Source organism: Deltaproteobacteria bacterium (assembly GCA_020848905.1).
In the GTDB taxonomy this organism is placed as follows: Bacteria; Myxococcota_A; Polyangia.
In genome coordinates this window covers 115,343-173,013 of sequence record JADLHG010000033.1, presented here as the reverse complement: position 1 = coordinate 173,013, position 57,671 = coordinate 115,343, and the positions used below count along the sequence as shown (strand labels likewise).

Here is a 57,671-nt window from a genome sequence, read left to right as displayed (position 1 = left end):
GACCGCCCGAGGGCGATCGACGTCCCGGCTAGGGCGCGGCGCTTAGCGGTACGAGGCGTTGATCGCCTGCACCTGCCGGTCGAACTGGGCCTGGCTGATCTGCCCCATTTTGAATTGGAGCTTTATTTCCAATAGCGCCGCGTCCCGCTTGCGCATCAGCTCCGACTTGCGCCGCTGATAGGTGAAGCGGCTGATCTGTCCCTTGTCGTGCAGCCGCTTCAGCTGACTCAGGCTCATCACGTCCCACGACATGGTGTCCTTGGAGAGCGTGGCGGTCAGGGTCCCGCTCCCTCGCGCCGGGACCCGGAGCTGCCCCTCGGTGTAGCCGTTCTTGAAGAGGCTGAGCTCCCGTCCCTGGCCGGAGGAGAGCTTGAGCGGCGTCCGCCCGAGGCGGTGACCTCTCTCGTAGACCTCCGCCCCGGGGGGCCGCGAGGTCACGGTCACCACGTGGCGACCCGTCCCTTCCGCGCTCGGGGGCGGCGCCGGTCCGGGCCCCGGCTCCCGCACGCCCTTCCGTCCGCTCCCGCGGCGCGGGTGTCCGGAGGCGCGCGCCGCACGAACCCCGCTCTTCCCCGCGCGGACCTCTTTCGGACCGTCGAGGTCGTGGTCCGTCGCCATGCGTCCCACGACGCGCGTCCCCGCCGCCGTCGTATCGGCCGTCGTACCCGGCTTGCCCCCAGGCCGCAGCGCCAGCAGCGTCCCCGCGTCGCGTCGCGCCCCCCCCGAGATCCCGGCCGTGGCGTCTCCCCGCTGCACCCGGCCTCCCCCTGGTCCCCCCGGCTTCTCCCCGGAGTCCACGAGCGCCAAGGTCAGCGCCACCCCCGCCAGCATCCCGGCCCCCATCCCGGCCACCCAGAGCCACTGCCGCGGCGGCAGCCACCTCGGCCCTCGCGCCGCGCCACCCCGTCCTTGGCGCTCAGCCCCCTTCGCTCCACCTCCGCGTCGGGTGGCCTTCCGACCGCGCACCGGTGTCGGCCGTCGACCGTCACCCTCCCCGCCCGCGCCCTCGTCCCCTCCGTCCAGGTCCCAGACCTCGTCGTCCCCCAGCGCCTCGACCGACCCCGTCTTTCGCGTCAGCGCGTCCCGCAGCTCGTACGCCAGATGCATTGCGGTCTTCGGTCGGTCGTCGGCCTCCTTGCTGAGCGCACGCAGGATTACCGCCTGAACCGCGGTCGGGATCTCGGCCCGCAGCTCCTTGGGAGGTCGCGGCTGCTTGGTGAGCTGCGCGATGAGCACCTCCTTCGCCGATTGACCGACGAAGGGAGCCGTCCCCGCGAGCATCTCGTAGAGGATCGTCCCGAGAGCGTAGACGTCGGTGCGCTGGTCCACGGGCTGACCGGAGGCCTGCTCGGGAGACATGTACGCGGGGGTGCCGAGGATCATCCCGGCGCGCGTGAGCCGGGCGTCCTTGTGGTCCGTGAGCAGCGCGATGCCGAAGTCGAGCAGCTTGACCGTCTCGCCGGCGCCGTCCTCGGTCGGCTCGAGCAGCACGTTCTCGGGCTTCAGATCGCGATGGACGATCCCCTTGCGGTGGGCGGCGTAGAGCCCCTCGGCGATCTGAATGCCGATGCGGTAGGCGCGCTCGAGCTCCATCGGCCCCTGGCATTCCTCGATGGCGCTGCGCAGGCTCTGGCCCGCGAGGAACTCCATCACGAGGAAGCAGTCGCCGTCCTCGGTCACACCGAAGTCGAAGACCTTGACGATGTGCTCGTTCTCGACGCGACTCGCGGCCCGCGCCTCGAGGAAGAAGCGGTTCACGAGGTCCTTGTCGGCCGCGTGCTCCCGATGAAGCATCTTCAAGGCCACAATGCGGTTGTCGAGCAGGGAGTGCTCGGCCTTGTAGACCACTCCCATCCCGCCGTCTCCCACGCGGTCGAGGATGCGGTAGCGCTCGATCACGCCGTCGCTCTCCACGAGCGGCTGTCCGTCCCTCAGGCAATGGGTCTGCGTGCGATAGAAGGAGCCGCACCAGGGGCAGGCTTTGACCGCCGAGATCATGCCTGTCGCGAACTCTCCGAGAGCCTCGGGTCGCGCGGGTCGCCCGAGCGTCTCATCCGCCCTCTCCCGCGAGCCTCGGCCGCTTGAGCCGCGCGAGCTGCTCCGCGGTGACCCTCAGGTGGCCGCCCGCCTGCCCGTGCCGCACGAGCTGGAGCTCGGCCAGGATGGAGAGCGCGATCTCCGCCGGGGAGCGCCCTCCGAGCGCGAGGCCGACCGGCGCGTAGAGCCGCGGCAGGAGGGGCCCGAGGTCGATCCCCTCGCCCTCGAGCTGTCGCAGGATCGTCAGCGCCTTGCGTCGGCTCGCCACCACCCCGACGTAGCGACAGGGGAGGCCGACGGCGGCCCGTAGCGCGGGGGTGTCGCGGTCTCGCGTGGCGATCACGAGGTACGAGCTCTCGCTCCAGGCCACGCGCGGGTAGGCCTCCTCGGGGGAGAGATTCAGCACCTCCGCGCCCGGGTAGTTCTCGGCGTTCGCCCATTCCATCCGGTCGTCGATCACCGTGACACGGTAGTCGAGGCCGCGCACGAACCGCGCGAGCTCGAGGTGGATGTGCCCCGCTCCGACGAGGACGAGCTGCGGCTGCGGCGTATGGACCTGCACGAAGAGCTGCGCCTTTCCTCCGCACATCATGCCGATCCCGCCCGCCTCGGCGTCGGTCAGGTGGTAGGTGAAGCTCCGGTGCTTCCCCTCGGCGATCGCCGCGCCGCACTCCGCCAGCGCCTGGTGCTCGATCGCCCCGCCCCCCACCGTGCCCGCGAGAAGCTTTCCCCCGCGGCCCACGAGCATCGTCGCGCCGACCGCGTTCGGGATCGAGCCGCTCGCGCCCACGATGGTGGCCGTGGCGCACGCCTCGTTGCGCTCCAAGAGCTCGCGCAGTAAGCGATAGAGCTCGACCATCCGCTACCCGATGCGCCGCAGCGACGGGGGAGAAGAGGTGCTCTCCTGAAGCGCGCGCCAGACGCGCTCCGCCGTCGCCGGCGTCTCGGTGACTTGCCGACCGATGGCGTCGCTGATCGCCCCGAGGATCGCAGGCACCGCCGCGATGAGCGGCGGCTCCCCCACGCCCCGCGCACCGTACGGACCTTCGGGGTCGGGCCGCTCAACGATCACGGCCTCGATGGCCGGGACGTCCACGATGGTCGGGATGATGTAATCCGTGAAGCTCGCGTTCAGGATGCGTCCCTCCTTGACCACGAGCTCCTCCATCAGCGCCATCCCGAGTCCCTGCGCCACGCCCCCCTCGATCTGCCCCGCCACCTGTTGCGGATTGATCGCGCGCCCGACGTCGTGCGCGGCGACGTGGCGCTCCACGGTCACCTCGCCGGTCTCCACGTCCACGAGCACCTGCGCGACGTGGCTCGCGAACATGTAGGTGATGAAGGCCCGCGGCGACTTCCCCGTTTCGGCGCTCGGCGCGAGCGTCCCGGGCTTGTAGAGAGCGGAGGCCTCGAGCGAGTACCCCCGCTCCCGCGCGTGGTGCACGGCCATGCTCATCGGCATGCACACCGTCGGATCCTCGAGCCCGACGAGCTGCCCCTCTCGCAGCACCAGCTCGTCCCAGTGGAGCCCCGTCGAGATGGCCGCCGCGTCGAGGAGCTGGCGCGCCACCTCGGCCGCCGCCAGCCGCACGGCGTTGCCGCTGAAGACCGTCTGCCGCGTCGCCGAGGAGGACCCCGATTCCGGAGTGCACCCCGTGTCCCCCCCGACCACACGCACGTGATTCGGCGGGAGCCCGAGCTCCTGGGCCGCGATCTGAGCCAGCAGCGAGTGCAGTCCCTGCCCGAAGTCCACGCCTCCGCTGAAGACCTCGGCGTAACCGTCCTCGGCGATGCGCACGCGCGCCCGCGAGGCGTCGGGGAAACCGTCGCCGTACCCGAGCCCGAAGCAGATCGTGCTCACCCCGAAGCCTCGCCGCAGGTGCGGCGCCGGCGCCGCGTGGTTCCGATGGCTCCAGCCGAAGCGCTCGAGGGCGGCGTCGAGACAGTCGCTCGCGCCCGCCACCGGGATACGCTGACCGGTGGTGACGTCGTCGCCGTCGCGAAGCAGGTTCTTGCGCTTGAGCTCGATGAGGTCCACGCCGAGCGTGCGCGCCAGCTTGTAGACCATCCCCTCGTAGGCCACGGCCATCTGACAGGCCCCGAAGCCGCGCATCGCCCCCGTGGGACAGGTGTTGGTGTAGACCGAGACGCCGTCGCACGAGATGTTGGGGACGCGGTAGGGGCCCGTGCAGTGGCTGACCGCCTTGCGGAGCACCGCGGGCCCCGTCGAGGCGTACGCCCCCTCGTCGGAGTAGACGACCACCTTGGCCGCGGTGATCGTCCCGTCTCGCTGGGCCCCGAGCGTGTAGTGGATACGGATCGGGTGTCGCTTGTGGCGCGCCCGCATCGACTCCTCGCGGCTGTAGGCCAGGCGCACCGGCCGTCGCAGCTCGAGCGTCGCCAGTCCGAGGTAGATCTGGATCGAGATGTCCTCGCGCCCGCCGAAGGCTCCGCCAGACGGCGGCTGCACCACGCGCACCCGCTCCACGGGCACCCCGAGCGCCAGCGCGATCAGGCGGCGCTCCTCGTGCACCCACTGCCCGGCGGCGTGGATCACGACCGTCTCCCCGTCGAGCTCGGCCATCCCCGCCTCCAGGTCGAGGAAGGCGTGGTCCACCCCGCGCAGGTTGAAGACCTCCTCCACCACGACCTCTGCGCCAGCCAAGGCCCGGTCGGCGTCGCCCTTGCGAATGAGCTGCGAGGCGCAGACGTTGCCCTCGGCGTGGATCGGATACGACCCCGGGGCGAGCGCTTCGTCCAGCGATCCCACCACAGGCAGGAGCTCGGCCTCCACCCGCACCGCGCGACAGGCCTCCTCTGCGAGCTTCGGCGTCACGGCCACCACGACGCCGAGCGCGTCCCCGAGGTAGCGCACCCGGTCGGTGCAGAAGACCGGGTGGTCGCGGCGGATGAGTCCGTGCCGGTTCGTCCCCTTGACGTCGGCGGCGGTGTAGACCGCCACCACCCCCGGCGCGCGCCGGGCCGCCTCCACGTCGATTCGTTTCAAGCGGGCGTGCGCGTGCGGACTGCGGATGACCGCGGCGGAGAGGACCTCGGGCCCCGCCAGGTCGCCCCCGAAGCGGGTCTCGCCGGTCACGCGACCGAGCGCATCGAACCTGCGAATGCTCTGACCGATGCTCACCGCCGACCTCCTGCCGCGGCAGCCTCCCGTCGCCCGTGCTCCCCGGCCTTCTGCACTGCCTCCACGATCTTCACGTATCCCGTGCAGCGGCAGAGGTTCCCTTCGAGCGCGCGCCGGATCTCGTCCGCCGAGGGGTCGGGATTCCGTTCCAGCAGCGCCGCGGCGCTCACCAGGAGCCCCGGCGTGCAGTAGCCGCACTGCACCGCCCCGGCGGCGATGAAGCTGTCCTGCACCGGGTGGAGCCGATCGTCCGTGGCGAGTCCTTCCACGGTCACCACGGCGCGCCCGTCCACCTGCGGCGCCAGCACCAGGCACGAGGTGACCGGCGCCCCGTCGAGGAGCACCGTGCAGCTCCCGCATTCGCCCTCCAGGCACGCCCCCTTGGTCCCCGTCAGGCGCAGGCGCTCCCGCAGCACGTCGTAGAGCGTCTCCGTCGGCTCCACGCGCAGCTCGTGGCGCACGCCGTTCACGGTGAAGCTGACCGGCCAGGTGGCCTCCTCCGCCCCCGCACGCTTGCCGTCGCTCATCTGTGACCTCCCTGGGCCAGCTCCGTGAGGAGCCGGCGCGTCAGCGTGCCGGCCATCGCGCGCCGGTACGCCTCGCCCCCTCGATGATCGGTGATCGGCGTGACCGCTTGCTCCGCGAGCTCCGCCGCGCGCGCGATCGCCGCCTCGGTCAGTCCTTGCTGGTCGAGCAGCGCTTCGGCCTTCGCGATCCGCAGCGGCACCGGCGCGGCGCACCCGACAGCCAGCGCCACGTCTCCTCCCGGACCGACCGACGCCGCCGCCATGACCACCGAGATCGCGACCGCCCCGCGCTTGCCGAGCTTGTAGAAGACGCTCCGCCGCCCTAAGGGGACGTGGACCGCGCGCAGCAGCTCGTCCGGGGCCAGGCTCGTGCGGCCCGGCCCGACGAACACCTGTTCGAGGGGCACCCGGCGACGCCCGCGCCGGCTGAGCAGCTCGGCCTCGGCCTTGAGCGCGAGGAGCGCGACCGTCACGTCCCCCGCCGGCGACGCGGTCCCGATCTGTCCCCCCACGGTGCCGAGGTTCCGGATCTGCGGCCCTCCCACGGTCTCCGCCGCGGCCGCGAGCGCCGTCTCCTTGCAGCGCTCGAGCCGCGCATGCGTAACGCGCGCCCCGACCACGAGGTGACCGTCCCGTTCCTGGAGCTCGTCGAGACCCGGCACGCGGCTCAGGTCGATGAGGTTCTTCACCTCGAGCTTCCCCTTGCGCAGGCCGACCACGAGGTCCGTTCCCCCCGCGAGAAACGTCCCGTCGCCCCCCAGGCGAGCCTTGAGCTCCAGAGCTTCGTCGATGCTGCGCGGTTGATGGTACATGGCGGACCCTGAGGCGACCCGGTCGGGTCGTGCACGCTTCGAAGCAGCGCCAAAATCTTAGGTTACCAAAGGAATCCCGGCGATGTAAGGGCGGCCGCCCCCCGCCCCCCTCTCGAGCCAATGGGCGACAATCACTCGTGATTGTGATGGCGGTGGGGCTCGCCTTCCTCCTCCTCGGAGCAGACCGACGGGAAGCGCTCCCCGTCGGCGGTGACGGCCCACTTCCAGATGGGGACCTCGCGCTTCAGGCGCCGGACGAAGAAGGTCATCGCCTCGAGCCCCTCCGCGCGGTGGCAGGACCAGATCACGACCCGCAGCGAGGCTTCGCCCACGCCGATGCGCCCCACGCGATGCCAGCAGAAGAGGTCTCGGATCGGAAAACGCGCCGCCGTCTCCTCGGCCACGCGCCGCAGCTGGGCCTCCGCCATCTCGGGGTAGTGCTCGTACTCGAGCGCGACGATCGGTCGCCCGTGCTCCTCCGCGCGCACGCGGCCGTGAAAGATGAGCTCCGAGCCGTCGTCACGACGACCGTCGTCGCTGCCCAGCTCCGGCAGCGGCCCTGTCACCACGTGCGCCGCGATCACCCTAACCTCCCTGCATCGGTGGGATGAGAGCCACCTCGTCCCCGTCGGAGAGCGGCGTCTCTTTCTCGACGAACTGCTGATTCACCGCCAGGCGAAAGACCATCCGCGCGAGCGACGGGCCGAGGCGCGCCCGGATCTCGCGCTCGAGATCCGCGGCCCGGCTCCCGTGCGGCAGCTCCAACGAGAGGAGCTCCTGCCCGAGGAGGTGCTTCACGTGCGAGAAGCAGCGGAGCGTCACCGTGATCTGCTGCGCCATGTCAGCTCCCTTTCGCCGAGCCCGCCACGTGGGCCCCGGGAAGGAGCCGCGCGCGGAGCGCCTCGCCGTCAGTCAGGTCCTGCGCCCCCGGCCCCGCCTCGAGCAGCGCGTTTGCCCCGAGCGCGGCCGTCAGCATGTGCGAGCCGTGTCGCGGCGTCGCCGCGGCGTATAGCCCCTCCCGCTCGACCCAGACCCGCCCGAAGAGGAAGCGGTGCAGCTTGCCCTCGCGCGGAAAGGTCCCAACGAGCCGCGCGGAGACCTTCTCGCCGAGCGGGCGACCCGAGAGTCGCGCCAGCGCGGGCCACACGTACTCCAGAAAGCACACCAGCGACGAGACGGGGTTCCCCGGCAGACCGAAGAAGGCCCGCCCGGGTCCCGCGGCGAAGAGGAGCGGCTTGCCCGGCTTCTGCGCCACCTTCCAGAACCGCTGCTCGAAACCGAGGGGGACCACGACCTCGCGGACGAAGTCGAACTGCCCCATCGACACGCCGCCCGAGGAGACCACCACCTCCGCGCGCTCCGATGCGCGCCGGAACGCCGTCTCGAGCGCCGGCCGGTCGTCGCGCACGCGCTCCGCCGTAACGACCTCCGCGCCGACGACGCGCAGCAGCTCGCCAAGCACCGTCAGGTTCGAGTCGTAGATCTCGCCGGGGCCGAGCGGTTCGCCGGGCGAGCGGAGCTCGTCCCCGGTGCAGAGGAGCGCCACGCGGGGCCGTCGCCAAACCCGCGCCTCGGTCCAGCCGAAGCTCGTCGCGACCCCCAGCTCGGCCGCCCCGAGGCAGGTCCCCTCGGCGAGCACCGTCGTCCCCGCCTCGAGCTCCTCCCCCTCGCGCCGCACGTTCTGACCGGCGCGCGCCGGCCGCGAGAAGGTGACCGGCGTGCGCTCGAAGCCGCTCGTCTGCTCCACCATCACGACCGCGTCCGCCCCCTCGGGGAGCGGGGCTCCGGTCATAATCTGCGCGCACTCGCCCGGCCCCAGCGCCGCGCTCGTCGGGTGACCCGCGCCAACCACGACGCGTCGCTCGAGCAGCACCGGCGCCTCGGCGGTGGCCCCCTCCAGCTCGGCGGCCCGCACGGCGAAGCCGTCCATCGCGGAATTGGTGAAGCGCGGCTGGCCGAACGGGGCGACCAGCGGCTCCGCCAGGACGCGCCCGCTCGCCTCCTGAAGCGCAACGCGCTCCGCCTCGGGCCGCCAGAGCGCCTGCTCGATCAGTCCGTGCGCCTCTGACACCGCGATCATCGGTCCCGCTCCACCGCCCCGGCGACGAACGTCCCGCTGCGGCCCCCCTGCTTCTCGAGCAGCCGGACCCCCTCGATGCGCATCTCGCGATCCACCGCCTTGCACATGTCGTAGATCGCGAGCGCGGCCACGCTGACGGCCACGAGCGCCTCCATCTCCACCCCCGTGGCCTCCGTGACGCGCGCCGTCGCCTCGAGGCGCAGCCCGTCCGCCGCCGGCGCAATCTGGACGTCCAGCCAGCTGAGGCAGAGCGGGTGACAGAGGGGAATCAGCTCCGCCGTGCGCTTGGCGGCCTGGATGCCGGCCAGCTTGGCGCAGGAAAGGACGCTCCCCTTGGGAACCGCGTCGCCCAGGATCGCCTCGAGCGTCTCGGGGCGCATGCGCACGTACCCCTCGGCGCGGGCCGACCGCTCCGTCCGCTGCTTGTCCGTCACGTCCACCATCCGAAGCTCGCCGCGGGCGTCCAGATGCGAAAGGGTCGTCATGCGTCTGCTCCTCACCCACCGATCTGGGTCATGCTCGTGCGCGGGGGACCGCTCTGGGAGGCCTTCTGGGCCGCCCAGCCGTCCACGAGTTTCTGCCGCATCGCGTGACAGATCAGCTCTCCGAGTTCCTCGTCGGTCGCACCGCCGCGGAGCAGCGGGCGCAGGTCGTGCTCCTCGCCGGAGTAGAGGCAGTTCCGGATGCACCCGTCGGCGGTGAGACGAATGCGGTTGCAGCTCCCGCACAGGCTGCGCGTGTAGGACGGGATCACGGCCACCTTCCCCGCGTGCCCGGGCAACCGATAGACGTGCTCCTCGGTGCTCGAGCCGGACTCCGCCGCCAGGTCGGGGTGCGCCTCGCGCAGTCGCGCGACGATGAGTTCGCTACCGAAGTACCGCCCGCGCTTCCAGACCTGGTGCTCGTCGAAGGGCATGAGCTCGATGAACCGCACCGTGAGCGGCGCTGTCCGCGTCAGCGCGGCGAAGTCCAGAAGCTCGTCGTCGTTGAACCCGCGCATCACCACGACGTTGACCTTCACCGACGGGAACCCGAGGGCGAGGGCGTGCCGCACGCTCTCCAGCACCTTCCCCGCGCCGGGGCGCCGCGTGATCTGCAGGAAGCGCTCCTCGCGGAGGGAATCCAGGCTGACGTTGAGACCTCGAAGCCCGGCCGCGAGCAATCCGTCGGCCCGCTCGCGCAAGAGCACCCCATTCGTGGTCAGGTGGACCGATTCGACCCCCGGCACGCGCACCATCCCCGCCACGAGCTCCCCGATCTCCTTGCGCACCAGCGGCTCGCCGCCCGTCAGGCGCACCTTCGTGACGCCGAGGCCCGCCGCCACGCGCACCACGCGCAGGAGCTCGTCGGCCGAGAGAAGGTGCTCTCCGGCCTTGAAGTCCACCCCCTCGGGGGGCATGCAGTAGACACACCGGAGGTTGCACGCCTCCGTCACCGCGACGCGGAGGTAGTCGAAGACGCGCCCGAAGCGGTCCCGGATCTCGGTGCGAGGAGGTACGTCGGTCATCCGAGCTCTGTGCGCACGTCGGCGCGCGCAGAGCATGCCCCATCTCCGGGACCCAGACCAGCGCCAGCGGACCACGGATAGAAGGCCCTTCCCTCGCCGCGACGGACACGGCGACGGACGCCTCGACGCCCACGATGGACCGGAATATCCTGATCCGAGCCACCACCCGATGGAGTCGGCCGATGATCGCCCCCCATGGCTCCGACGTCCTGCGCCCGCTCCTGGTCGAGGACGCCACCGAGCACGCACGCCTCACGCGCGAAGCGAGCGCCCTGCGCGCCGTGCCCGTCTCCTCCACGGCGGCGGCGAACGCCGTGATGCTCGGGAGCGGGTACTTCACCCCCCTCGAGGGCTTCATGGACCTGGACCAGGCGGTCGAGGTGGCCGACAGGCTACGTCTTCCGACGGGGCTCTTCTGGCCCGTCCCGATCCTGAACCTCGTCCCGGCGAGCGCCCTCGGACCCGGGGTGACCCCGGGGGAACGGATCGCGCTGCTCGACCCGGGGGTACCCGGCGGCCCTCCGCTGGCGATCCAGACCGTGGCCCGGACGGAGGCCGTCTCCTCCTCGCTCCTCGAGCGCATCGTGCGCCAGGTCTTCGGCACCACGGACCCCGCCCACCCGGGAGTGCGTGCCTGGAGCTCGGCCGGAGACACACTCGTCTCGGGGCCGATCCAGGTGCTGAACCATTCCTACTTTCGCGACGATTTCCCCGACACCTTTCGTACGGCGCCGGAGCTGCGTCAGACCATCGCCGACCTCGGCTGGAAGAAGGTCGTGGCCTTTCAGACGCGCAACCCGATGCACCGGGCGCACGAGGAGCTGTGCCGCATGGCGCAGGCCGCCCTCGGCGCCGACGGCATCTTGATCCACATGCTGCTCGGCAAGCTCAAGCCCGGGGACATCCCGGCCGACGTGCGGGACGCGTCCATCCGCACGCTGGTCGACCGCTACTTCCCCGAGCGCTCGGTGCTCGTGGCCGGCTACGGCTTCGACATGCTCTACGCCGGGCCCCGCGAGGCGCTCCTGCACGCGCTCTTCCGGCAGAACGCGGGGTGCACCCACCTCATCGTGGGGCGCGACCACGCCGGTGTAGGCAGCTACTACGGCCCCTTCGACGCGCAGACTATCTTCGACGCGCTCCCGATGGGGGCGCTCGAGATCGAGATCTTTCGCGCAGACCACACGGCGTGGTCCCGCAAGCTGGGCCGCGTCGTGATGATGCGCGACTGCCCGGACCATACCCCCGAGGACTACGTCACGCTCTCCGGCACCAAAGTGCGCGAGCTGCTCGCCGCCGGGCAGGACCTGCCCGAGGAGTTCACCCGTCCCGAGGTGGCGGAGATCCTGCGCGCCTACTACCGCTCGCAGGACGGCTAGAAGGGGTAGCGGCCGAGGCTCAGGGCCCTCAGGAGAGGGCCAGCTTCAGCCGCGCGCGGAGCTCCCAACCCGTCTGGCTGAGCGCGAAGTCCGCCAGGTCGGCCTCCGCCTCCGGCTCCAGACTGCCCGCGATGCGCATCGCCAGCCCCACGTCTCCGCAGGCGAGCCAGCCCACCCGATCGGCGGTGCGCTGCGTGCCCCGCAGCCAGACCCCGAGGTTGAGCCGTTCGGTTCGCGCCTGCAGCCCCGACAAGACCTTCTTGATCGCCTGGCGCAGCTCCCCACGCCCCTCCAGCTCCCGACGAACCTCCGCCACCTCTCCCGATGGGTCGGGGACCTCGAGCTTCGGATAGCTCGCGGCGAGGCCCGCGAGCACGTAGGTCTTGAGCTGCCCCTTCGACCGCCACGCGGCCACCACGCGCCCCGGCGAGAGGAGCCAGAGCGTCCGCCCGAGGCGAAACCGGAGCTCGGTCTCGTCGTCCCCATAGAGCGCCGCGGCCCCGACGAGGAGCAGCGGCGGGTCGAGCCCCACCCCCTCCCTGTTCCCGCCGAGCGGCGACTGCAGCATGACCGTCGGCCGCGTCACGCCGAGCTGCGAGGCGAGGTCTCCCAGGATGCGGCGAAAGAGCTCCGGCTGGCCCGCCTCGGGCAACGGCGTCCCCTCGAGGCCGAGCGTCTCCGGACGCAACGGGTGCAGCCTGTGGATGAGCGGGCCCAGCTGTCGGAAGAGCAGCGTGAGCGCGGGCTCCTCCTCCGGGTGCCGGAAGAGCTCCTCGACCTCGGGGGTCAGCCGGCCGGAGTGCAGCACCGGGCGCTGTCCGCGGCGCGCCGCGACGAACTGGCGCTCCTCGTCGCTCGCCACCTGGCGCTGGACCGCCACCGCGGCCGTGACGAAGGCCGCGTCCGTGCGGTCCGCGCGAAGGTGCAGCAGGAAGAGCTCGTGCAGGGGTTCCACGTGCTGCGGGTCGGTGCGCAGGAGCGCGCGGTAACCGAGCACCGCCTCCGGCCAGCGGTCCGGGTCCACCGCGTTCATGGCCGCGATGCTCGTCCGGAGCACGCGATCCTCGGGGTCGAGGCGCAGGGCGGCCTCCGCGGCGAGCCGCGCCTTCTCCCGATCGCCGAGACGCTCGAGGTAGAGCTGAACCAGCCGCTTCCACAGCTTGCCGGCCCACTCGGGGTCCTGGCCCCCGAGGACGTGGAGCGTGCGTCGGTACTGCTGCTCGAGGTCTGGAAGCCGATCGAGCGAGAGGAGCAGACGCTCCGCCTCATCGAAGGCCTCCTGCATGGTGGGGTCCACGCCGATCGCCGTCTGCAGGTGGCCGACCGCCTCCTCGGGGTTCCCGACGATTTCGCTGATCCGCGCCGCCACCAGGTGCGCCGCGGTCAGCTCGGGCTGCGACTCGAGCGCCGCCTGCACCCGGATCATCGCCTCCTCTGCGGCCTCGGGAGATGGCTCCACGGACATGAAGCGCGCGAGCGCCGCGAAGACCTCGTACTCCGGCTGCGGGTCGAGCGCCACGGCGCGCTCGAAGGCCTCTGCCGCCTCAGAGAAGCGCCCCGCCTCGAGGAGCACCTCGCCCTTGCGGTACCTCTCCTCGCCCTGCAACGCGGCGTTGCGCTGCGAGTGGTCGACCCCGCCCTTCAACTGGAGGTCGTACGCGGCCCGCTCCTGCGGGTCCGAGAGGATGGCGAAGGCCTCGTCGAGACGACCGCGGATCTCCTCGAGCCGGCCGTAGGCGTCCTCGCCGAGCTCTTCCCGCCGGTAGCGTCCGAGGTCGAACTGCTTGCGCTTGATCTGGTAGGCCACCTCGATCCCGTCGGGCGCGGTGTCCGGAATCACTCCCAGGACCTGGTAGTGCGTCGCGTCGTGCACCCCGAGGTAGGTGGACTCGATGACCTGTCGAGCCAGGTCGAGCTCCGCCGTCTCGACGCGCCTCGGTCGTCGCTTCGCCGACGACGGGGAACGCGCGGGAGGCGGCTCCACGGGCGCCTGGGGCAGCACCGCCTCGGCCGTCGAGGGGGGCAGGTCGGGGAGGACGAGCAACCCCGAGTCCTCGTACCGCGCATCCGCCGCCGCTGCCACGGCTCCCGGTCGCACCGCCTCCCGGGGCGGCGTCGCGAGGGCCGCGAAGGACCCCGTGAGCGGCTTGATCGTGCCCGACGAAATGAGCGCGGCCGACGACGCGGCCGACGACGGCGCGACGAGCACGTCGAGCGGCACGTCCTCGACCGAAACCGCCACCGGGACCGCCGCGGCCACCGCCACCGGGTCGCGCAGCTCGGCGAGCCCGCACTGCAGCAGCACGTCGAGCTGCAGCACCGCGTCGCGGAAATCCACCGCGTGCATCAGCGCACCGATCGCCACCCCCGGGCCCATACGCGAGATCACCGCGTCCCCGTAGACCGACTGGTAGATGCCGCGAAAATGCTCGAAGCGAGGCAGCAGCGCGACCCCGTGCGCCGCCTGGTGGATGAGCTGCCCCGTCGCCGCCTCGAGACTCGGGTTGCGCTTGAGCCCTTCGAAGACCAGCCAGACCGGATCGAGCGTGCAGTTCGGCACCTGCGACCCGACCTGCGCGTCGGCCACGAAGGCCCAGCTCCCCTCGCGCCAGCGCAGACAGACCTCGATCTTGTACTGCGTCTGCGCCACCAGCTCCGCCATGACGTCCTGCTCGGAGAGAAAGCCGAGCCGCACCAGCGCCTCCCCGTACTTGATCTGGCGGCGCTGCGATTCGGTGAGCGCTTGCTGGTACTGGTCGAGCGTCAGCCCGCCGCGACGGACGAGGAGCTGCCCGAGCGTCTCGGCGCGCACGTTCGACTGCACGAAGATCGGGTGCCCCACCATCAGGTAGATCACCTTGCGCACGCTGCCGTGCTTCAGCTCGAGCGTCCCCGAGTGCAGATTCTCGAGCGCCTCGAGGAGCAGCTGGGCGAGCGAGGTCTGACTCAGGGACCCGGCTCGGTCGGGGCTACGCTCGGGCGTCTCGACGAGCGCCGGGGCAGCCGCCCGGGTCGTCGGAGCCACCGACGCGCCTGCCATGGCCTGTGCCATCGTGGTGAGCGGCGATGGTCCGGCCTCCGCCCCCTGGCGCCCGTCCTGAACCCCCGTGACGCGGTCGGGCAGGGTCAAGCGCGACGGAGTGGGCGTGGGACCCGCAGCCGGCGTCTCCAGCCGGGATGGCCGCGGCTCGGGCGCCGCCGGTCCGCGCCGCATCTCGCCCGCCTCGGCCCGGCGGGAGAGGAGCTGGCGCACGAGCTGGCCGAGCTGCCGCGGGCTGAAGGGCTTGAGCATCACCGCGACATGGTGGTCGAGCTCGAGGCGCCGGAGCGTCTTCTGGTCGCGCACCACCGCCGACGTGACGAGGATCGGGACCTTGGCTCCCTCGGGCAGACGACGGACGTTGTTCACGAGGTCGAACCCGCTCATGCGCGGCATGATCAGGTCGGTGATGAGCAGGTCCGGGTGATGCTTGCGGAAGAGATCGAGTCCCTCCTGCCCGTCCGCCGCCCCGATGACCTCGATGTTCAGGTACCGCAGCATCTGGTCCCGGACCAACACCTGCTCGACGATGCGCCGAGTATGGATGTCGTCCTCGACGACCAGCACTTTGGGTGCTTGCACGCCCATTGGATACCAGATTTCCCGCCGGCGTGCACGGGGCGTGCGCGAGAGCCTATCCGACGGCGATTCGGGCCATCGGCTGCACCGTCACGGTGGGCAGCAGCTCGTTGTACGAGAGCACCGCGAGGTCCGGGAAGTCGGTCTCGATGAGGCGCCGCACGTAGCGTCGGACGTCCACCGTCGTCAGGACCACCGGGAGGGGCTCCTCCCCCGGCCAGCCGCCGACCTGCGCGTGAAAGGCCTGCAGGATGTCCCTCCCGAGCTCGGGCTCGAGGGCCAGGTAACTCCCCTTCGGGGTGCGCTGGATCGAGTCGCGCACCGTCTGTTCGATCATGGGGTCGAGGAGCAGCGCTCGGATCTGCTGGCTCGGGCCGGCGTAGCGGTAGCTCACCTGCCGGCGCAGCGCCCCCCGCACATACTCCGTCAAGACCACGGGGTCCTTCTCGAGCGGTCCCCATTCCGCGAGGCAGTGCAGCACCTCGCGCAGGTTGCGGATGCTCACCCCCTCCTCCACGAGGCGGCGGAGGACCTCCGAGAGCGTGTGGATGGAGATCAGCTTGGGGACAACCTCGTGCACGAGCGCAGGGTGCGTCGCCTCCAGCTTGTCGAGGAGCTGCTGGGTCTCCTGGATCCCGATCAGCTCCGAACCGTGAAGCCTTAGCACGCGTCCGAGGTGCAGCACGAGCTGTGTCGGCGCCTCGACGAGCTGCACGCCGAGCGAGGCCAGACGCGCCGCCTCCGCCGCAGCCACCCGGCAACAGGGGGGGGCGACGCCGGGCGCCTCGACCGGAAACGGGGCCGAGACTCCGAGCTCCGCGAGCTGCGCCGGCCCCGCGAGCGCGAGTACGGTCTCCGGCACCAGGGCCCCGCTCGCTACCGGCACCTCCGCCAGCAGGATCCGGTATTCCTCCGGGCCAAGGAGCGCCGGCCCGGGGCGAACGTGCACCCCAGGGAGGATCAGCCCGAGCTCCGTGTTGAGCAGCTCCCGCAGCCCGGGGACGAGCTCTCGCAGAAACCGCCCCCCCTCGCTCGACGCATCCACGAGCGAGGCGAGCGCGCTGCCGACCTCCAGGGCCACGGCGCTCGGCATCGTCACCTCGTCCTCCGGCGCCTCCTCGCCCGACGCGTCGCCCGGCGCCGCCTCTCGCTGACCTCTTCGCCCTCGGCCGCCGCGCGCACCCTTCGCCGCCACGCGCCCCTCGGCCTGACGCCGCTTCACGAGGTAGGTCGCGCCCCCGGCCACGACGGACAGGAGCAGAAACGGCACCGCGGGCAGCCCCGGAACGGCGGCCAGCAGGGCGAGCAGCCCCGCCGCGATACCGATGGCGCGCGGCTGCGCGAGCACCTGTTGCCCGATGTCCTGACCCAGGTGCGAGCTGCCATCCTCGGAGGCCACGCGCGTGACCACGATCCCCGAGGCGATGGACATCAGCAGGGCCGGGATCTGGCTCACCAGCCCGTCCCCGATGGTGAGCACCGAGTAGAGCTGTGCCGCCTCACCGGCGGACATCCCCCGCTGCAGCACGCCGATGAGCAGTCCTCCGACGATGTTCACGATCGCGATCAGGATGCCGGCGATCGCATCCCCTTTGACGAACTTCATCGCGCCGTCCATCGAGCCGTAGAGCTGCGACTCCCGCTGCAGCGACGCGCGGAGCTTGCGGGCGTCGTCCATCTCGATCGCCCCGGCCCGCACGTCCGCATCGATGGCCATCTGGCGCCCCGGCATGGCGTCGAGGGTGAAGCGCGCAGCGACCTCGGCCACGCGCTCGCTCCCCTTGGCGATCACCACGAACTGGATGAGGGTCAGGATGAGGAAGATCACGGCCCCGACCACCAGGTTTCCCGCCACGACGAAGTTGCCGAAGCTGTAGATCACCTCTCCCGCATCGGCTTGCAGCAGGATCAGGCGCGTCGAGGAGACATTCAGCCCCAGCCGGAAGAGCGTCGTGATGAGAAGGATGCTCGGAAAGGCCGCGATGCGCAGCGCGTTGGGGACGTAGATACTCACCAGGAGCATCACCACCGAGATGGCGATATTCGAGGTGATGAGCAGGTCCAAGACAAAGGTGGGCAACGGGATGATCATCATCCCGACGATCCCGACCACCATCGCGGCCAGCGCGAGGTCGCCGTAGCGCGTGAGCGCCGCCCCCATTTTCTGCTGCCCCGATGCGCCGAAGATCCCCATGTGCTGTCCCCCAGCGGGCCCCATGGCGGGCCGAGCCGCCGATGCTATCATCCGCGAGATGGACCCTATAGAGAATCTGCGCCATCCGCGCAAGGGCCACACGGAGCACTTCGTCAAGTTCGTCCGCGACCTGCAGGTCCTCTCTCCGGTCGCGATCTATCAGCGTCTGGAGGAGCTCGGCTATCGGGGTCAGGCTGCTGCCCGGCGCGCGCTCGCGCTGATGGCCTATCGCCACGTACAGCGCATCCGGCGCCTCGTGCTGGAGGGGACGCGCCGCGAGCAGCTGATGCCGAAGAGCAACTACCTGCTGCTCGGTCCCACGGGGTGCGGCAAGACGCACCTCGTGGAGCTGCTCTTCGGCAAGATCCTCGCGCTGCCGACGGTGGTGGTGGACATCACGACCTACTCCGAGACCGGGTACGTGGGTCAGGACACGAACACGGTGCTCACGCGGCTGCTCCACGCCGCGAACGACAACCCGCTCGTCGCCTCGGTGGGGGTCGTTTGCCTGGACGAGTTCGACAAGATCGCCTCCGGGCAGAACAACGCGATCTTCGCCGGCGCGGGGACCACGAAGGACGTCACGGGCCTGGGCGTGCAGCGCGAGCTGCTCAAGATGCTCGAATCGTCCGAGATCGTCGTCCCGCTGGAGCTCACGCACTCCACGTACGCAGAGCACGTCGTGATGTCCACCGCGGACGTGGCCTTCATCGCGGCCGGCGCTTTCTCCGGCCTCCCGCAGCTCCTGCGCCGGCGCGGGCTCTTCGAACGCATCGGCTTCGGCCGGGGCGAGCTCGACGCCACCTCGCCCGAGGCCATCGCCGTCTCGCTCGAGCCCGAGGACGTCGAGGAGATCACGCACTTCCAGGTCTACGGGTTCCTCCCCGAGCTCGTGGCCCGCTTCACCCGCATCATCCCCTTCGAAGCGCTCTCGACGGCGACCTTGCGCGCCATCCTCGAGGACTCCGTCCTCGGCCGGCTCGAACGCGAATTCGAGGACGAGGGGCTCGAGCTGCGCGTCGACTCCGAGGTCCTCGACTTCATCGTGCAGCAGAGCGTCCGGCGGCAGACCGGGGCGCGCGGGCTCTCATCGGTCCTGACCCGGGTGCTCGAGGAGGCGGCGTTCGAGGCCTTCGCGCAGCCCGGAACCGGGCGCGTGCGGCTGCGCCTCGAGGACGGCCGTATCACCGTGACCCGGTGAAGACGGTTCAGATCTGGACCGTGGGGCGACATCGCGACGCGACCCTCAAGGGCGCCGGCGACGAGTATTTCAAGCGGGCCAGCCGCTCGTTCAAGGTGGAGGAGCGCGAGGCGCGCGATCTGCCGTCGCTTCTCGACAAGCTACCGGCCCGGGACGCGCTGATCATCGCGCTCGACGAACGAGGACCGGAGCTCACGAGCCTCGAGTTCGCGCGGCTCGTCGCCGACTGGCTCGAAGGTCCTGCGCAGCTGCTGGCGCTCGTGATCGGTCCCGCGGACGGCCTCGACGACCTGGTTCGCCGACGGGCGCACCGCCTGCTCGCGCTCAGCAAGATGACGCTCGCGCACCGGGTCGTGCGACTGGTCCTCGCGGAACAGCTCTACCGTGCAGCCAGCATCCTCCAGGGCTCGCCCTACCACCGCGAGGGGTGACCGGGCGGTGCGCTAGAAGGCGTACTGGGCCACCCGCAGCTCGGCGGGAACCTGGAGCGCCACCCGCGGCGCATCCGACCAGAGGCTCTCCAGGTCGTAGAACTCGCGCACCGGGTGGTGGAAGATGTGCACCACCACGTCCCCGTAGTCGATGAGCATCCACTGCCCTCCGCGCTCGCCTTCCACCCCGAGTGGTTGATGCCCTCGCTCCTTCATCGACTGCTGCACGCCCTCACAGATCGCCTCCACCTGGCGCAGGCTCTTGCCGCTCAGGATGAGGAGGTAATCGGTGTAGGCGGAAACGCCGCTCAGGTCGACGAGCACGGGCTCGAGGGCGTTCTTGGCGAGGGCCGACTCTACCGCGTGCATGGCACGCTGCTTCGACTTCGACTGGGCTTTGCTCAATGCCTCCCTGTCCCTCCTGCGGTGGAGCGCGGCGCCGATCCGCAACCTCTCGCAGCCCCGGCGGCACCCCTGGCGATCATCGCCACTGGGCGCAACGCGCTCCCGTTGGTGTCACTCCGCTAATAGACCACACTTCATTATAGCAGCGCAGCCGACGACGCCAAGGCACGGACGACGAGGGCTTCACGGCCTGGGCTCCTCTGGCTGGTAGTACTTGGGCCAGCCGGGGATCACCGGCCTCTCGCCGACGAGCATCTGGCGCTCCAGCTCGAGGCGCAGGCGAGGCGGGAGCTGCGCCACCTCGGCCGCCGGCGGGAGCTCGACGGCCGACACGTTCCCGATCTGACTCACGCGCTGCTCGAACGCCAGCGTCATGCGCCCCGCCTGTCCCTCGGCGAAGCGCGTCGGGATCCCGGTGGGGGCCGGCCCAACGGCAGGCGGGACATAGCTCCAGACGGCGGCGAGCTTCACGCGGAGCGGAACCCCGGTGTCCCGATCGAGGAGCGCCTCGCCCGAGAGCTCCTGCACGGCGATTGTCTTGCGCCAGCGCGTAGCAGGGCCGCCCTCGGGCTCCCCTGCCGCGGGTTTGGCGGCCAGACCGAGACGCACGCGCCGCGCTCGACGACCGAGGTAGGTCAGCTCCCCCGCCGGCTGGAGCTCGACGAAGCGCCTGAGCAGCCGCAGATACGCCGGAAGCAGCCCGTGGAGTCGGTCCGCGATCGCCTCGGGCTCCCTCGCGGAGGTCGGCTTGCGCCGCACGAACTTGTGGTGCCGGAGGCGCGAATAGAGCCATCCCCCCGCGAAGACCACCTCCTGCCCGTACTGCGGATCCGTGTGCTTCACCGCCGAGAACTGACCGGCGGAGGTCACGCGCAGGTCCACGGACTGCTCCACCCGTCGCTCGGGGCTGCCGGGCGCCCGCGCCACCAGCACGGAATGGGCGACCGTCCGGTGCCCACCCAGCCGTGGACGAAGCGCGCTCAGCGGTTGCTCGAGCGCTGCGCGCGTCGCCTTGGCCTCGAGCCCCACGGTCGCCGCGGACCATGCGCCGCCGCCGTCGACGATCCGCGGAGCAGGGGGCGGCGGGTCGCCCGGCCGCGGGCGGCTGCACGCGGCCGCGCCGAGGAGCAGCAGGATCCCGCTCCAGGCACGGCGCCCGGGCGAGGCGAGCATCGAAGGCATCACGAGCTGCCTACCCCTCGGTCCGAGGCCTGTCAAGGGACGGCGGCGGCGGTCGCATCGGCACGGCCGTCGCGGGGCACGGTAACGACAGGGTACCCCTCACCACGGCAGGTACGGAAAGAAGAGCGGCAACCACGGTCTGAGGACGAGCACCTCGATCGCCGCGAGGCTGATGAAGGGCCCGAAGGGGATGGCGGCGTGCCGCAGCGGCAGCTCCTCGTCCCCCGTGGTCTCGGATCGGTCGTCCGTCGCATCGGGCTCCACCGGCGGCCGGTCGGCGCCCCTTCGTCGCGCGATCGCGAGGGCGCCGATGCCGATGATCGACCCCTGCACCGCCGCCAAGAAGATCGTCGGCAAGAGCACCTGCCAGCCGAGGAGGCCGCCGACCATCGCCAGGAGCTTGGCATCCCCGTAGCCCATCCCGAGCCGGCCGGTGGCGAGCCGGTACCCATCGGCGATCCCTCGGATCAACAGGTAGCCGGCGGCGCCGCCCACGGGACCGTCCCACGGGTGCGGCAGGGACATGAAGAGGGAGAGCACGACGGCGGTCGGGATCCCGGGATAGGTGATGGCGTCCGGGATGCGAAGGGTGTCGAGGTCGATGAGCGCCACCGCCACGAGCAGCCCCGAGAAGAGCGAGGTCACGGCGAACTGCCCGAGGCGCAGTCCGATAGGCACCTCTCCCCGCACCACGAAGACGTGGTGCATGAGCACCGCCAGCGCCGCGATGAGGAGCTCGACCAGCAGGTAGCGCGCCGAATAGCGTGCCCCGCAGCGACGGCATCTCCCCCGCAGGAGCAGGTAGCTCAACACCGGCACGTTGTCGTACCAGGCCACGGGCGCCTTGCAGCTCCGGCAGTGAGAGGGGGGGCGTACGAGCGATTCCCCCCGCGGCACGCGCGCCGCGACCACGTTGAAGAAGCTGCCCCAGAGAGCTCCCCAGACCGCCGCACCGACGACGCCGAAGGCCCCTTGCGCGAGCTCCTCGGCCAGGCCAGGGTTAGGCACGATCGATGGCTCGAAGCTGGGGAGGACCGCCGACGACGAAGCGCACCCCCGCAGTCGGCGGAATAAGCGGATTTTTTACTCTTCTTGACAATTTAGCACCCAAAGGCTACCCCTATTTGAACCCTTCCGTCAGCGCAGACTGATTGTATGTTCAGGCCTGTACAGTTCGGCAAGTACTACCTCTCCGAACGGATCGCCGTCGGGGGCATGGCCGAGATCTTCAAGGCCAAGCTGTATGGCGTCAGCGGCTTCGAGAAGCCGATGGTCGTCAAGCAGATCCTGCCGCAGTACTCCCGCAACACCGAATTCATCAAGATGTTCATCGACGAGGCGAAGATTGCCGTCAGCCTGACCCACGGCAACATCGTACCCGTCTACGAGCTCGGCCGCATCGACGGCATCTACTTCATCGCCATGGAGTATGTCCACGGCAAGAACCTCGCCGAGATCCTCGAGACCGCGCGGAGCCGGGGCCTGCCCGTCTCGGTGGAGCACGCCGTCTACATCGCCATCGAGGTCTGCAAGGGCCTGGACTACGCGCACCGACGCACCGACGCACAGGGACAGCCGATGGGTGTGGTGCATCGGGACATCGCGCCGCCCAACGTCATCGTCTCGACCGAGGGCGAGGTCAAGCTGGCCGACTTCGGCATCGCCAAGGCCGCCCACAAGCTCGGTAACACCGAGGCTGGCGTGGTGAAGGGGACCTACGGGTACATGTCCCCCGAGCAGGTGGCCGGCAGCCCCGTGGACCCGCGGACCGACATCTTCTCGGTGGGCATCCTGCTGCACGAGCTGCTCACCGGGCGCCGCCTCTTCTCGGCGAGCACGGAGCTCGAGGCGATCGATCAGGTGCGCGAGGCGCGCGTCCCCGCCCCCTCGTCGGTGAATCCCAAGGTCCCGGCGGCCGTGGATCCGATCGTCTTCAAGGCGCTGGCCAAGGAGGCGAAAAACCGCTACCAGGAGGCCAACGAGCTGCAGCTCGCGCTCTCCCGCTTCCTCTTCACCGCGGGGGGCGGCGCCACCGCGAGCACGCTCTCGCGCTACATGCGGCAGCTCTTTCCGGAGACGCCCGAGCCGATCCTCGAGGAGGAGACGCGGGCCGAGCGCCCCGGAACGGGCAAGGCCGCGAAGCCGAAGCCGCCCAACTCGACCCAGTCCTACGCGGTCCGCGCGGAGTTCGAGGAGGCGACGGCCGTCCACGACCACCCCTCCGCCGCGCTGCTCGAGGCCGCGACGGGCCCGGCAGGACGTCCCTCGAACGGAGGCGCCGAGGACAGCCACGAAGGGGGCGACGCGCTCGAGGAGTTCGGCCGGGAAGGATCCTCCTACGAGGAGGAGGCGCAGACGCACGTCTTCTCGTCCCCCCGCGGGTTGCAGCGCCCCGAGGTCCCCGAGCTACGTTTCGCCGCGAAGCCGGCCCGCGACGGAGGGAACGGCGGCCCCGCCAGCGCGCCGACGACCCCGCCCGCCGCCCCGGCGGGCCCCGCACCGGGAGCCACGCTCTTCCTGAGCTCGGGGAAGCTCGCCTCGGACGGCGCGGCCTCGCCCGCTGCCCTGCGCCCCGCCGCGACGGGGCCCGGGACCGCCCCGCCGGCGCGCGCCACGCCCACCGCGGCCGCGACCGCCGCGACCGAGACCGTTTCGGCCAGCGCATCCGCCGCGCGAGAGGCTCCTCCCCCTGCCCCGTCCGAGAGCGGCCTCTTCTCGATCATGGGCCAGGGGGGCGCGTCGGTCATGGCGCCGATCCCGAAGCGAGACGACCCTTCGTTTCCGCACCTCGGCGACCGGAGCGACCCGTCCTTCGCCTCCGCGCCGGGCTCCCGCTCCGACGAGGTCGCGCTGCCGCCGAAGCCCAGCAACCGCTCGGGGTCCGGCCTGCTCTCCTCGACCATGCGCCTCCTCGTCGAGGGGATCGGCGACGACGAGGGCCGACCGCACCTCGACCCGCGAGCCACCGGACGGTCGGCGAGCTTCGACGCCACGGGCGACGAGAGCCAGGAGCTCGACGCCCCGGCGCGAACGATCAAGCCCACCACGCTCGGCTGGATCGTGATCCTGCTCGTCGTGCTCGGCTCCGCAGCCTTCGTGGTCTACAAGAAGACGAACCTGCTGCGCTCGGAGGCGCCAGAGGAGGCCGGCGCGCTGAAGGTCGGCGACATCAAGTCCTCGACCGAGGAGACCGAGCTACGCGGCGACGTGGTGCTCGCGGCGCAGCCCGAAGGCGCGGCCATCTTCCTGCACGTGGGAGACACCCCCGTCGAGGTGGAAGCGCTCGACCAGGGGCAGTCGCACCTGCTGCGTCTCGAGCGCGAAGGCTACCGGACCGGACATCGCCTGGTGAAGAGCGCGGACCTCGCCCCGGGGAAGACCGAGGTGAGCGTGTCGCTCGAGCCGGTCGGCGCGGGGGCGAAAGACGAGGCCCCGGGCGAGCTCCCGCCGAGCGGCCCCCCGACCGGCAAGACGGCCACCGTGAAGGTCACGAGCGATCCGCCGTCGGCGTCGGTCTGGCTCTTCGTGGGGAAGGGACAGGCGGAGCTCAAGAACGTCGCCAGCAAGCGCTACTACTTCAAGGTGATGCTCGCCGGTCACGAGCCGGCGTTCGTGAGCGTGCTGAAGAGCGAGTTCAAGACCAACGGCGAGACGCTGCGTCGTACGGCGAAGCTCGACCCGGCGGCCGGCGGGGCGACCCCCACGAGGGCCGATGCAGGGAGCGGCTCGACGAGCGTTGCGGCCGACGCGAAGGCCGCCCCTGCCGCGGAGTCGGAGAGCGCGGACAGGAAGGACCCCAGCCCCGCGGCGGTCTCCCCCGAGGCGATCGAGCCGCGCAAGCGGGGCGGCCGCCGGCGTACGCCGCGCCCGAGCCCTGCCCCCGAGGTCAGCAAGCCCGTCAAGGCGCAAAAACCCGCTAAAGCTGTCAAGCCGGCGAAGGTCGTGAAACCAGCAAAGACTGCACCACCCGCCAAGGCCCCCGCAAAGGGCCCCGCCAAGCTCGCTGCGCCCCCGGCCGTGAAGCCGCAACCCAAGCCTGCCGGCAAGGCGGGCCCGGGCGGCATGAAGGTCCCCGGCTGGGCGGACTGATCGCTGTCGAAGGTTAGGGCCTAGAGTTTAGGCGAGCGCGCGGCGCGGTTGCGGCGGGGGCGGCGGCAGGCGCTTCGGCACGGGCCGGGACGCGTCCTCGCCCTCGCGCACGAAACGATAGACCCGCTGGGCGTCGGCCAGCGGCAGCCCCATGAACTGACAGCCGTAGCGGGGCACGTCGCGGAAGTCGGCGCGCGCCACCTTCGCGTAGCAGGCCACAGGAGCCTGGCGGCCGTCCCCGAGGTGCAGAAACAGGCGGAGCACGCTGCCCACGGAGAGGGCGCCGGCCCGGCTCAGGCTGAACCCGGCCGGGCTCAGGTCGGAGGCCACGCCCACGCGCAGCGCGCTCGCGCCGGTGAGCGCGCCTTCGTTCTCGACGGGACAGAACTCGACCCGCAGCGACGTACGCCGCCGCTTCGCGCATCGCCGTTCAACGAGTTCGGGGGGAAGAGGAGGAGGTACAGTGGCCATCGGGGTCACACCCGCATCGGAAGTGGGCGGAAGCTATTCCACACCTCGTCCTACCCGACAAGCGCCGATTTTCGGAGAATTTATCCCTTGTGGCGACAGGAGTTTAGGCCACTCGGGCGGCCAGCGCGAGGTCCGCCGCCCCGACCATTCCCGCGTCGGACTCCCGCTGCGCCTCGAGCACCCGGAGCGGCCCCCGGGCCGGCGCGTTGGCCATCTCGAAAATGATTTCCACCACTTGCTTCCGCAGACCCGGACACCCCCGCCAGACCGTCCCCCCCATGACCAGCCCCTCGGGGTTGATCAGCGTCACGGCGTCCGCCAGGCCCCGGCCGAGCGCCTGGGCCGCCTCCTCCATGACCTGCGCGCAGGCGGCATCCCCCGCTCGGGCCGCCTGCTCCACGTGCCCGGCGTGAAGCTCCTCTTCCCGCCCGCCGACCAGTTCGAGGAGCGCTGCCGAGGCCGACTCTCGCGCGCGCTCGACGACGTGTCGCCCTCCCGCGTAGGCCTCGAGACACCCCCGCGCGCCGCATCCACAACGCCGGCCGCCCGGGAAGACCTTCACGTGCCCGATCTCCAGCGAAGCCCCCGTGGCGCCGCGAAACGGCCGGCCGTCGAGCACCGCACCACCACCGACTCCCGTCCCCACGAACGCCCCCACCACGTCGCGCAGCCCCCGCGCCGCGCCGAAGCGAACCTCGCCCCAGGTGATCGCCGCGACGTCGTTCTCCAGCCACACGCGGCGCCCGAGCGCCTGGCTCGCGAGCGCCACGAACGGCACCTCCCGCCAGCCGAGGTTCGGCGCGTTCTCGACCACGCCGCTGGCCATGCGCAGCATCCCGGCGAAGCCGATCCCCACAGGGAGCTCCCCTTCGAGCTCGCCGAGCTCCCCGATCAGGCGCAGGAGGAGCCCGATCACGGCCATCGGACGCGTGTCCGAGGCGAGCTCGCCGCGCGCCACTCTCTCCACGCGGGCCTCGTCGCCGCAGAGGTCCACCAGCGCGACGCGCAGATTCGTCCCGCCCAGGTCGACGCCGATGGCCCGCATGCAACTCTCCCGGGCGCACCGATGCGCCTGCCCGAGGATTGCACCAAGCTGGAGGTCTTCGTGTCAACCGAGCGATGCGCGTCGCGTCGCGAACGCGACCGCTCGCGCCAACCCGGGGCCTTGCCTTGCCGAGAAGCGGCGCGATACAGTTCCCGGCCCTAAGAGAGGGAGAGTCCACCGTGCCCGAGGTCCAGTTCATCCTCAACGGCGCCGCGCGCACGGTGGAGGTCCGGCCGGGGGAAACGCTCCTCGAGACGCTGCGCGAGCGGTGCGGCATCAGGTCCACCAAGGACGGCTGCCAGCCGCAGGGTCAGTGCGGTTGCTGCCTCGCACTCGTCGACGGAAGCCCCAAGGTCACCTGCGCCATGCCGGCCGAAAAGGCCGCGGGCAAGCAGATCGTGACGCTCGAAGGGCTCTCGCCCGAGGAGCGAGACCTGACCGCGCGCGCCTTCGTGGCCGCCGCCGGCCTGCAGTGCGGGTACTGCATCCCGGGGATCGCTCTGCGCGCGAAGTGGCTGCTCGACCAGAATCCGGCCCCCAGCCGCGCCGAGATCGCGAAGGCCATCGACGTCCACCTCTGCCGCTGCACGGGCTACGTCAAGATCGTCGAGGCGATCGAGCTCCTCGGCCGCGCCCGCCGCGGGGAGGTGACGCTCCTGCGACTCGACGCGGGAGGCGTCGGACAGAGCCTCGCCCGCTACCGCGGTGAAGAGCTCGTCCTCGGAGACCGCCCCTACGTCGACGACCTCGTCCGTCCGGGGATGCTCCACGGCGCGGTGCTCCTGTCGTCTCACGCCCGCGCGCGCGTCCTCGCCATCGACGCGACCCGCGCGAAGGCGCACCCCGGCGTCGTGGCCGTGGCCACCGCAGCCGACGTCCCGGGCGAACGCTGGTACGGGCTGCTCTACGCCGACTGGCCGGGGTTCGTCGCCGTGGGCGAGGAGACCCGTTGCGTCGGGGACATCCTGGCCGCCGTGGCGGCGCGCGACGAGGCCACCGCCCGCGAGGCGCTCGCGCTCATCCGCGTGGACTACGAGGTTCTGACCCCCGTCACCGAACCCCGCGCCGCGCTCGACCCCGGCGCCCCGCGCATCAACCCGCGCCACGAGAACCTCCTCTCCCGCTCCGTGATCCGCCGGGGCGACGCCGAGAGCGCCCTCGCCGCGAGCGCGCATGTGGTCTCGGAGAGCTTCGCCACGCAGCGGATCGAACACCTCTTCCTCGAGCCCGAGAGTGCGCTCGCCGAACCTCTGCCCGGCGGCGGCCTCCGGGTCTACAGCCAGGGGCAGGGGATCTTCGACGACCGGCGGCAGGTGGCGCGCTTTTTGGGCCTGCCCGACGAGCAGGTCTTCGTCGAGCTCGTCCCGAACGGCGGAGCCTTCGGCGGAAAGGAGGACCTGTCGATCCAGCCCCACGCCGCGCTCCTCGCGCACCTGACGGCCCGTCCGGTGAAGGTGACGCTCTCGCGCGGGGAATCGATCCGCCTGCATCCGAAGCGACACCCGATCCAGATGGAATACACGGTGGGGTGCGACGCGAACGGCCACCTCACGGCCGTGAAGGCCCGCATGATCGGCGACAGCGGCGCCTACGCCTCCGTCGGCGGGAAGGTCCTCGAACGCGCGGCGGGGCACGCCTGCGGCCCGTACCGCGTCCCTCACGTGGACGTGGAGTCGCTCGCGGTCTACACCAACAATCCGCCGTGCGGCGCGATGCGTGGCTTCGGCGCCAACCAGGCGGCGTTCGCCATCGAAGGGTGCATGGACCGTCTGGCCGAGAAGCTCGGGCGCGACCGCTGGGAGCTCCGCTACCAGAACGCGCTCGAGGTCGGCGACGTCTTCTCCACCGGCCAGGTGCTCGAGAAGTCCGTGGGCATCAAGAAGACGCTCCTCGCCGTGAAGGAGGCCTACGACCGCGCGCGCGCCGAGGGTCGGGCGGTCGGCCTCGCGTGCGGGCTGAAGAACAGCGGCATCGGCAACGGCGTCGCCGAATGGGGCAAGTGCCGCCTCGCCGTGCGGCAGGATGGCACCGTCGCGCTCTACAACGGCTACACCGAGATGGGCCAGGGACTCCTCACGGTGCTCACGCAATTCGCGGTCGAGGTGACGGGCCTCCCTGCGAGCGTATTCCGGCCGCAGGTGGACACGACCTTCGCCCTCGACTGCGGGCAGACCACGGGGTCGCGCGCCACGCTCTTCGGAGGACGCGCCGTGGTGAGCGCCGCCCAGAAGCTCCGCGCCGCTCTCGACGCGGGGAAGACGCTGCGGGAGCTCGCGGGCGAGGTCTTCGCGGCCGACATCCTCGTGGACGACACGACGCCTCTCGGCGCCGCGGTCCCCCACCCCAAGACCCACACCTCCTTCGGCTACGCGACCCAGCTCTGCATTCTCGACGAGGCGGGACGCGTCGCGCGGGTCGTCGCCGCGCACGACGTGGGCCGCGCCGTGAACCCGGCCCTCTGCTCGGGACAGATCGAAGGGGCGATCCACATGGGGCTCGGCTACGCGCTGACCGAGGAGCTCCCCTGCACCGACGGCATGCCGGTGACCTTCTCGCTACGCGAGCTCGGCGTGCTCCGCGCGCGGGACATGCCCGAGGTGGAGGTCCTCCTCGTCGAGGAGCCGGAGCCGGAGGGCCCCTTCGGCGCGAAGGGGGTGGGGGAGATAGGCCTCGTCCCGACGGCTGCGGCCGTAGCGAGCGCGCTCCACGCGTTCGACGGGACGCGGCACACGCGCCTGCCCATGAAGGACTCGCCCGCGGCCCGCGCCATGAGCGTCGGCCGCATTCGAAGCAAAACGTCGTAGGGAGGCCCGAGGTCCCGCGCGTCACGACGCCGCGGGGGCCCGTGGAGGAGGGGAGGAGACCATGGAAGCGACGTCACTGTTGCTATACGGCGACCGCGAAGAGAGGAGCGTCCTCGTGCGGGGGACGCGCATCGCCCAGGTCGGACCCGAGCTCAAGTCCACCTCCGCCGAGGCGGCCCTCGACTGCAGCGGCAGCCTCGTCCGTCCCGGCGCGGTGAACGCCCACACCCATCTCTACAGCGGGCTCGCGCCCCTCGGCATGCCGAAGCCCCACGAGCAACCGCGAACCTTTCCCGAGATTCTCGAACGCATCTGGTGGCGGCTCGACCGCGCGCTCGACGCGCGCTCCCTCCGCGCAAGCGCGCGGCTCTATGTGGCCGAGGCCCTGCTCCATGGCACGACCACTCTCATCGACCACCACGAGTCGCCCAATCTGATCGAGGAGTCGCTCGAGATCCTCGCCGACGCCTGCCAGGAACTCGGCGCCCGCGCACTCCTCTGTTACGGCGCGACCGAGCGCAACGATGGACGCGCCGAGGCGCGGCGAGGCCTCGCCGAGTGCAAGCGCTTTCTGCTCGCGAATCGGCGGCCGCTCGTCAGCGGCATGGTCGGTCTGCACGCGGGCTTCACCGTCTCCGACGACACGGTGCGGGAGGCGGCCCTCCTCTGCACGGACCTCGAGACGACCCTGCACGTCCACCTGGCCGAGGACCGCTGCGACGTGGAGGACGCGCAACGCCGCGGCTTCGAAGGTCCCCTCGAGCGGCTCGAACAGCTCGGGGCCCTGCCGGCCGGGTCGGTGCTGGCCCACGGCGTCCACCTCTCTGACGCCCAGGTTCGACGCGCCGAGGAACTCCACTGCTGGCTCGTGCAGAACCCGCGCAGCAACGAGGCAAACGGCGTCGGCTACGCGCGCTCCCTCCGTCAGAGCCGCCACGTAGCGCTCGGCACCGACGGCTTTCCCTCCGACATGGCCGCCGAGGCGCACGCGCTCGAGGAGGTCGGCCTCCCCGCCGGCGAGGCGCTCGAAGCCCTCGCACACCGCCGCGCAGGGGGCCACGCCCTGCTGCACCAGCAGCTCGGTCGCGCGTTCGTTCCCCTCGCCGAGGGGACGACCGCCGACCTCGTGGCGCAGGGATGGCAAGGAGACCCGGGGCGCGCCCGACACGTGATCGTGGACGGGCGCCTCGTGGTGCGCGACGGACAGCTCCTCACCGGCGATCTGGCGCACCTCCGCGCCGAAGCCGAAGAAGAGGCCCTCAAGCTCTGGAGACGAATGGTAGCCCTATGACGCGACTTGGACTCGAACGCACCATCGTGGACCGCAAGGTCTACGACAACACCGTGACGCGCTTTCGCCAGGCGGGCCTGCGCCTCCCCACCTTCGCCGAGCTCGCCGACCCGACAACCATCTCCGCGGAGACGAAGCAGGCGCTCTCCGCCGTGGACCCGGACGCTCCGCATCCGGCGAACCTCTTCCGCGTCCACTGGTATAACGGCGCCGACCGGCACGGCCTGACCACCGTCCCGGATCACCTCGAGCTCCCGCCCGAGCTCACGGGAGTCCCGGCGCGTATCGTCGTCGCGCTCGGCAACCGCTTCCCGATGATCCACGCGCACAAGGTCCTGGCGGCGTACGGCTGCCTCGCCCCGCGCATCGTGAGCGGCCAATTCGACCCCACCCGCCACAAAGCGCTCTGGCCCTCCACCGGCAATTACTGCCGCGGAGGCGTGGCCATCTCGCGCATCATGGGTTGCCGCGGCGTGGCCATCTTGCCCGCCGGCATGAGCGAGGAGCGCTTCCGCTGGCTCGAGCGCTGGGTCGCGGACCCCGCGGACATCGTCCGCACCCCCGGCTCCGAGAGCAACGTGAAGGAGATCTACGACAAGTGCGCCGAGCTCTCCGGCGACCCCGAGAACGTGATCTTCAACCAGTTCTGCGAGTTCGGAAATTACCTCGTGCACTACCAATGCACTGGGCAGGCCCTGGGTCGCATCTACGAGTCCATGGTCAAGCGACACCCGGGACTTCGGCTCGCGGGCTTCACCTCGGCCACGGGCTCGGCCGGGACGATCGGCGCCGGCGACTACCTGAAGGAGCAGTACGGCGCGCGCATCGTGGCCGTCGAAGCCGTCGAGTGCCCCACGCTCCTGCTGAACGGCTTCGGGGAACACAACATCCAGGGGATCGGCGACAAGCACGTCCCGCTCATCCACAACGTGATGAACACCGACCTCGTCCTCGGCATCTCCGACCGCGCCACGGACACCCTGGGGCTCCTCTTCAACACCCCGGCGGGGCGCGCCTACCTGAGCGAACGACGCGGAGTGCCGAATCTCCTGCTCGAGGCCCTCGGCAACCTCGGCCTCTCCGCGATCTGCAACGTGCTCGCCGCGATCAAGACCGCACGCTACCTGGGGCTGGGCGAGGAGGACCTCCTCCTCACCGTCGCGACGGACGACGCGCAGATGTACGGTTCGGAGCGCGAGAAGACCCTCGCGCGCTACTTCCCGGCGGGCTTCGACACGGTCAGCGCGGCGGAGGTCTTCGGCCAGCACCTGCTCGGACTCGGCACCGACCAGCTCATCGAGCTCACCGAGCTCGACCGCCAGCGGATCTTCAACCTGGGCTACTTCACCTGGGTCGAGCAGCAGGGGGTCTCGCTGCCGGAGTTCGTGGCGCGCCGACACCCGCAGTTCTGGCGCGACCTCCGCGGGCTCCTCCCCGTGTGGGACGAGATGATCACCGAGCTCAACGGGCGCATCGCCGGAGCGCGGGGTTGACCGGACCCGTCTCCTTCCTGCGCTGCCAGGGCTGCGCCTCCATCGTTCCGCCGGAGGTGCCCGCACCCTTTCGCTGCGAGGCGGCGGTCGCCGGCGACGACACGGACCACCGCATCGACCGGGTCCTCGATACGACGCGCCTGGCCTTCCCGCAGGCCACCGAGCCGAATCCCTTCCTGCGCTACCGCGTCCTTTTGCACAGCTACCACCACGCGCGCGCGATGGGCCTCTCGGACGCCTCGTACTCCGACCTGGTCCGGGAGCTGGACGCGGCGGTCGCCCGCACCGACGGCGCCGGCTTTCGCATCACCCCCCTCGGCGCGTCCGCCAGCCTCGGCGCGGAGCTCGGCCTGCCTCCCGGGGCGACCCTCTGGGTCAAGGACGAGACGCACAACGTCTCGGGCTCGCACAAGGCACGACACCTCATGGGCCTCCTGCTCTTCCTCGAGGTGCAGCGGAGGTGCGGACGCCTCGCGGGAAAGGGCCGCCCCCTCGCCATCGCCTCCTGCGGAAACGCGGCCCTCGCCGCGGCGGTCGTCGCCCGCGCCGGGGAGAGGCGCCTCCGGGTCTTCGTCCCTCCGTCGGCCAATCCCGCGGTGCTCGAGCGGCTCCGCTCCCTCGACGCCGAGATCACCCTCGCCGGTCGAGAACCCGGTGGCCCCCCCGGCGACCCCTGCTACCACGCCTTTCGTGCGGCCGTCGCCGCCGGAGCCATCCCCTTCTGCTGTCAGGGCCCCGACAACGGACTTACGATCGAAGGGGGGCAGACCCTCGGCTACGAGCTCGTCTCGGAGCTCGCACCGCGCGGCCTCAGCCTGGATCGCCTCTTCATCCAGGTGGGTGGCGGCGCCCTGGCGAGCGCGGTCATGGCCGCCTTCGAGGAGGCCGTCGCGCTCGGGCGCTGCAAGCGGCTCCCGCGCCTGCACGCCGTCCAAACCACCAACGCGCACCCGCTGGTCCGCGCGTATCGCCGCGTCTGCCAGCGTATCGGCCAGCGCCTGATCGAGACGCGTGCCGTCGAGAGGTGGCCTGACCCCACCGACGACGCGGCACAGGCCCAGATGATCGAGCTCCACGGCTGGCCCGCCCTGGTGGCCGAAGCGCTCCGCTTCGCAGCGACCCACCGCTCGGAGTTCATGTGGCCGTGGGAGGAGGAGCCGCACAGCGTGGCGCACGGCATTCTCGACGACGAGACCTACGACTGGCTCTCCATCGTGCGGGCGATGCTCCTCTCGGGTGGCTACCCGGTGCTGGCCGACGAGGCCGCGCTGCGGGCGGCCCAGGCCCTCGGGAGCCGGGCCACGGGGATACCGGTCGACCCCACCGGGGCCGCCGGGCTGGCCGGGCTCCTCGCGTCGCGGGACAGGCTGCGCCTGCGCCCTGACGAACAGCTCGCCGTCATCTTTTCGGGAGTGCAGCGCTAAGGCGGCAGCCGCGCCAGCGTCGCCACGTAGTTGTCCTCCCCTTCCGACAAGACGCTTCTCGCCACTGCGTCCATGATGAAGCCGTAGGAAAGGTCCACCTCTCCTGCCGCATCCCCTCGAAGCGTGGCCGGCAGATCGCGCGGCTCGAAGCGCAGCGCGAATCCGGGCCCGCCGTACGACAGCTCGTCGCCCACCCGCTCGAGCGTGTACTCGGTCCCGCGAAAACGGGCGTGCACGCGCAACGCGTCTCCCCGCTTCGTGACCCAGAACCCGTCGTGCCCGGAGAACCGCCGATAGCTCTCCTCGGTACCGAAGAAGCGCGGCTTCAGGACGTAAGGGCCTCCGTCCTCGGGACAAAATACGTCGCAATTTCCGCACTCATTGCAAAAGTCGTGAAACGTTCCGATCTGGTGCGGCTGCGCGAGCGCGAGCTCTCCCTCCACGCGGTGCTGCCAGACGCCGCCGTCGCGCCAGACCGTGAGCAGCGGGATCGTCGTCGGGGCGAGGTCGAAGGCGAAGTTCGCGTGGTTCGGACAGACGGGAATGCACTTGTCGCAGGTCAGGCAGTCGAAGAGCTGGAGCCGGCGACCGACCTTCTTGGGGGGCTTCTGGTTCTGCGCCCCCCCGTACCGCGGGTCCTCGAGCACGCGCTCAGCGTAGCGCGCCGCGTTCTCCAGCCGCGCCGCCGAGACCCATCGGCTGAACAGCTCGTCCCCGGCCGCCGCCTTCAGATCGCCGCCCGAGCCGAGGGCCGCTGCGCACGCACGCCGCCGCGGGTCGTCTTCGGGCAGACCGAGCGCGGCCAGCGCCTCCGCCCCCCGACCGAAGCCACGAACCGTGTACTCCGCGAGCGTGCGAGACCCGCTCTCGGCCATGCGTTTCGTGAGCGCCTCGAAGTAGCCCCGCGCCCGCCCGTAGCCTCCCGGCTGGAGGAGGTCGCTGCACACGGTGACGGGAGCCAGCCCGAGAGCGACCGCCTCTGCGAAGTTGGCCCGGTCGATCCCCGCCGAGAACGAAACCGGGTAGGCGTCCCCGAAGCGCTGCCGAAAGCGGTCCACGAGCTGGATCGCCAGCACGTGCAGCGGCGGACCCGAGAGATACATCACCTTCTCGGCAGCGGAAAAAAAGGAACGGTGGTTCTCCACGATCAGCGTGTTCGTAAACTTCACGCCGAGGCCGAGCCCCAGGCTCCGTCCGAGCGCCCCGAGGCGCTCCACGATCCCCTCCGCCTGCGCCCACGTCGTATCGCTCGCGAAGGCGCTGTCGGGGACACGCAGCTCGGAGTAGCCGAGGATCTCGTGCAGGATGCGCCCGAGATCCGCCTGCCCGAGGAGGGTCGGGTTCAGCTTCACCACGCAATGCAGTCCGTGCTCGCGCATCAGGTGGGCGACGATCTGCTCGATCTCCTGCGGCGGACAGCCGTGGAAGGTGCTGAGCGTGAGCGTGTCCGAAAGGCGCGCCGGGTAGTCCAGGTCGCGGTACGCGCGGAGCTCTCCGGTCAGCTCGCCTCGCAGACGGTCGATCGTCGGTCGCGCGTCCAGGAGCCCGCGGATGAAGGCCGCCACCCGGGGACCCTGAATCCCTCGCAGGTCGTAGCCCACACTCATGTCGAAGACCGTGTCGCCAAAATCGGGTGAGAGCCCGAGCCGTCCGCTCTCGCGGAGCATGCAGATGAGCATCGCCCCCTTCACGTACTCCTCGAGGGATTCCTCGAGCCGCAGCTCCTGCGACCACTCCACGTTGTAGCCCACCGTCTGCATGTCGATGCAGGGGCGCGGGATGGTCAGTCGGTCGTTCTCCTGCACGGTCTTCAGCTCGAAGATGCGCCCGCCACCGAGCCAGCCGAGGACCAGATTCTGCGCCAGCTGGGTGTGCGGCCCCGCGGCCGGACCGAAGGGGGTCGCCGCCCGCCGGCCGTGAATCGTCACCGAGAGATCCCGCTCCGCGTCCCCCAGGAAGAACTTCCGCCGGGGGAGGTCGTAGATGCGCTCGTGGCGCTCCAGCTCCCGGAACATGCGGGAGGCCAGCGCCGGCAGGGGGTACGGGGTGAGCTCAGCCATATCGCGACCATACCACTAGAGTTCGGGCCAGCGTCTGCCACCCGCGCATGGTCGGACCACTCCCTGCGGCCGCCCCTTCCCCGCCCCAAGAAAGTGCCCTCCCCTCGCGCAACGCAAGCCGCGCCCCCCCGATAACTCCCCCGACGCGAACGAGGAGACGACGATGACCCACTCCCTGAGAGCCAGCGCCGACACGATTCAGCGGCGCCTCGAAGCACGCAACGCCCAGGTGGATCGCCAGCTGGAGCAGGTGCTGGCCCGCCTCGGTCTGACGCCGCGGGCGCTCGACCACCTGGCCTCGCGCGCCGCCACTCTGCCTAGCCACGCCGCGCGCGCCGCCGCCGCGCGGATCGAGCGAGAACTCGGCCAGGGCGGCGTGAGCTGGGAGGAGATCAGCCGGCCCGATCTCGCGTCCCTGAACCACCAAGGTCCCGTCCGGATGATCCGGGCCTAACCACCACACCGCGAACAGACAGGAGAAGCGCCATGATGATGACCAACGCCGCCTTCGGTTTCGGCTTCCAGAACTACGCACACCAGCAGAACCCGGGCCGCGCTCAGGCCGCACGCTCCGGGGCCGAGGAGGCGCAGGACGCCGCCGCCTCGAACATCGACGCGATCCTCGCCGGGATGACCGGCATGGGCGGCGACGACATCATCTTCCAGATCCTGGCCAGCCAGGTGAGGGAGGCCGACCAGCGCGCCACGCAGCAGATCAAGTCCATGGACCTCCTGAAAGGGATGCGCCAGTCCATCGACGCCGACATCACCAAGGCGCGCCGCCTGATGCAGGTGGCGGCCGACTGCGCGAAGGCGGTCGGCGACGACGAGTACGTGGCGAAGTACGAACTGGCCAGCAAGCTGTACGATCCGAGTGCGCCGCTGAAGCACTGGACCGATTACAGCGGCGGCGAGCAGAAGCACCTCGAAGAGCTCGTGCGTCGCTTCGAGAAGGAGTACGGCAACGTCCTGTTCGAGAGCGAGTACAAGGCGGACCCGAAGACCGGAAGCATCTCCGTCGTGCCCGACCACACGAAGCCGGTCTCCCCCAAGGAGGACGGAAACCTCTTCAGCAAGGACGCCTTCGAGAAGGTCATCAACCGGCTCACGCAGCTGGCCCAGAAGATCGACACGGACCGCGAGATCGAGAACATCCGGCTCAATCAGTTCGTCAACCGAAAGAGCCAGACCGTCGAGCTGCTGAGCAACTTGATCAAGAAGCAGAACGATACCTCGGGCGCCATCATCCAGAACTTCCGCTAGTCCGCCACGGCAGAGCCCGGGCAGGACCGACACCTCGGAGAGGACGCGATGCCCAGAAGCCCGAAGATCTCAGAGCTCGCGCGGGACGTGGCGCAGGACGTGCTCGAAGGAAAGCTGTCGCTGCAGCACGTGGTGGGGCTATCCGACGGAGAGATGGCAGCGCTCGAGCAGCTCGGCGGTCAGCTCCGTCGCAATGGGAGTCCCCACGACGCTCTGGAAATCTTCGGGCTTCTCGCGTCCCTCGCCCCCTACACGGCACGCTATTGGCTGGCCATCGCCGAGCTGAAGCAAGCCCTCGGCGATCCGGCCACGGCGGTCGCGTGCTACGAGCTCGTGGCGCTCCTCGACCGCCGACGTCCCGGGCACCTCGCCTCGGAGGCCACCTGCCTGCGCGCGATGGGCCGGGCAGACCTGGCCTCGGAGCTCCTCGAGCGCGTCACCCCTTCCTAACCACCAGGAGACCGTCATGCAGATCACCAGCACCGCCTCGACCGCCCACGTGCTCGGCTCGCTTCTTCACGGGGCCGCCGCCTCGAGCGCAGGACCGAACGGGCGTGCCGCCACCGTCCCGCCGGCGGCCGCGTCGGACCGGGCTGAGGAGCTCCACCTGCAGGCCCAGCGCGTCGCTGGCCTCGCCGCGTCCGCCGCCGGAGCCTCGAGAATCCCCCTTCTCGACGGGGCCGTTGCGAAGCTCGCCGCCGCTGCCGAGGCCTTCGGCGGAGCAGGTACCTTCACCGACGCGGTCTCCAACCTGCTCCGTCACCGCTGCCACCAGGGACAGCAGCAAGCGAGCACGAACGAGTCGAAGGTTCGCGCGAACCTCATCTCGGCGAAGCACCAGCAAGAGCTGCGGCTCGACCAGCTCCAGAAGAAGGTCGAGGCCGAGCGGAGCTCGAACACCTGGGGCGTCCTCGGCAAGATCTTCGGCGCCATCGCCGCGGCGCTGTCGGCCGTCGCCTCGGTGTTCACCGGAGGCACGCTCGGCATCCTGGCGGGCGCCCTGATCGCCGCCTCCATGGTCGTGTCCCACACGGTGCCGGGTCAGCTCGGCTTCTGGCTCGGCTTCGGCCTGGCCCTGGCGGGGAGCGTGGTCGGCAGCGGGAAGGCCCTGCTGGATGCGACGGCCGGGACCTTCGCCAAGCTGGGCAAGACGGCCTTGGCCGAAGGAACGCGAAGGTTCGCCGAGAAGGCCGTGCGCCCGCTCCTCGGCGAGGTCGGCAAGACGCTCGGCAAGCTCGCCTCCGTCGGGTCGCTCCAGCTCCAGCTCTCCTCGGCCTCGGCCACGGCCTTCGGTCGGTTCGAAGACGCCCGCGCCCTGCGCGCCGAGGCCAAGGCCACCGAGGCCGAGGCCCTCGCGGACAAGGCCTCCAGCGCCGTGCAGGACGCCCGGGAGGTGATGCGTGAGAGTCTGGACGGTGTGAAGCGCGCCATGCAGCTCGCGCTCGACTCCTTGAAGGCGCTCAACGCAACCACGCAGGCCAGCGTCCGATAAGCAGACACACGCACCGCCACCGAGGAGAAACCGATGCGCATCTCGAACACGAACCTGACCGAATCCCTGGCTGGAACCGAGGCGGACATGGGGACCGCCGCCCTCATTGCGAGCGTAGACCACCAGCAGCAGGTGCTCGGCACGGCGCGAACGACCCGTCAGGCGGCGCAGGAATCCCGCATCGGACAGCGCCTGGCGGCGGCCGAGAAACTGCGCGAGATGGCCGAGGCGACCGCCGCCTCGGGATGGCTCCAGCTCGGCGTGGGGCTCACGGCCGTCGGCGCCGGTCTGGGTGCAAGCGTCTGCAAGCCGGGCGTCGTGCAGCATCTCCTGACCGCGGGGCGAGGAGTGTCCGAGTCCCTGGGCAAAGGGGACTGGTTCCCCGGACAGAAGGCGCACCTCGAGCACGAACGCGCCCTCATCGAGGTCGAGGGGGAGCGAGCCCAGGAGCGGGTCGGGCGGGCCCAGGAGCAGATGGACGAAGCCAAACGGTTGATCGCCAGCACGACGCAGCAGCTGGAGAAGTACCTGGACGCGAAGCACGCGGCGTCGATGGCGGCCATCCGGGGCTAGCTCCCGGAGGTAGCCCGCCAGGGCGCGGTCTGTGCTACTCCGTAGCCCCGTGCCGCTCTTCGTCCGCTATCTGCTCCGACGAGCTCTCGCCCCCCTCGGCCTCTGCCTCGTGCTGATCCCCGCATTGGTCTTCGCTCTGCAGGCTGCCCGCCTCGGGCACCACCTGACGGGGGCGGGACTCGACGCGACCTCGGTCGGCGCCCTGCTGCTGCTCAGCCTTCCCACACTCGTCGCCTTCGCCCTGCCGCTCGGCCTCGCGACAGCGCAGATCTATTCCCTCGGCAGCCTGGCGGAGTCGGGAGAGCTCCTGTCTCTGCGGAGCGCCGGGGCAGGTCCGCTCACCCTCGCGCGCCCGGGACTGCTCCTCACGGTAGGAACGACGGCCGCGTCCGTGCTGCTGGTCATCATCGTCGAGCGGCCCGCGCTGCGGTCGCTCGAGACGCGCGTCCTCTCGGCTGCCGGACGCGCGCTGCTGCTCGGCGCGGCGCCACGATCCTTCAACACGCTCCTCGACGGGCACACGATCTATTTCGACGCGCGCCTGCCCTCCGCGCCGAACGAGCTTCGCGTCTCGCACCTCTTCCTCGCTGCGCCGAGAGAACACCGTCTCCTCGCCGCGGAGAGCGCCAGGCTGTCGCTCGCCGCCGGGCGCTCGCTCGCCGTTTCGCTCGAGCTCGCGAACGGCGAGCTCCTCGCGGGGCAGCTCCACAGCGCTCCGGAGCGACTGCGCTTCGCACGACTCACCCTGCGCGTGCCACTCGAGCGCTCGTTGCGCCCGCACTTCGGCTTCCTGGCCGGCCTGGCGCGCGACCCCTTGAGGCCCTGGAGTGCTGCAGCCTCCTGCCTGGCGCTTGGGCTCTGCGCCACGGTGATCGGCCTGAGAGCACCGACCCGACTGCGCGGGGCTGCCCTCTGCGCTCCCACGGGGTTCGCGCTGCACGGCGTGCTTCTCGGCGTGGTCGCGCTGTGGCCGCACCCCGCAGCTCTGGCGGTCGTGTGCCTCGGCGCGGCAGTCGCCGCAGGGCTCGTGCTCTTACGGGGAGGGGCGGGCCCGAGATAGGCCCAGGGGAAGACGCGAGGGGGTCGAAGCGGGCGCTACTTGATCTTGGCCAGGACGGCGCTGAAGCCGATGCCCAGCGACAGCTCCGGGGTCCCGTCGCCGTCCACGTCCACGTCGCCGGCGAGGAAGGTCTTGATCAGATCGTTCTTCGCCACCTCGTCCTTGGTGATCGTGCCGTCCTTGTTGGCGTCGAAGAGGTTCAGGATCTGGTTCTTCGTCGTGGCCGACGTCTTCGGGTCCTTCGCCGTCTTGTCGAGGAGGGTCGCCACGGTCGGAATGACGTTGTTGTCGAGGTCGGCCTTGGTCACGCCACCGGCGAGCACGCCCTCGGTGATCTTCGAGCCGTCGAACTTGCCCATGAACTGCGCCTTCTGAAGCGAAACGGTGAGCGTCCCGGCATCCGTGATGGGGAGCGAGATGTTCAGCTTCGCGGGGCCGAACTTGATGGCGCCCGAGGTGATCGAGCCGCCGAAGAGGGCGTCCTTCGGAGCGGTCGGGTCGATCTCGAACTCGCCGCTTCCGGCGAAGCAGGTCTTCGCGGCCTCGTCGGCACACTTGCTCTCCTCGCCGGCCGCAGTGCTCGTGCAGCACGCCGTTTGCTTGCCGAGCCAGGCCTGGGCCGCCGCGCTCGGGGCGTTCGCGAAGTCCTTGGCCTGTAGCCGCAGGAGGATGAGCGCCTTGCCCTGGTTCACGTTGTGATCGATCGACGCTTGGAGGGTGAGGTCCTTGGCCACTGCCGACAGGGCGCTGAGGATCGACCCGAGGGCGTTATCCTTCGTGCCGTCGTTGTTGAAGTCCACCGCGAACTTCTGCGCCTCGGTCGGGCTCGAGGGCAGCAGGATCCGGTTCAGCACCAGATCCTTGCAGTCGTTGTTGCACTTGATCTCCGTCGGCGGGGGGGTGGAGCTGTCGGTCTTGGTGGTGCTCCCGTCGGTCTTGGTCGTGCCACCGTCAGCCGTCGTGGTGCCGCCGTTGCTGCTGCACCCGGAAAGAACGAGCCCCGCCGCGAGCGGCAGATACAGCAGTCCTGATACCTTCGACATGTTACGATTTCTCCTTTGAAGGAATAGCGCCTATCCAAGCGATAAGGCCGGTCGTTTTTAGCCGATGGTGAAACGGAAGCGCAAGGTGCATTGTTCCGTGGGGGTCAGACCAATCGTCGTGCTCTGGGCCGTGACGCTCTGCGTCCAGGCCCGCGCCGAGACGCCGGCGGGAGCGGTCCGGTACACGGTCCGCTTTCCGGACCCCGCACGCCAGCAGGTGCACGTCGAGGTGGAGCTCTCGACGACGCTACCGCTGTCGGTGGTGATGCCCGCCTGGACCCCTGGGGCCTATCGCCGGCGGGACTGGCTGCGCAACGTGACCCCGACGGGCGGGCGGACGGCGTCCGGGGACCGCCTGCGCTGGGTGCGACAAGGCGCCGCAGGCTGGCGCATCGAGCGCGACCCGCCGAAAGCCGCGGGCGCTTCGCCCGGCCCCGAGCGGGTCTCGGTACGCTACCGCGTCTACGCCGGCGAGCTCGGAGACGACACCAGCCACCTGGACGACCGGCACGCCGCGCTCTCCGGACCCTCGGTCTTCGTGCTGCTCCCCGAGGCCCGGCAGCGTCCGCATCTCCTCCGCCTCCAGCCCCCGAAGGGGTGGCGCGCCGCGGTCCCCCTGCCGCGCGAGGGCTCCGCTCCTCTGACCTACCGCGCGCGCAGCTACGACGAGCTCGCGGACGCTCCGATCGAGGTCGGCACCTTCGTCGAGGCCACCATCCGCCACGGCCAGGCGCGAATCTCCGTGGTGCTGCACGACGCCGAGCACCGGACCGTCCCCAAGAGACTCCTCGACCACATCCGGCGCATCGTCGCGACGCAAGCACGCTGGATGGGGGGCCTCCCGTACGAGCGTTACCTCCTCCTCATCCACACCACCGACTCCGAGCGCGAGAGGTACGCCGCGCTGGAACACGAGCGCGGCGCCTCGATCGTGATCCCCCGCGTGGCCCTGACGAACGCCGAGTGGTACGCCGACCTCCTCTACATCGTCGCGCACGAACACTTCCACCTCTGGAACGGGAAGCGCATTCGCCCGAGCGAGCACCGCGTCTACGACTACGCGGAGCCGAAGCCCTCCGGGCTGCTCTGGTTCACCGAGGGAGTGACCGACTACTTCGCCTTTCGCACGCTGCGTGCCGCGCACCTGCTGAGCGAGCCCGGCTACCTCGCGGCGCTGACGCGAGAGATCAATCGCATCACGGAGACGCCGGCCCGCCTGAGGCAGAGCCTGACCGACGCGGCCCGCGACGCCTTCTGGCCCCCTCGGGATCCTGCCGAGCCGGCGCTCTCGATCTACGCGAAGGGGCACCTCGTGGCGCTGCTCCTCGACCTCGAGCTGCGCGCGCGAAGCGGCGGTCGTACGACGCTGCTCGGCCTGCTCAAGCAGCTCGACAGGCGCGCGGCGGCCTCGGGGGTGGTGGGCCTCGGACGCTCCGACCTGGACGCCCTCCTCCGGTCCGTCGGCGGAGCAGAGCTCGTGGCCTTGCTCGCCAGCTGGGTCGACCGCCCCGGCGAGCTCGGCAATCACGCCACGCTGACCCGCGCCGGGCTCACCTTGCGGAAGAAGCCGTCGGCCGTCAGACCCCACATCGGGCTCGTCGCCCGCCGCGTACGCGACGAACTCGAGGTCACGGCGGTCGTCCCCGGAAGCCCCGCCATGCGGGCCGGGGTCGTGCGTCGAGACCGGATCCTCACCATCGACGGCGCCCCTCCCGGTCCCGGTTGGGTACGCGACCTGTGGAGCCCCGGACCGCACCGCGTGGTCGTCTCGCGCCGTGGCGAACGCCGCGAGGTGCTGCTCGAGGCGCGCTCGCTGCGTGGGACCGAATGGCTGCTCTCGTGCGCACCACCTCCGAGCCCGGCCGCGCGGCTCGTGCAGGAGACGTGGCTGGCCGGAAACGACTAGGAGGGCTCCCCGACGGGCTATCGCGGGAAGCGCCGCTGGGGGAGCTGATCACGATACCGTTCGAGCTCCGCGAGCGCCTCCGACGAGGCGGGGTTGCACTGCACCGCGCGCTCGAATTGCCTCTGGGCCAGAATCATCTTGCCCATGCGGGCGTAGACGCGCCCGAGAAGGAGGTAGCCCTGCTCATCGCGCGGCGCCAGCTCGACGGCCCGCCGGAGCTGCTGGACCGCGTCCCGCGCGTTCTCCGGGTCATCGGGAGCTTCGTGAAAGATGGCCCAGCCGAGCAGCGCCCGCAGGTCCCCGGCGTCGGGACAGAGCTGCACCGCTCCCGCGAGCGCCTGGCGCGCCTCGCCGTAGCGCTGGCCCTCGATCGCTCCGCGCGCCTGAGATGCCAGGCGCTCGGCGTGCAGGCTTCTTCCGCCGGCCTCCGACAGCACGCTCACCTCGCCCGTGCGGAGCCGCGCCTTGTACTCCTGACGTTGCCCGTGGGTCGCCACCGTCTGGTAGGCCTGGTGAGCCAGCCGGAAGATCTCGAGCGCCAGCTCGCGCGTCTCGGCCGAGACGTTGCGGAACCGATCGGGATGGTACTTCCGCGCGAGGCGCGAGTAGGCCTCCTCCACGTCCTCGTCGCTCGACCCCACCGCCACGCCGAGGACCCCGAACGGATCGCGGCGACGGAAGGAGATGAGCTCTGCCGCGAGCTGGCCACGCAGCGCCTGCTCGGGCGGAACGGCCGCCTCCGCCGCCTCCTCCTCGTCGGCTTGCGGCGCGCCGAGCGCGGCCACGACGCCGGTGGTGATGAGGACGTACGCCGCGCAGAGCGCCCGAGCCTCCGTCAGCGGCGTCGCGGCCAGGAGCTCGCGCAAGGTGCGGCGTCCGTCCATCTCGGCCGCGAACACCTGGTCCACCTCGTCGAGAGGGAACTCCTGAAAGCGCAGCTTGGGGTCCCGCGCGGGGGCCAGGTACCGGTCGAGCAAGGGCTCGAGCGCCTGCTTGAGGCGCGGGGGATCCCAGCGCCGACGCACGCCTTCAGCGATCAGCGTGGCGTTGTTCCACTCGAGGGCGATCACCTCGGATGGAAGCTTCACGTCGCGCTTGAAGAGGTATTCCCCGCGCGTCCACGAGAAGATGTCGAGGAGCTTGGCCTGGAGCTGCAGCTCGAGCCCCACGACGAGATTCTGCGGCGAGATGACCCCCATCTCGATCAGCACTGTCCCCTGCTGGCGGCGCGTCTCCTTCATCCGGCGCAGCGACTCGGCGCAGTCCCCTTCGGAGATCATCTTCTCGCGCACCAGGACCTTGCCCAGGCACTCGGCGAGCACGTTCGACTTCACGTAGCTCGGGTGGCCTTCCTTGAAATAGACGATCTTCTTGACGTTGTCGCGCAGCAGGAAGAGCGCCCCGACCGCGCGCTTCGCGTAGAGCTGGTGCAGAAGCTCGGGGAAGGGCGTGGTCTGCAGGTTTCCACGCAGGAGCACCGGCTCCGTGCGCACCGCCCGCACGGCCTTCTCCACGTGGTGCTTCTCGTCGCGACTGGCCTGGTCCGCGAGCGGCTCGGGCGCCTCCACCGACGCCGAGGCGAGCTCCGCCACGAGGAGCTCCGCGACCTGCATCGGATCGACGGGCTTCGAGAGCAGGTCGAGCAACCCCATCTGCTGCAGCGCAGCGGCCTTTTGCGACGGCGACCAGCGGGCGTCCGTCACCACCACGAGCGGCAGGTGCGCCCCCCGGGGATGGCGACGCACCGCCTTCGCCAGCTCGAACCCGCCGATCAGCGGGAGCTCGGAGTCGATGATGAGCGCGCCGACGAGGTCCCCGTCGAGCGCGTCGAGCGCCTCGCGGCCCGTCTGGGCCGACGTGGCGGGCATCCCGCGCGACTGGAGCGCGGCCACGAGCTGGTCGCGCAGGCCCACGTGGTGGACCACGACGAGGACTCGCGTGTCGACACCGCGGCTCACAAGCGGATATGCCCTCAGAATTCCAGGTGTAACGAGGTATCGAAGCCGGCGCGAGTATAGAAATCGTGCCCGGGCGCCGCAAGAGATTTTGCGGGCCGCACGGGGCCGCGTCCCACGTTGACAGCTCGCCGCAGCGCGTGGTAGCAGTGACCGGCCAGTCAGTCGAGCTATCCCGGAGGAACTCAGATGGACGCGAAGACCCTCTTCAATCAGAAGATCCCCGCCTTCCTGCAGGCCTCGCCCGACAAGGCGAAGGCCATCGACGCGATCTACGTCTTCAAGATCACCGGCGACGGCGGTGGCACGTGGACGGTGGATCTCAAGGCCACTCCCCCGAGCTGCAAGGAAGGCGACGCGGGGAACTCCGAGTGCTCCATCGAAGTCACCGACGCCGACTTCAACTCGATGCTGGCCGACCCGAACCTCGGCATGCAGCTCTACTTCCAGGGCAAGCTGAAGGTCAGCGGCAATCCGATGCTGGCGACCAAGCTGCAGCAGCTCTTCGCGATGGGCGTCTAGCCCACCGCACACCGCTCACCGATGCCGCCTCCCCTCGCGGGCGTCCGGGTCCTCGACCTGTCGCGCCTACTCCCCGGTCCCTTCTGCACGTTGATTCTCGCGGAGCTCGGCGCCGAGGTCGTGAAGGTCGAGGATCTGGGCGGCGGCGACTACCTGCGGCTCGTTCCGCCCTTCAAGGGCGGCCTCGGCGGCGCGTTCTACGCCCTCAACCGGGGCAAGCGCTCCATCGCGGTGGACCTCAAGCAGGCGAGTGGGCGCGAGCTTCTGCTGCGCCTGCTCCCCAGCTTCGACGTGGTCGTCGAGAGCTTCCGGCCCGGGGTGCTCGCTCGCCTGGGCCTCGACTACGCGACCCTCGCCGCGGCTCATCCGAAGCTCGTGCTCTGCTCCATCAGCGGCTACGGCCAGGACGGCCCTATGGCCGACCGCGCGGGACACGACATCAACTACCTCGCGACAGCCGGAGTGCTGGCCGCGAGCGGACCGGTCGGCGGCGCTCCCATGGTGCCGGGAGTGCAGCTCGCCGACGTGGCCGGCGGGGCGCTCTGGGCCACGATCCGTATCCTGGCCGCCCTCAAGAGCGGCGTCGGCGCGCACCTCGACGTCTCGATGACCGAAGGGGTCATGTCCTTCCTCCTTCCCTGGCTCGGGGACCTCGCCTTCGGTGGCACCCCGCTCCGTCGCGGGGAAGGAACGCTGAACGGCGGTGCGGCCTGCTACGGAGCCTACCGCGGCGCCGACGGCGGCTATCTGGCCGTCGGGGCGCTCGAGCCGAAGTTCTGGACCGCGTTGCGAACGGCGCTCGGACAGCCCTCCGACATGAGCGACCCGATAGCGCCACCCGCGCGCCAGACCGAGTTGAAGGGCGAGCTGGCCGCGCGCCTCGCGGAAAGATCACGGGACGAGTGGGCCCGCGAGCTCGCCTCGGCCGACGCCTGCGTCGAGCCGGTCCTCGAGATGGAAGAGCTCACGCGGCATCCCCACCACCAACATCGGCAGATGTTCTTCACGCTCGACGATGCGACGCGCGGCCCGCTCGAGATGCTGCGCCTGCCGCTCGGCGCGCCCGTCGCCACGACCCCCGCGCCGACTCACGGGCAACACACCGACGAGGTGCTGCGCGAGGCGGGCCTCTCGGACGCCGAGATCGCCTCCCTCCGGCAGCGCGGCGTGCTCCGCTAGATCGCGGCGCCCGGGCAGCGGTACGCGGTCTGCGCCCGGTGGCGCGCCTCGGTCAAACCGTCTTGTGGGTGCTGCTCGACCGGCGTGGGCGGCCCCCCGCCCCCTCCTTCGCCTCGTCCGGTTCGGGCTCCAGCGGCAGCGTCACGCTGAAGCGCGCCCCCTCCCCTGGCTTCGACCACGCGGAGATGCTGCCCCCGTGCTCGAGGACGGTCCGCTTCACGATGGCCAGCCCGAGACCGGACCCGTGGTCCTTGGTCGTGAAGTACGGGTCGAAGATCCGCTCGAGGATCTCCTGCTTCATCCCCGGTCCGTCGTCCGCCACGGTGATGGTCACGCGCCCCACCTGGCGGTTCGTCGAGGCCGAGATGGTCACCAGCACCCGGTCGCTCCGTCCCGCCCCCTCCGCCGCCTGCACCGCGTTCTCCACCAGATTAAAGATCACGTGCTTGATGAGCAGGCGGTCGACCCGAACGCGGCAGCTCGGGTCGAGCGGCGTCCAGCGCAAGGTGGCCCGCTGTTCGAGCTCCGGGTGGCTCTTGAAGAAGTCGTCCAGCAGGGCGTTCACGTCCACCGCCTCGGGCTGCACGCTCGGCAGCTTGGCGAAGGACGAGAAGGCCTGTACGAGCCGCCGCAGGCCATCCACCTCCTCGGTGACGATCTCCTGCGCGTCATCGAGCAAGCGGCGGAACTTCGGGTCATCCCCTTCGTACTTCTGATGGATCTGCTGGACGGCGAGCTGGATCGGCGTGAGCGGGTTCTTGATCTCGTGGGCCAATCGCCGCGCCACCTCCTGCCAGGCCCCGATCTTCTCCAGGTAGGTGATCCGTTCGCGGTTCTCGCGCAGCTGCCGCACCATCTCGTTGAACGCTTCCGCCAGCTCGCCGAGCTCGTCGCGCGTGCCGAGCTGCACCTCGGTCGTCAGGTCTCCACTGGCCACGCGTTGCGTCGCCGAGGCGAGCACGCTCACGCGCCGCGCCATCCGTCGCGCGATGTAGAGGCCCAGCCCGGTCGCCACGAGCAGCACCGCCCCGAACATGATCAAGAACGACACCCGATAGAAGGACGCGAGGTCGCTGCGCAGGCTCGTGATCTCGCGCGCGGTGCGCTCCGCGCGACCGAGGGCCTCGAAGTCGGCGAACGCCCAGGCGGGCGCCTGGAAGCTCAGCTCGAGCCGCGCCCCCTCGCCGAGAGGGCGAACCAGCCGCAGCTCGCGCACGGCGGCGCTCTTCGAGGGCAGCGCCCGACGCGCCGTGACCAGAGGCGTTCCCTCGGCTCCGATCACCGCGAGCCTTCCGAGCCCCTGCTCGCGCTCGACCAGCACCGCGGCACGGCGCTCCAGCGCCGCGCGGTCCCTCCGCTCGAGGGCCGCCCGTAGCGCGCCGTCCTCGGCCAGGAGCTGCGCCTGCAGCCGGAAGCTCCGTTTGAGCGCCTCGAAGAGCGCGCGATAGGCTTCGGCAGAGCGCGTCAGCGGCGGAACCAGTCGCCGCGTCTGTCCCTCGGCGACGCTGTCGGAGACGCGGATCACCTGACCGACCAGCACGATCGACGCCACGAGGGGGATCACCGCGATCAGCAGCAGCGCCAACGCGATCTTGATCTCGAAGCGGCTCATCGCGGCCGCCAGTGGAGCTGCGAGCGGAACTTGAAGGTCCGCTCCGCGCGGCGGATCTTGTTGTTCACGAAGATGCTGACGAACGAGCCGAAGAAGCTCTCCCCCCCCACCTGGCGCGGCTGTCGCGAGGGATTTCGCAACCACCGCCGCACCTCGGCCAGCACCTCGGGGCTCATGGGGTTCACCTCGACCACCCCGGCCACGAAGTAGCCCTCCCCACGCCGCAGCCTCGCGAGCGCCCCCACCGGAAAGCGCCAGAAGCTCGTCAGCCGGTCGACGACCTGGCGCTGGTCTCGTAGCCGCACGTAGTAGTTCCCCCGAGCGTCCTCGACGCGCAGCAGATAGACCTCGTCCCAGAGGTCGTAGACCGCGCGCAGGGTCTGGCCCGATACGGCGACCGCCGCGCCTCCGTCCCGCGCATAGAGGTAGACGCGCATCACCACCGTGGTGGCGAAGCCGCTGCGCAGCTGCTTCCTCAGGGCGTGGTCGAAGAGCTCGCGAAAGCCCGCGCTCACCACGAGCTGACCGCGCTCCTCGCGGAAGTCCGCCGCCTTGAGCACCACCGACTCGGCGCGCGGGGCGGAGGTCGGCGCAACGAGCACCGCCAACGCGACGCCCAGGCACAGCGCCGTCCGCGCAAAGGCGGCGTCAGAACGGGATCCGACCGAGCGCATTGCCTATGCTGAAGCGAAAGATGCCGAAGTGCGTGTCGAGCCGTAATCCGGCGTCGAGGGTGAGGTCGACGGGGATCTGCTCGGCGAGGGGGCGGTCGCGCACCTTGAGCTCGGCGCGGGACGCGAGGAAGATCACTCCTGCGTTCAGAAAGAAGTCCCCGGCGTAGAACCAGCGTCCGCCCCGGAACCAGGGAACGATGTACTCGACCGAGAGGCGCGCCGCGAGCTCCTCGTACCGCTTTTCGTCGATGGAGGTGCGGAAGATGTTGCGCGAGGGCAGCGTCGAGAAGTTGAGGCCGAGGGCGCGGCTCGGCAGGAGGTCGTTCAGGTCGGCGATAAAGAACTTGTCGAAGAAGGGCGCCTCGCCGAATAGGGCGCCGCCGAAGACCTGCAGCGCGAAGACGTGGCCCCAGCGCAGCGGGAAGAAATGGCGGTAGCTGGCGCTGAGCTTGAAGTAGTCGTAGCTCGACCCGAGGACGCGGCTCGAGACCTCTCCCGTGAGGGTGAGCAGAGACCCGCGTTCGGGCACGACGGGGTCGGAGCGCGTGTCGCGCTCGAGCAGCACCCGCACGTTCGAGAGGTGGCTCGCGCCGTTGGCGATGTCGAAGTCGATGGGCACGGTCCATCCGTCGGCAGCGTGGCGGACCGCGCCGAGCGGCACCTCGGAGCGGACGAATTCTCCTCGGTAGTCGAAGTGGAGCCGCGTGTACCGCGCGAGGTCGAAGCCGGCGCCGAGCGTTCCACCCGCTCGGCGGTACCGGATCGAGAGGAAGTCCTTCGGATCCGAGCTGCTCGACGGTCCCGACTGGCGGAAGAACTCGTTGCCGTTCACGTAGAGGAAGCTCGCCGTGAGCGCGAGCGGCCCGCCGGCCAGCCGCGGAACGGTCGTTCGCAGCCAGTAGGCCTGCTGGAGCTCGCCCCCCTTCACCACCGGATTGGCCCCGAGGACGAAGGCCCCCTCGAGCCCGATGCCGCGGCCGAGGAAGTTCTTCTCGGCGAGGCCGAAGCCGCCCCACGCGGCGGTCGCCTCGCTCGTGCCGAGGAAGAGGTCGGTGAGCACGATCGTGCCTCGCTCCACTACCTCGACGACCAGCACCACCCTCCCTCGCGCGCCCCCCTTGCGCAGCCGCAGGCGCACGTCCGAGAAGTGGCCGAGCGAGAGCAGGCGGAAGCGCGAGACGTCGAAGCGCGGGTCGTCCACGGAGAGGTGCTCCCCCGGGCTGACGCGCAGCGCGCGCCGGATCACGTGGTCCCGCGTCTTGTGGTTGCCGTGGATCTCGACGCCCTCGATGAGGTACCGCGGCGCCTGAGGATCGGCCGGGGAGGTCCTGGCCTGGACCGCGTGGCCCGCGAGGAGCAGCGCCGCCGCGAGCAGCATCCCACGGGCCGAGGAACACGCTACGGCGGGCCGACGAAGCACGGGCGGAGCCTCTCCCACCGACGGCGGGTCGTCAAGCCGCCGCGAAGGCGCGCCCGCCGCGCGCGCCTTGCCTGCGCTCTTCTTGCGTGCTAACCCTCGCCAGCGCGCTTTGGCTCGTGCGGCTCGGTACATGCCCCATTTGCAGCAGATCGCCGTCGCGGTGGTGCTGGGCTCTCTGAGCGGCTGCACCGACCTGCGCGCGTTCGAAGGCGAGTGGCGGGGGGCGGTGGTGGCGGAGGAAGCCGTGCGTCAGGGTTTCGCGCAGGGGACGACAGTCGCTCCGCTCGCGCTCTCGAGCGTCGACCTGCACGCGCTCTCGGCCACGCTCACCACCTCGGACGGCAAGTTCCACGATACGCGGCTCGCACGGGTAACGAAGGCCGCGAGCGACGTCCTTGCGACCCTCTCCTTCGACGGCCAGCCGATCCGCAGCTACCTCGCTTTCGCCCCGCTGGCGAACGACCCGACGGGGCCGTGGACCCTGGCACTGATCAGTCTCTTCGCCGACGAGCGGGTCGAGCTCCGCCTGATCCGGGGCAACGACCTCTTCGGGGTCTTCCGCCTCCGCCGGGAGTGAGCCGAGCCATGGACGCCGACCGCGACCTCCCCACCGTCGTGTACGTGGAGGACAACCCCGACAACCTCCGGCTCGTGCAGCGCGTCCTCGAGTCCACCGGCCGCTACCGCGTGCTCGGCGCCGCGGACGGAGTGGCGGGGCTGGCCCTGATCCGGCACCACCGGCCGGCCATCGTGCTGCTCGATCTGGACCTGCCGATCCTCGGCGGCCTCGAGCTGGCGAAGCAGATCCGGACCGACCCCGAGCTCGCCGGCACCCCCGTGGTAGTGGTGAGCGCGAACGTCATGCACGGCGAACGCGAGCGCTGTCTGGACGCCGGGTGCATGGATTTTGTGGAGAAGCCGATCGACATCGTCGCCTTTCGCGGCGTGGTGGCCCGGTGCATCCGGCGCGGAAATCCTCCCACCTGATCGGCTGCCCAGGAGCTCCCGCGGCGGACGCTTATTGCGGCGAGGGGAGGCGCGCGTCGGCGGGCCGGACGTAGAGCGGCCCAGCTGCAGCCAGGTCGTCGAAGTCGCCGGCGAGAGCGCGCGACAGCGCGGCCCGCGCCAGGTACGCCGCGTCGATCGCGTGCAGCGCCTCGGGCCCCACGCTCGCCCGCGGGAGCGAGCCCAGTAGCAGGTCGCGGTAGCGGAGCGCCCCGTCTCCCACCAGCACGAGCCGCTCCCCCACCCCGAGATAGGTGGAGAGGCCGCGCGGCGTGCTCAAGATCTCGGGGCCCACCGGCTGGCCCCCCCGGTAGAGCCCGCAGTAGAGCTCCTGCCGTCGCGCGTCGAGGATCACCGCGACGAGCGGCTCCGGCCCGAGCAGGTCGCCCGCGGCTCCGCCGAAGGCCTGCAGGGTGGGGACGCAGAGCAGCGGCTTCCCGGTGGCCAGGCAGATCCCCTTCACCGTGGCGAGGCCGATGCGCAGCCCGGTGAAGGACCCCGGGCCTCGCCCGCAGACGAAGGCGTCGACGTCGGCCAGGCGGAGGCCCGAGCTCCGCAGGGCCTCGTCGAGCTGTTCGAGGAGCCCCTGGGCGTGGGTCTGCACGGCCCGGGCGGTCCGGGCCAGCACCCGCTCCCCCTCCAGGATGGCCACCGACGCGGTGGAGGTCGCGGTATCGAGGGCGGCGAATCGCATGGGCCCGGGGGGTTAGAACCAGTACCGGACGATGTCGTTCTTGCAGGCGAAGACCATCAGCGAGACGAGCAGGAAGAGGCCCACGTACGAGGCGATCTCCCGGGCGCGCAGGCTGAGCGGCCGCCGCTTCACCGCCTCGAGCGTGAAGAACATGATGTGCCCACCGTCGAGGATCGGGATCGGCAAGAGGTTGAGCATGCCGAGGTTGATGCTGATGAGCGCCATCATCGACAGGAAGTGGTCCCACCCCTTCTTCGCCGCGACCCCCGCCGTCTGGTAGAGCATCAGCGGTCCGCCGATGGTGTCCCTCGGGATCGCGCCGCGAAAGATCTGGACGAAGGCCACGCCGATGACCCCCACGATCTCGCCCGTCCGTCGCACGGCCTCCGACACGGCGTAGACGAACCGCCCCTCGATGGGGATGGGGTCCGCGATCCGTCGGAGGAGGCGGTTGTGCGCGCCGAAGACGAAGCGTTCCTGCTCCTGCCGGTACTCGTCCCGGTAGGTCACCTTGGAGATCTTGAAGGTGGCGCTCTTCTCCTGGCCTCCGTACGGCACCCAGGTGATGCCGTGGCTCACCGAGAGCTTCGTCAGCAGCTCTTGCCGGATGAGCTCCCAGTGCGTGACCGGCTTGCCGTTGAAACGGACCACGCGGTCCCCCGGCTTCATCCCGATCCTGGCCGCCGGGCTCCCCGGCTCCACCTCGCGGATGAAGAACTCCGCCGAGAGGATCCCCGTCTCGTAGACCAGCTTTCGTCCGACGGTCTTCGGCTCCGGGTCGATGACCGTGGAGGCGGGGGTGAGCACCCGTACGTCGGCGAACCCGCTCACGGCCCGCCCCGGACGAAGGTACGAGACGCGCAGCGACTCTCCCTTGTTCTTCGCCAGCAGGCGCTCGAGCTCGGCCCACCGCTCGACGGGCACCCCGTTGACCGACGTGATGATGTCCCCGGTGCGCAGGCCCACGCGCCCCGCCGGTGACTTCGGGTCCGAGATGCCGAGCTGCGCCAGCTCGAAGTAGTTGCCGATGCCGATCCGCCCCTCGCGCTTCTCCATGCCGAGGCGCGTCGGCTGAACGTGCTCCTGGCTGGTGATGTAGCGGTCGAAACGCTGCCCCTCGCGCTCGATGGTGAAGCGCATCGACCGGCCGGGCTCGTCGGCGATGGTGCGCTGCATCTCCTCCCAGTAGCGGACGCGCTGGCCGTCGATCGCGACCACGCGGTCGCCGGGGAGGAGGCCCGCCTCGGCCGCGGGGAGGCCGGCGAAGACCTTGCCGATCACCGACGGCGGCAGGCCGGTCATGGTGGCGTAGAAGACGAGGTAGATCAGGGTCGGGAAGATCAGGTTGAAGGCCGGCCCCGCGAAGACGACGATGTAGCGCTGCCAGAGGGGCTTCTGATGGAAGGCACGCCCCTGGTCCTCCTTCCGGATCTCGTCGTTCGGGTCCTCGCCGAGCATCTTGACGAAGCCGCCGAGAGGGAGCCACGCGACGCAGTAGTCCGTCTCGCCCTTGCGGAAGCCGACCATGCGCGGCCCGAAGCCGAGCGAGAACTTGAGCACCTTGACGTTGAAGAGCTTGGCGAAGAGGAAGTGCCCGAGCTCGTGGACGAAGATCAAGACACCGATGAGCAGGATGAAATAGAGGACGGTCATTGGCGTTGAGTGTAGCGAACTGCCCCCGCCGGGGCTACGGCCCGCTCACCCCCATGCGATGCTGGAGGTAGCCGAGAGCCGCCTTGGCGATGAGGCCCACGACCTCGGCCGCGACGGTGAAGCGCACCGCACCCTGCCGGTTCTGGACCTCGAAGGTGCTGACGAAGGGCGCCTCTTGCCCGGCCGCCGGCAGGAGGGGCTTGAAGGTGCTGAGGAGCCTGGGCTCGAGGAGCTCGCCCGCCTCGAGCGCGCGGTGCACCTGTCGCGCGAGCGTCCCGACGGGGACGAAGGCGAGCCCCACACCGCCGCGCAGCGTCTGGTGCGCCCCTAGCTTCGCGTGGAGCGCCCCCTCGGCGCGCCCCTCGAGCCGGATCAGCGCCGCCTTCAGGTGGCGGTCGCAGTGCTTGCCGCCCGCCACCAGGAGGACGGGATCGCCACCTCGATCCTTGGCCACGACGAGAGCGAGCTTCGGGCGCGCCCCGAGCAGCGCCCGGGCAGCCTTCGCGTAGCGGGCGAGCGCCGCCTTCCCGTCGTCGAGGCTGACGTTGAACGCCCCGGCGAGCTTCTCGGTCACGCGCGGCCAGCCGAAGGCGAACTCCACCACGTCCGCCGAGAGGCCGCCGACCCGGAGAGCCCGCGGCCGGATGCGCGCCTCGAGCCTGAGCCCGCGCGCGTCGTACTGTCGCGCCGCCGCTCGCGCGATGGCCCCGAAGTCCTTGGCCAGCGCGCGGAGCGCGTCGAGCGTCGCCTCGCGCGCCTTCGCCCCCTTGGCGCGATACGCGCCCACGAACCCGGGGCTGCCATCGTCGTCGACGAAGAAGGCCGTGGCCTGCTCCCCCGACAGCTGGTCGAGCACCGCCGCGGTGATGGAGCGCCACCGGTCGGGCATCGCCGCATCGAGCTTCACGGGGAGCTGCGCGGCCAGGAGCTTGAGCGCCTCCACGGCCTCTTCGAGCTCCGTCACCTGGAGCTCGCGGGTCTTGCGCGTCAGGACGGCCACCGCGGCGTCGCCGGGGAGGACAGCCGCCCCCCAGAGCGGCCCGGCGTTCAGCTTGCCCAGGTAGGCGTGGAGCGCGCCGCCGTCGAGCGCCTCCATCAGTAGCTCGCCGCGAATTCCCTGCGGCTCCATCCAGAGCGCGAGCTTCGCCTCGCGCATGCTCTCGGACCAGGCGATGGCCCGCGCCACCTTGGCGAGCGACCGCCTCTGCCCGGCCGCCGGTCCGCCGGGGCCAATAAGCTGCTGCAGGGAGCGCAGGGTGACGCCGTGACGCGCCCACGCGGTGACGACGTCTAGCCGCACCTGCACCGTCGGAGCGCCGCGCGCGCGAAGCAGCGGCACGAGCACCCCCTCCGCCCCGTGGAGCGCCCGCTCGTGCGCCGCGAGCAGCGCGTAGCCCTCGCGGAAACGCACGAGGAGCTCCCGGCCGCCACCGCCGAAGCGATGGTCGCCCCAGGGCTGCGCGCGGTGGACGAAATTCTCGCGGCGGAAGAGGCCCAGCAGCTGGTCGGGGTCCCGCACGGGAACCGCCACTATGACGGGCCCGAGGCCGCCGCTCGGATAGACCTTCGGATCGAGGAGCGCCGCGGCCCAGGGGCGATCGGTCGCCACCGCGTCCACGAGCCCGGGCAAGCGGCGCAGCGACTGGAACAGCTGGGCCTTCAGCCGGGCCGGGTCCACGAGCGCCTGCAGCGGCGCCGGAAGCTGGGGCTGGATGTAGCCCACGCTGCGCCGCAGCAGCTCGTCGAGGCTGTCGGCGCGAACCGTGAGCAGCACGTCCTTGCGCAGGTCGACGCGCGGCGCGGCGGGGGGAGCGGAGCGGGCAGCGCGAATTGGCCGGGCCGCGGGACCCTGCGGCGCCGCGACGGGCAGCGTGGGACTGCACCCGGCAAGGATCGCGAACCACGCCAGAGCAGCGGCAGGTCTCAGCCGTTTCGTCGTCTCGCTTCGCACCGTCGGGCCTCCGCTCGAGCCAGCCGTGGCCGGCAACGGCCGTTGGTAGCACGGAGGACCCCGGAACCTCCAGCCCAGCCGCTCCGTCGTGCTATATTGCAGGTGGGCCATGTCGACGCCCGTTCTTGAACTCGCCGAAGTCGAAGCAGCCGTGGACGAGCTCCAGCGGAAGCTGGACCGCTTGCGCGTGCTCTACGAGCAGTACTTCATGGGGATCGAGAAGCGGGAGCCCAGCACCCTGCTCAAGGACGTGGTGCGCATCCTCCACCTCCTCGATCAGCAGAACATCCGCAACACCGGCCTGCGCTTTCGGCACCGCACGCTGCTGCAGAAGTTCAACTCGTTCCGCACCTACTGGAACCGCACGGTGCGGGCCATCGAAGCGGGGACCTATCACCGGGACATCGCGCGCCTGAAGCGCAAGCTCTCCGGGCAGGGAGTGAGCATGCCCTCCGTCGGCAAGCTCCGCACCGCCGCGGACGTCGAGCGCGCCATGACCGAGGCCGCGCAGCGCCCGGAGATCGACGAGGACGCCGTCACGCCGGTCCTGCCCTCCCCGCCGCCGGCGCACGAGGGCGCGAGCACCCCTCCGTCCGCCATGCGGGCCGGCTCCGGGACAGAGCGCTCGCGCCGCGCACCCGAGGAGGACGACGAGCAATACGATCTGGACAACCTGTTCTCTGAATCCGACGCGCCCCGCCCGCCAACGCGGCCCGCGGCACCGGCTCCCCCCCGCGCGACTGCGGCTACTCCGACGGCGCCTCCCCCGACCTCGCCCCCTCTGGCGACGCCCCCCACCCAGGCTCCGGCCGAGGCCCCGCGTCGCATGGTGGTGGCCCGCGTGGCCTCGATCCCGAACTTCGGCCCCCCGACCGCGCCGCCAGGTCCTGCCACGGCGCGACCGCAGCCTGCCGCCGCGGCCCCCGCGCCCGCAGCCCAGTCCAAGGGGGGCGGTGCGGAGCTGAGCGACGCCAGCCTTCAGTCCGTGTATCGCCGCTTCGTCAAGGCCAAGCAGATGTGCGGCGAGGACACGAGCTCGATCCACCTCGACACCCTCTCGCGCACGATCGAGCGCCAGCTCCCGAAGCTCCGCGAGCTCCACCCCGGCAAGGAGATCGAGTTCCAGGTCGTCATCCGGCAGGGCCGAGCGATCCTCAAGGCCAAGCCCAAGGACGAGTGAGGGCCACGACGCCTCGGGAATCCTAACTAGGAACGCCTAAGTTGCCGATCAAACAAGGTCGCCCAGCTCCGCCTCGCTGCGCGGACTGTCCAGGCGATCCTGCCGCCAGAGCTGCTCTTCCACCGCCGCGAGGAGAGGCCGCGTGGTCTCGGCCCGCAGCGCGCAGACGGGTATCGCCGAGCTGCAGCGTCGCCGCTCGGCCAGCACCTCGGGGTCGAGGCGATCCATCTTGTTGAAGACGACCACCGTCGGCGTATCGGAGACACCGAGGTCGCTCAGGATCTTCTCCACGGCCTCGATGTGCTGGCGATACTCGTCGTCCGAGATGTCCACCACGTGCAGGAGCAGGTCCGCCTCGCTCAGCTCCTCGAGCGTCGCGCGAAACGCATTCACGAGCTCCGCCGGCAGCTCGTGAATGAACCCCACCGTGTCCGTGAGCAGCAGCTCTCGCTCCTCGGGAAAACGCAGCCTCCGGCTCGTCGGATCCAGCGTCGCGAAGAGCTTGTCCTCGGCGAGGGTCTCCGCCTGCGTGAGGGTGTTCAGGAGAGTGGACTTCCCGGCGTTCGTATAGCCCACGATGCTCACGATCGGCAGGTCGCGCTGCTGGCGAAGCGCCCGCCGTCCCCCCCGCTGGCGCGAGAGCTCCTCGATCTGTCGCTCGAGCCGCGTGATGCGCTCGCGCACGCGGCGCCGGTTGATCTCGAGCTTGGTCTCTCCCGGCCCCCGCCCCCCGATCCCTCCGGTGAGGCGACTCATCATGGTGTTCTTCTCCACGAGCCGCGGCTGCAGGTACTTGAGCTGCGCCAGCTCCACCTGGACCTTGCCGTCTCGGCTGCGCGCCCGCTGGGCGAAGATGTCGAGGATGAGCATGGTGCGATCGATGACCTTCAGCTCGGTCGCCTCACTCACCGCGCGCGCCTGCGCCGGACTCAGGTTGGGGTCGAGCACCAGGAGCTCCGCGCCGAGCTGGTTGGCGCGCTGCACGATCTCCTCGAGCTTGCCCCGCCCCACCACGTAGCGCGGGTCCGGGCGGTCTCGCTGCTGCACCACCACGTCGAGGACGGTGACCCCCGCCGTGCGGCAGAGCTCCTTGAGCTCGGCCACGCAGACCTCGGGGGCGCGATGCTTCGCCCCGCGGCTCGCGACGTGCACCAGGATCGCCCGGTCCTTCCCCCGGTCTGCGGCCCGCACGCGCGCGGCCCGCGCGAACTCCTCCTCGAGGGAGGGGACGAGCTCCGCGAGGTCGAGCGTCTGCGCGTGGACGGGCTCGGCCGGCAACACCCGCCAGAGCTTCCC

The 57,671-nt window shown here is 70.7% G+C and carries 48 protein-coding genes (2 of these 48 running past the window's edge); 21 read left to right on the top strand and 27 right to left on the bottom strand.

Annotation, left to right across the window (positions count from 1 at the left end; genetic code table 11):
* Positions 1 to 2: a 2-nt sliver of a PEGA domain-containing protein gene (locus IT371_15320; protein MCC6749029.1), read on the top strand. Its footprint begins 1,477 nt before the window's first position; a 2-nt sliver of its 1,479-nt coding sequence is all that appears in the window; its start codon lies off the left edge, out of view; the stop codon is cut by the window's left edge — 2 of its three bases fall inside, at positions 1 to 2.
* 40 nt (positions 3 to 42) lie between these two features.
* Here IT371_15320 and IT371_15315 read toward each other — a convergent pair whose 3' ends face one another.
* From IT371_15315 to moaA, 10 genes are all read right to left on the bottom strand, one after another.
* Positions 43 to 1,998, bottom strand: coding sequence for a serine/threonine protein kinase (locus IT371_15315; protein ID MCC6749028.1), 1,956 nt, complete (start codon positions 1,996 to 1,998; stop codon positions 43 to 45).
* Positions 1,999 to 2,050: 52 nt separating this feature from the next.
* Positions 2,051 to 2,896, bottom strand: coding sequence for an XdhC family protein (locus tag IT371_15310; protein MCC6749027.1), 846 nt, complete (start codon positions 2,894 to 2,896; stop codon positions 2,051 to 2,053).
* A gap of 3 nt (positions 2,897 to 2,899) precedes the next feature.
* Positions 2,900 to 5,179 (bottom strand): xanthine dehydrogenase family protein molybdopterin-binding subunit, encoded by a 2,280-nt coding sequence (locus IT371_15305; protein MCC6749026.1) that lies wholly within the window; start codon positions 5,177 to 5,179, stop codon positions 2,900 to 2,902.
* Complete coding sequence (locus IT371_15300; GenBank protein ID MCC6749025.1) at positions 5,176 to 5,706, bottom strand: (2Fe-2S)-binding protein; 531 nt, start codon at positions 5,704 to 5,706, stop codon at positions 5,176 to 5,178. Before IT371_15300 ends, IT371_15305 begins: the two co-directional genes overlap by 4 nt.
* Positions 5,703 to 6,518: an FAD binding domain-containing protein gene (locus tag IT371_15295; protein ID MCC6749024.1), complete on the bottom strand. Its 816-nt coding sequence runs from the start codon at positions 6,516 to 6,518 to the stop codon at positions 5,703 to 5,705. The genes IT371_15300 and IT371_15295 overlap by 4 nt, the downstream gene beginning before the upstream one ends.
* Positions 6,519 to 6,649: 131 nt before the next feature.
* The gene (locus IT371_15290; GenBank protein MCC6749023.1) at positions 6,650 to 7,102 is read right to left on the bottom strand and encodes a molybdenum cofactor biosynthesis protein MoaE; all 453 of its coding nucleotides are present in this window, start codon (positions 7,100 to 7,102) and stop codon (positions 6,650 to 6,652) included.
* 1 nt (position 7,103) lies between these two features.
* The gene (locus tag IT371_15285; GenBank protein MCC6749022.1) at positions 7,104 to 7,358 is read right to left on the bottom strand and encodes a MoaD/ThiS family protein; all 255 of its coding nucleotides are present in this window, start codon (positions 7,356 to 7,358) and stop codon (positions 7,104 to 7,106) included.
* A 1-nt stretch (position 7,359) separates the two neighbouring features.
* Complete coding sequence (locus IT371_15280) at positions 7,360 to 8,598, bottom strand: molybdopterin molybdotransferase MoeA (protein ID MCC6749021.1); 1,239 nt, start codon at positions 8,596 to 8,598, stop codon at positions 7,360 to 7,362.
* On the bottom strand, positions 8,595 to 9,083 hold the full coding sequence (moaC, locus tag IT371_15275) for a cyclic pyranopterin monophosphate synthase MoaC (protein MCC6749020.1): 489 nt from the start codon (positions 9,081 to 9,083) through the stop codon (positions 8,595 to 8,597). Before moaC ends, IT371_15280 begins: the two co-directional genes overlap by 4 nt.
* Positions 9,084 to 9,094: 11 nt before the next feature.
* Positions 9,095 to 10,105: a GTP 3',8-cyclase MoaA gene (gene moaA / locus IT371_15270; protein ID MCC6749019.1), complete on the bottom strand. Its 1,011-nt coding sequence runs from the start codon at positions 10,103 to 10,105 to the stop codon at positions 9,095 to 9,097.
* Between the two features lie 182 nt (positions 10,106 to 10,287).
* On the opposite strand from moaA, the gene sat reads away from it, so the two are divergent.
* Positions 10,288 to 11,484, top strand: coding sequence for a sulfate adenylyltransferase (gene sat / locus IT371_15265; GenBank protein ID MCC6749018.1), 1,197 nt, complete (start codon positions 10,288 to 10,290; stop codon positions 11,482 to 11,484).
* A 28-nt stretch (positions 11,485 to 11,512) separates the two neighbouring features.
* On the opposite strand, the gene IT371_15260 is transcribed toward sat, so the two are convergent.
* Together IT371_15260 and sctV are read right to left on the bottom strand one after the other, a co-directional pair.
* Positions 11,513 to 15,106 carry a response regulator gene (locus tag IT371_15260; GenBank protein MCC6749017.1) on the bottom strand — a complete coding sequence of 1,198 codons (3,594 nt, stop codon included), beginning with the start codon at positions 15,104 to 15,106 and terminating at the stop codon, positions 11,513 to 11,515.
* A gap of 52 nt (positions 15,107 to 15,158) precedes the next feature.
* Entirely contained in the window at positions 15,159 to 17,264 is a 2,106-nt protein-coding gene (sctV, locus tag IT371_15255; protein ID MCC6749016.1) for a type III secretion system export apparatus subunit SctV, read from the bottom strand.
* A gap of 91 nt (positions 17,265 to 17,355) precedes the next feature.
* Here sctV and IT371_15250 point away from each other — a divergent pair, with 91 nt between their 5' ends.
* Both IT371_15250 and IT371_15245 read left to right on the top strand, forming a co-directional pair.
* The gene (locus IT371_15250) at positions 17,356 to 18,498 is read left to right on the top strand and encodes an AAA family ATPase (GenBank protein ID MCC6749015.1); all 1,143 of its coding nucleotides are present in this window, start codon (positions 17,356 to 17,358) and stop codon (positions 18,496 to 18,498) included.
* A complete protein-coding gene (locus IT371_15245) occupies positions 18,495 to 18,929 on the top strand; it encodes a 23S rRNA (pseudouridine(1915)-N(3))-methyltransferase RlmH (GenBank protein MCC6749014.1) in 435 nt (144 codons plus the stop codon). Before IT371_15250 ends, IT371_15245 begins: the two co-directional genes overlap by 4 nt.
* Before the next feature lie 12 nt (positions 18,930 to 18,941).
* On the opposite strand, the gene rsfS is transcribed toward IT371_15245, so the two are convergent.
* The 3 genes from rsfS to IT371_15230 form a co-directional block, all read right to left on the bottom strand.
* Positions 18,942 to 19,298, bottom strand: a complete 357-nt coding sequence (rsfS, locus tag IT371_15240) for a ribosome silencing factor (GenBank protein MCC6749013.1) — start codon at positions 19,296 to 19,298, stop codon at positions 18,942 to 18,944.
* 219 nt (positions 19,299 to 19,517) lie between these two features.
* Positions 19,518 to 20,516: a hypothetical protein gene (locus IT371_15235; protein MCC6749012.1), complete on the bottom strand. Its 999-nt coding sequence runs from the start codon at positions 20,514 to 20,516 to the stop codon at positions 19,518 to 19,520.
* A 99-nt stretch (positions 20,517 to 20,615) separates the two neighbouring features.
* Complete coding sequence (locus tag IT371_15230) at positions 20,616 to 21,524, bottom strand: prepilin peptidase (GenBank protein MCC6749011.1); 909 nt, start codon at positions 21,522 to 21,524, stop codon at positions 20,616 to 20,618.
* A gap of 147 nt (positions 21,525 to 21,671) precedes the next feature.
* Between IT371_15230 and IT371_15225 the strand changes: the two genes are divergently transcribed.
* Positions 21,672 to 24,605 (top strand): protein kinase, encoded by a 2,934-nt coding sequence (locus IT371_15225; protein ID MCC6749010.1) that lies wholly within the window; start codon positions 21,672 to 21,674, stop codon positions 24,603 to 24,605.
* 27 nt (positions 24,606 to 24,632) lie between these two features.
* Here IT371_15225 and IT371_15220 read toward each other — a convergent pair whose 3' ends face one another.
* Together IT371_15220 and IT371_15215 are read right to left on the bottom strand one after the other, a co-directional pair.
* Positions 24,633 to 25,076 (bottom strand): PilZ domain-containing protein, encoded by a 444-nt coding sequence (locus IT371_15220; protein ID MCC6749009.1) that lies wholly within the window; start codon positions 25,074 to 25,076, stop codon positions 24,633 to 24,635.
* Positions 25,077 to 25,179: 103 nt separating this feature from the next.
* Complete coding sequence (locus tag IT371_15215) at positions 25,180 to 26,121, bottom strand: ROK family protein (protein MCC6749008.1); 942 nt, start codon at positions 26,119 to 26,121, stop codon at positions 25,180 to 25,182.
* Between the two features lie 179 nt (positions 26,122 to 26,300).
* Here IT371_15215 and xdh point away from each other — a divergent pair, with 179 nt between their 5' ends.
* The 4 genes from xdh to IT371_15195 all read left to right on the top strand — a co-directional run bounded on the left by xdh (position 26,301) and on the right by IT371_15195 (position 33,133).
* On the top strand, positions 26,301 to 28,925 hold the full coding sequence (gene xdh / locus IT371_15210) for a selenium-dependent xanthine dehydrogenase (protein MCC6749007.1): 2,625 nt from the start codon (positions 26,301 to 26,303) through the stop codon (positions 28,923 to 28,925).
* 61 nt (positions 28,926 to 28,986) lie between these two features.
* Positions 28,987 to 30,216, top strand: a complete 1,230-nt coding sequence (locus IT371_15205; protein MCC6749006.1) for an amidohydrolase family protein — start codon at positions 28,987 to 28,989, stop codon at positions 30,214 to 30,216.
* Positions 30,213 to 31,709: a pyridoxal-5'-phosphate-dependent protein subunit beta gene (locus IT371_15200; GenBank protein ID MCC6749005.1), complete on the top strand. Its 1,497-nt coding sequence runs from the start codon at positions 30,213 to 30,215 to the stop codon at positions 31,707 to 31,709. Before IT371_15205 ends, IT371_15200 begins: the two co-directional genes overlap by 4 nt.
* Positions 31,706 to 33,133: a pyridoxal-phosphate dependent enzyme gene (locus tag IT371_15195; GenBank protein ID MCC6749004.1), complete on the top strand. Its 1,428-nt coding sequence runs from the start codon at positions 31,706 to 31,708 to the stop codon at positions 33,131 to 33,133. Before IT371_15200 ends, IT371_15195 begins: the two co-directional genes overlap by 4 nt.
* Here IT371_15195 and IT371_15190 read toward each other — a convergent pair.
* Positions 33,130 to 35,193 carry a glutamate synthase gene (locus tag IT371_15190; protein MCC6749003.1) on the bottom strand — a complete coding sequence of 688 codons (2,064 nt, stop codon included), beginning with the start codon at positions 35,191 to 35,193 and terminating at the stop codon, positions 33,130 to 33,132. The genes IT371_15195 and IT371_15190 overlap by 4 nt on opposite strands.
* A 163-nt stretch (positions 35,194 to 35,356) precedes the next feature.
* Here IT371_15190 and IT371_15185 point away from each other — a divergent pair, with 163 nt between their 5' ends.
* Genes IT371_15185 through IT371_15160 form a run of 6 tightly spaced genes read left to right on the top strand, consistent with a single transcriptional unit; the run spans position 35,357 to position 39,581 of the window.
* Positions 35,357 to 35,647, top strand: a complete 291-nt coding sequence (locus IT371_15185; GenBank protein ID MCC6749002.1) for a hypothetical protein — start codon at positions 35,357 to 35,359, stop codon at positions 35,645 to 35,647.
* Positions 35,648 to 35,679: 32 nt separating this feature from the next.
* Entirely contained in the window at positions 35,680 to 36,456 is a 777-nt protein-coding gene (locus IT371_15180; GenBank protein ID MCC6749001.1) for a hypothetical protein, read from the top strand.
* A gap of 48 nt (positions 36,457 to 36,504) precedes the next feature.
* The gene (locus IT371_15175) at positions 36,505 to 36,906 is read left to right on the top strand and encodes a hypothetical protein (protein ID MCC6749000.1); all 402 of its coding nucleotides are present in this window, start codon (positions 36,505 to 36,507) and stop codon (positions 36,904 to 36,906) included.
* A 16-nt stretch (positions 36,907 to 36,922) separates the two neighbouring features.
* Positions 36,923 to 37,948 carry a hypothetical protein gene (locus IT371_15170; GenBank protein ID MCC6748999.1) on the top strand — a complete coding sequence of 342 codons (1,026 nt, stop codon included), beginning with the start codon at positions 36,923 to 36,925 and terminating at the stop codon, positions 37,946 to 37,948.
* Between the two features lie 33 nt (positions 37,949 to 37,981).
* A complete protein-coding gene (locus tag IT371_15165; protein MCC6748998.1) occupies positions 37,982 to 38,521 on the top strand; it encodes a hypothetical protein in 540 nt (179 codons plus the stop codon).
* A gap of 31 nt (positions 38,522 to 38,552) precedes the next feature.
* Positions 38,553 to 39,581: an LptF/LptG family permease gene (locus IT371_15160; protein ID MCC6748997.1), complete on the top strand. Its 1,029-nt coding sequence runs from the start codon at positions 38,553 to 38,555 to the stop codon at positions 39,579 to 39,581.
* A gap of 35 nt (positions 39,582 to 39,616) precedes the next feature.
* On the opposite strand, the gene IT371_15155 is transcribed toward IT371_15160, so the two are convergent.
* Positions 39,617 to 40,624, bottom strand: coding sequence for a hypothetical protein (locus IT371_15155; protein MCC6748996.1), 1,008 nt, complete (start codon positions 40,622 to 40,624; stop codon positions 39,617 to 39,619).
* Positions 40,625 to 40,721: 97 nt separating this feature from the next.
* Here IT371_15155 and IT371_15150 point away from each other — a divergent pair, with 97 nt between their 5' ends.
* Entirely contained in the window at positions 40,722 to 42,530 is a 1,809-nt protein-coding gene (locus tag IT371_15150) for a M61 family metallopeptidase (GenBank protein MCC6748995.1), read from the top strand.
* Between the two features lie 17 nt (positions 42,531 to 42,547).
* Here the strand turns inward: IT371_15150 and IT371_15145 are convergent, their stop codons facing one another.
* Positions 42,548 to 44,488: a response regulator gene (locus IT371_15145; GenBank protein MCC6748994.1), complete on the bottom strand. Its 1,941-nt coding sequence runs from the start codon at positions 44,486 to 44,488 to the stop codon at positions 42,548 to 42,550.
* 186 nt (positions 44,489 to 44,674) lie between these two features.
* On the opposite strand from IT371_15145, the gene IT371_15140 reads away from it, so the two are divergent.
* Together IT371_15140 and IT371_15135 are read left to right on the top strand one after the other, a co-directional pair.
* Complete coding sequence (locus IT371_15140) at positions 44,675 to 45,007, top strand: SCP2 sterol-binding domain-containing protein (GenBank protein ID MCC6748993.1); 333 nt, start codon at positions 44,675 to 44,677, stop codon at positions 45,005 to 45,007.
* A gap of 21 nt (positions 45,008 to 45,028) precedes the next feature.
* Complete coding sequence (locus IT371_15135) at positions 45,029 to 46,186, top strand: CoA transferase (GenBank protein MCC6748992.1); 1,158 nt, start codon at positions 45,029 to 45,031, stop codon at positions 46,184 to 46,186.
* 52 nt (positions 46,187 to 46,238) lie between these two features.
* Here IT371_15135 and IT371_15130 read toward each other — a convergent pair whose 3' ends face one another.
* The 3 genes from IT371_15130 to IT371_15120 are packed head-to-tail and all read right to left on the bottom strand — an operon-like array spanning position 46,239 to position 49,892.
* Positions 46,239 to 47,798, bottom strand: coding sequence for a HAMP domain-containing protein (locus IT371_15130; GenBank protein ID MCC6748991.1), 1,560 nt, complete (start codon positions 47,796 to 47,798; stop codon positions 46,239 to 46,241).
* Positions 47,795 to 48,400, bottom strand: a complete 606-nt coding sequence (locus IT371_15125; protein MCC6748990.1) for a hypothetical protein — start codon at positions 48,398 to 48,400, stop codon at positions 47,795 to 47,797. The genes IT371_15130 and IT371_15125 overlap by 4 nt, the downstream gene beginning before the upstream one ends.
* A 46-nt stretch (positions 48,401 to 48,446) precedes the next feature.
* A complete protein-coding gene (locus IT371_15120) occupies positions 48,447 to 49,892 on the bottom strand; it encodes a BamA/TamA family outer membrane protein (protein MCC6748989.1) in 1,446 nt (481 codons plus the stop codon).
* 130 nt (positions 49,893 to 50,022) lie between these two features.
* On the opposite strand from IT371_15120, the gene IT371_15115 reads away from it, so the two are divergent.
* Positions 50,023 to 50,469 (top strand): hypothetical protein, encoded by a 447-nt coding sequence (locus IT371_15115; GenBank protein MCC6748988.1) that lies wholly within the window; start codon positions 50,023 to 50,025, stop codon positions 50,467 to 50,469.
* An 8-nt stretch (positions 50,470 to 50,477) separates the two neighbouring features.
* Positions 50,478 to 50,879, top strand: a complete 402-nt coding sequence (locus IT371_15110) for a response regulator (protein ID MCC6748987.1) — start codon at positions 50,478 to 50,480, stop codon at positions 50,877 to 50,879.
* Between the two features lie 31 nt (positions 50,880 to 50,910).
* Here the strand turns inward: IT371_15110 and tsaB are convergent, their stop codons facing one another.
* The 3 genes from tsaB to IT371_15095 are packed head-to-tail and all read right to left on the bottom strand — an operon-like array spanning position 50,911 to position 55,195.
* A complete protein-coding gene (tsaB, locus tag IT371_15105) occupies positions 50,911 to 51,591 on the bottom strand; it encodes a tRNA (adenosine(37)-N6)-threonylcarbamoyltransferase complex dimerization subunit type 1 TsaB (protein MCC6748986.1) in 681 nt (226 codons plus the stop codon).
* A gap of 12 nt (positions 51,592 to 51,603) precedes the next feature.
* Positions 51,604 to 53,244 carry an RIP metalloprotease RseP gene (rseP, locus tag IT371_15100; GenBank protein ID MCC6748985.1) on the bottom strand — a complete coding sequence of 547 codons (1,641 nt, stop codon included), beginning with the start codon at positions 53,242 to 53,244 and terminating at the stop codon, positions 51,604 to 51,606.
* 34 nt (positions 53,245 to 53,278) lie between these two features.
* On the bottom strand, positions 53,279 to 55,195 hold the full coding sequence (locus IT371_15095) for a hypothetical protein (protein MCC6748984.1): 1,917 nt from the start codon (positions 55,193 to 55,195) through the stop codon (positions 53,279 to 53,281).
* Positions 55,196 to 55,304: 109 nt separating this feature from the next.
* On the opposite strand from IT371_15095, the gene IT371_15090 reads away from it, so the two are divergent.
* Positions 55,305 to 56,375 (top strand): hypothetical protein, encoded by a 1,071-nt coding sequence (locus IT371_15090; GenBank protein MCC6748983.1) that lies wholly within the window; start codon positions 55,305 to 55,307, stop codon positions 56,373 to 56,375.
* Between the two features lie 48 nt (positions 56,376 to 56,423).
* Here IT371_15090 and hflX read toward each other — a convergent pair whose 3' ends face one another.
* On the bottom strand, positions 56,424 to 57,671 hold the 3' portion of the coding sequence (gene hflX / locus IT371_15085; protein ID MCC6748982.1) for a GTPase HflX. It continues 435 nt past the right edge of the window; 1,248 of the gene's 1,683 nt are visible here — the last part of the coding sequence; its start codon lies off the right edge, out of view; the stop codon is at positions 56,424 to 56,426.

Coding starts and splice junctions, on each gene's coding strand:
- IT371_15315 (MCC6749028.1), bottom strand. CDS start 1,998: ATGATCTCGGCGGTCAAAGCCTGCCCCTGGTGCGGCTCCTTCTATCGC.
- IT371_15310 (MCC6749027.1), bottom strand. CDS start 2,896: ATGGTCGAGCTCTATCGCTTACTGCGCGAGCTCTTGGAGCGCAACGAG.
- IT371_15300 (MCC6749025.1), bottom strand. CDS start 5,706: ATGAGCGACGGCAAGCGTGCGGGGGCGGAGGAGGCCACCTGGCCGGTC.
- IT371_15295 (MCC6749024.1), bottom strand. CDS start 6,518: ATGTACCATCAACCGCGCAGCATCGACGAAGCTCTGGAGCTCAAGGCT.
- IT371_15285 (MCC6749022.1), bottom strand. CDS start 7,358: ATGGCGCAGCAGATCACGGTGACGCTCCGCTGCTTCTCGCACGTGAAG.
- IT371_15280 (MCC6749021.1), bottom strand. CDS start 8,598: ATGATCGCGGTGTCAGAGGCGCACGGACTGATCGAGCAGGCGCTCTGG.
- moaC (MCC6749020.1), bottom strand. CDS start 9,083: ATGACGACCCTTTCGCATCTGGACGCCCGCGGCGAGCTTCGGATGGTG.
- moaA (MCC6749019.1), bottom strand. CDS start 10,105: ATGACCGACGTACCTCCTCGCACCGAGATCCGGGACCGCTTCGGGCGC.
- sat (MCC6749018.1), top strand. CDS start 10,288: ATGATCGCCCCCCATGGCTCCGACGTCCTGCGCCCGCTCCTGGTCGAG.
- sctV (MCC6749016.1), bottom strand. CDS start 17,264: ATGGGGGCGGCGCTCACGCGCTACGGCGACCTCGCGCTGGCCGCGATG.
- IT371_15250 (MCC6749015.1), top strand. CDS start 17,356: ATGGACCCTATAGAGAATCTGCGCCATCCGCGCAAGGGCCACACGGAG.
- rsfS (MCC6749013.1), bottom strand. CDS start 19,298: ATGCACGCGGTAGAGTCGGCCCTCGCCAAGAACGCCCTCGAGCCCGTG.
- IT371_15235 (MCC6749012.1), bottom strand. CDS start 20,516: ATGCCTTCGATGCTCGCCTCGCCCGGGCGCCGTGCCTGGAGCGGGATC.
- IT371_15225 (MCC6749010.1), top strand. CDS start 21,672: ATGTTCAGGCCTGTACAGTTCGGCAAGTACTACCTCTCCGAACGGATC.
- IT371_15220 (MCC6749009.1), bottom strand. CDS start 25,076: ATGGCCACTGTACCTCCTCCTCTTCCCCCCGAACTCGTTGAACGGCGA.
- IT371_15215 (MCC6749008.1), bottom strand. CDS start 26,121: ATGCGGGCCATCGGCGTCGACCTGGGCGGGACGAATCTGCGCGTCGCG.
- IT371_15205 (MCC6749006.1), top strand. CDS start 28,987: ATGGAAGCGACGTCACTGTTGCTATACGGCGACCGCGAAGAGAGGAGC.
- IT371_15200 (MCC6749005.1), top strand. CDS start 30,213: ATGACGCGACTTGGACTCGAACGCACCATCGTGGACCGCAAGGTCTAC.
- IT371_15190 (MCC6749003.1), bottom strand. CDS start 35,193: ATGGCTGAGCTCACCCCGTACCCCCTGCCGGCGCTGGCCTCCCGCATG.
- IT371_15185 (MCC6749002.1), top strand. CDS start 35,357: ATGACCCACTCCCTGAGAGCCAGCGCCGACACGATTCAGCGGCGCCTC.
- IT371_15180 (MCC6749001.1), top strand. CDS start 35,680: ATGATGATGACCAACGCCGCCTTCGGTTTCGGCTTCCAGAACTACGCA.
- IT371_15175 (MCC6749000.1), top strand. CDS start 36,505: ATGCCCAGAAGCCCGAAGATCTCAGAGCTCGCGCGGGACGTGGCGCAG.
- IT371_15170 (MCC6748999.1), top strand. CDS start 36,923: ATGCAGATCACCAGCACCGCCTCGACCGCCCACGTGCTCGGCTCGCTT.
- IT371_15165 (MCC6748998.1), top strand. CDS start 37,982: ATGCGCATCTCGAACACGAACCTGACCGAATCCCTGGCTGGAACCGAG.
- IT371_15155 (MCC6748996.1), bottom strand. CDS start 40,624: ATGTCGAAGGTATCAGGACTGCTGTATCTGCCGCTCGCGGCGGGGCTC.
- IT371_15140 (MCC6748993.1), top strand. CDS start 44,675: ATGGACGCGAAGACCCTCTTCAATCAGAAGATCCCCGCCTTCCTGCAG.
- IT371_15135 (MCC6748992.1), top strand. CDS start 45,029: ATGCCGCCTCCCCTCGCGGGCGTCCGGGTCCTCGACCTGTCGCGCCTA.
- IT371_15130 (MCC6748991.1), bottom strand. CDS start 47,798: ATGAGCCGCTTCGAGATCAAGATCGCGTTGGCGCTGCTGCTGATCGCG.
- IT371_15115 (MCC6748988.1), top strand. CDS start 50,023: ATGCCCCATTTGCAGCAGATCGCCGTCGCGGTGGTGCTGGGCTCTCTG.
- IT371_15110 (MCC6748987.1), top strand. CDS start 50,478: ATGGACGCCGACCGCGACCTCCCCACCGTCGTGTACGTGGAGGACAAC.
- tsaB (MCC6748986.1), bottom strand. CDS start 51,591: ATGCGATTCGCCGCCCTCGATACCGCGACCTCCACCGCGTCGGTGGCC.
- rseP (MCC6748985.1), bottom strand. CDS start 53,244: ATGACCGTCCTCTATTTCATCCTGCTCATCGGTGTCTTGATCTTCGTC.
- IT371_15090 (MCC6748983.1), top strand. CDS start 55,305: ATGTCGACGCCCGTTCTTGAACTCGCCGAAGTCGAAGCAGCCGTGGAC.